The sequence below is a fragment of the Rhodomicrobium sp. Az07 genome (genome assembly GCF_018619475.1).
In the GTDB taxonomy this organism is placed as follows: Bacteria; Pseudomonadota; Alphaproteobacteria; order Rhizobiales; family Rhodomicrobiaceae; genus Rhodomicrobium.
On the sequence record NZ_JAHFZG010000021.1, the window covers coordinates 1 to 53,499 of the forward strand.

At 62.8% G+C, this 53,499-nt stretch carries 41 protein-coding genes, 2 tRNA genes and 1 pseudogene; 23 read left to right on the plus strand and 21 right to left on the minus strand.

The window, feature by feature from the left end:
- Positions 1 to 211: 211 nt before the first annotated feature.
- A complete protein-coding gene (locus tag KKP04_RS13680; RefSeq protein ID WP_215032667.1) occupies positions 212 to 1,336 on the minus strand; it encodes a YceI family protein in 1,125 nt (374 codons plus the stop codon).
- Positions 1,337 to 1,351: 15 nt separating this feature from the next.
- Positions 1,352 to 1,771: a VOC family protein gene (locus KKP04_RS13685; protein ID WP_215032670.1), complete on the minus strand. Its 420-nt coding sequence runs from the start codon at positions 1,769 to 1,771 to the stop codon at positions 1,352 to 1,354.
- 478 nt (positions 1,772 to 2,249) lie between these two features.
- Between KKP04_RS13685 and KKP04_RS13690 the strand changes: the two genes are divergently transcribed.
- The 3 genes from KKP04_RS13690 to KKP04_RS13700 all read left to right on the plus strand — a co-directional run bounded on the left by KKP04_RS13690 (position 2,250) and on the right by KKP04_RS13700 (position 3,603).
- On the plus strand, positions 2,250 to 2,825 hold the full coding sequence (locus KKP04_RS13690) for a cold-shock protein (protein WP_215032799.1): 576 nt from the start codon (positions 2,250 to 2,252) through the stop codon (positions 2,823 to 2,825).
- A 119-nt stretch (positions 2,826 to 2,944) separates the two neighbouring features.
- Positions 2,945 to 3,322: a DUF192 domain-containing protein gene (locus tag KKP04_RS15595; RefSeq protein ID WP_371818812.1), complete on the plus strand. Its 378-nt coding sequence runs from the start codon at positions 2,945 to 2,947 to the stop codon at positions 3,320 to 3,322.
- Between the two features lie 8 nt (positions 3,323 to 3,330).
- The gene (locus KKP04_RS13700; RefSeq protein WP_251134118.1) at positions 3,331 to 3,603 is read left to right on the plus strand and encodes a hypothetical protein; all 273 of its coding nucleotides are present in this window, start codon (positions 3,331 to 3,333) and stop codon (positions 3,601 to 3,603) included.
- Between the two features lie 69 nt (positions 3,604 to 3,672).
- On the opposite strand, the gene KKP04_RS13705 is transcribed toward KKP04_RS13700, so the two are convergent.
- Both KKP04_RS13705 and KKP04_RS13710 read right to left on the minus strand, forming a co-directional pair.
- Complete coding sequence (locus KKP04_RS13705; protein ID WP_215032687.1) at positions 3,673 to 7,305, minus strand: CheR family methyltransferase; 3,633 nt, start codon at positions 7,303 to 7,305, stop codon at positions 3,673 to 3,675.
- Between the two features lie 374 nt (positions 7,306 to 7,679).
- A tRNA-Thr gene (locus KKP04_RS13710) sits at positions 7,680 to 7,754 on the minus strand.
- A gap of 265 nt (positions 7,755 to 8,019) precedes the next feature.
- On the opposite strand from KKP04_RS13710, the gene KKP04_RS13715 reads away from it, so the two are divergent.
- A complete protein-coding gene (locus KKP04_RS13715; RefSeq protein ID WP_215032708.1) occupies positions 8,020 to 9,684 on the plus strand; it encodes an NAD+ synthase in 1,665 nt (554 codons plus the stop codon).
- 127 nt (positions 9,685 to 9,811) lie between these two features.
- Here the strand turns inward: KKP04_RS13715 and KKP04_RS13720 are convergent, their stop codons facing one another.
- The 3 genes from KKP04_RS13720 to KKP04_RS13730 all read right to left on the minus strand — a co-directional run bounded on the left by KKP04_RS13720 (position 9,812) and on the right by KKP04_RS13730 (position 11,434).
- Complete coding sequence (locus KKP04_RS13720) at positions 9,812 to 10,141, minus strand: hypothetical protein (protein ID WP_215032711.1); 330 nt, start codon at positions 10,139 to 10,141, stop codon at positions 9,812 to 9,814.
- On the minus strand, positions 10,141 to 10,932 hold the full coding sequence (locus KKP04_RS13725) for a hypothetical protein (RefSeq protein ID WP_215032713.1): 792 nt from the start codon (positions 10,930 to 10,932) through the stop codon (positions 10,141 to 10,143). Before KKP04_RS13725 ends, KKP04_RS13720 begins: the two co-directional genes overlap by 1 nt.
- Positions 10,933 to 11,134: 202 nt before the next feature.
- Positions 11,135 to 11,434: a metalloregulator ArsR/SmtB family transcription factor gene (locus KKP04_RS13730; protein WP_215032716.1), complete on the minus strand. Its 300-nt coding sequence runs from the start codon at positions 11,432 to 11,434 to the stop codon at positions 11,135 to 11,137.
- 250 nt (positions 11,435 to 11,684) lie between these two features.
- Here KKP04_RS13730 and KKP04_RS13735 point away from each other — a divergent pair, with 250 nt between their 5' ends.
- From KKP04_RS13735 to KKP04_RS13745, 3 genes are all read left to right on the plus strand, one after another.
- Entirely contained in the window at positions 11,685 to 12,728 is a 1,044-nt protein-coding gene (locus KKP04_RS13735) for an efflux RND transporter periplasmic adaptor subunit (protein WP_215032720.1), read from the plus strand.
- Positions 12,725 to 15,955 carry an efflux RND transporter permease subunit gene (locus KKP04_RS13740; protein WP_215032723.1) on the plus strand — a complete coding sequence of 1,077 codons (3,231 nt, stop codon included), beginning with the start codon at positions 12,725 to 12,727 and terminating at the stop codon, positions 15,953 to 15,955. The genes KKP04_RS13735 and KKP04_RS13740 overlap by 4 nt, the downstream gene beginning before the upstream one ends.
- Positions 15,956 to 16,257: 302 nt before the next feature.
- A complete protein-coding gene (locus tag KKP04_RS13745; protein WP_215032726.1) occupies positions 16,258 to 16,815 on the plus strand; it encodes a hypothetical protein in 558 nt (185 codons plus the stop codon).
- Positions 16,816 to 17,074: 259 nt separating this feature from the next.
- Here the strand turns inward: KKP04_RS13745 and KKP04_RS13750 are convergent, their stop codons facing one another.
- The gene (locus tag KKP04_RS13750) at positions 17,075 to 17,461 is read right to left on the minus strand and encodes a DUF423 domain-containing protein (protein ID WP_215032729.1); all 387 of its coding nucleotides are present in this window, start codon (positions 17,459 to 17,461) and stop codon (positions 17,075 to 17,077) included.
- A gap of 386 nt (positions 17,462 to 17,847) precedes the next feature.
- Here KKP04_RS13750 and KKP04_RS13755 point away from each other — a divergent pair, with 386 nt between their 5' ends.
- Positions 17,848 to 19,671: a cation:proton antiporter gene (locus KKP04_RS13755; RefSeq protein ID WP_215032731.1), complete on the plus strand. Its 1,824-nt coding sequence runs from the start codon at positions 17,848 to 17,850 to the stop codon at positions 19,669 to 19,671.
- A gap of 26 nt (positions 19,672 to 19,697) precedes the next feature.
- Here KKP04_RS13755 and KKP04_RS13760 read toward each other — a convergent pair whose 3' ends face one another.
- The gene (locus tag KKP04_RS13760; RefSeq protein ID WP_215032734.1) at positions 19,698 to 19,973 is read right to left on the minus strand and encodes a hypothetical protein; all 276 of its coding nucleotides are present in this window, start codon (positions 19,971 to 19,973) and stop codon (positions 19,698 to 19,700) included.
- Positions 19,974 to 20,356: 383 nt separating this feature from the next.
- On the opposite strand from KKP04_RS13760, the gene ykgO reads away from it, so the two are divergent.
- The 3 genes from ykgO (at position 20,357) to hemW (ending at position 22,386) form a co-directional block, all read left to right on the plus strand.
- The gene (ykgO, locus tag KKP04_RS13765; RefSeq protein ID WP_013419275.1) at positions 20,357 to 20,482 is read left to right on the plus strand and encodes a type B 50S ribosomal protein L36; all 126 of its coding nucleotides are present in this window, start codon (positions 20,357 to 20,359) and stop codon (positions 20,480 to 20,482) included.
- A gap of 88 nt (positions 20,483 to 20,570) precedes the next feature.
- Positions 20,571 to 21,194, plus strand: coding sequence for an RdgB/HAM1 family non-canonical purine NTP pyrophosphatase (gene rdgB, locus KKP04_RS13770; protein ID WP_215032737.1), 624 nt, complete (start codon positions 20,571 to 20,573; stop codon positions 21,192 to 21,194).
- Between the two features lie 7 nt (positions 21,195 to 21,201).
- Positions 21,202 to 22,386, plus strand: a complete 1,185-nt coding sequence (gene hemW / locus KKP04_RS13775; RefSeq protein WP_251134119.1) for a radical SAM family heme chaperone HemW — start codon at positions 21,202 to 21,204, stop codon at positions 22,384 to 22,386.
- Here hemW and KKP04_RS13780 read toward each other — a convergent pair.
- Entirely contained in the window at positions 22,383 to 23,594 is a 1,212-nt protein-coding gene (locus KKP04_RS13780) for a penicillin-binding protein activator (protein ID WP_215032740.1), read from the minus strand. The genes hemW and KKP04_RS13780 overlap by 4 nt on opposite strands.
- Positions 23,595 to 23,724: 130 nt before the next feature.
- On the opposite strand from KKP04_RS13780, the gene rsmI reads away from it, so the two are divergent.
- The 4 genes from rsmI (at position 23,725) to KKP04_RS13800 (ending at position 27,681) form a co-directional block, all read left to right on the plus strand.
- On the plus strand, positions 23,725 to 24,690 hold the full coding sequence (rsmI, locus tag KKP04_RS13785) for a 16S rRNA (cytidine(1402)-2'-O)-methyltransferase (RefSeq protein WP_215032743.1): 966 nt from the start codon (positions 23,725 to 23,727) through the stop codon (positions 24,688 to 24,690).
- Complete coding sequence (locus KKP04_RS13790) at positions 24,687 to 25,061, plus strand: YraN family protein (protein WP_215032745.1); 375 nt, start codon at positions 24,687 to 24,689, stop codon at positions 25,059 to 25,061. Before rsmI ends, KKP04_RS13790 begins: the two co-directional genes overlap by 4 nt.
- Positions 25,062 to 25,112: 51 nt before the next feature.
- Positions 25,113 to 26,069, plus strand: coding sequence for a glutathione synthase (gene gshB, locus KKP04_RS13795; protein ID WP_215032748.1), 957 nt, complete (start codon positions 25,113 to 25,115; stop codon positions 26,067 to 26,069).
- Between the two features lie 73 nt (positions 26,070 to 26,142).
- Positions 26,143 to 27,681 carry a YifB family Mg chelatase-like AAA ATPase gene (locus tag KKP04_RS13800; protein ID WP_215032751.1) on the plus strand — a complete coding sequence of 513 codons (1,539 nt, stop codon included), beginning with the start codon at positions 26,143 to 26,145 and terminating at the stop codon, positions 27,679 to 27,681.
- A gap of 97 nt (positions 27,682 to 27,778) precedes the next feature.
- Here the strand turns inward: KKP04_RS13800 and KKP04_RS13805 are convergent, their stop codons facing one another.
- Together KKP04_RS13805 and gltB are read right to left on the minus strand one after the other, a co-directional pair.
- Entirely contained in the window at positions 27,779 to 29,200 is a 1,422-nt protein-coding gene (locus tag KKP04_RS13805; protein ID WP_215032754.1) for a glutamate synthase subunit beta, read from the minus strand.
- Positions 29,201 to 29,530: 330 nt separating this feature from the next.
- Entirely contained in the window at positions 29,531 to 34,237 is a 4,707-nt protein-coding gene (gene gltB, locus KKP04_RS13810; protein ID WP_215032757.1) for a glutamate synthase large subunit, read from the minus strand.
- Between the two features lie 552 nt (positions 34,238 to 34,789).
- On the opposite strand from gltB, the gene KKP04_RS13815 reads away from it, so the two are divergent.
- Positions 34,790 to 36,016, plus strand: a complete 1,227-nt coding sequence (locus tag KKP04_RS13815; protein WP_251134120.1) for a GTPase family protein — start codon at positions 34,790 to 34,792, stop codon at positions 36,014 to 36,016.
- Positions 36,013 to 37,572, plus strand: coding sequence for a GTPase family protein (locus KKP04_RS13820; protein ID WP_215032763.1), 1,560 nt, complete (start codon positions 36,013 to 36,015; stop codon positions 37,570 to 37,572). The genes KKP04_RS13815 and KKP04_RS13820 overlap by 4 nt, the downstream gene beginning before the upstream one ends.
- Before the next feature lie 45 nt (positions 37,573 to 37,617).
- On the opposite strand, the gene KKP04_RS13825 is transcribed toward KKP04_RS13820, so the two are convergent.
- Positions 37,618 to 37,878, minus strand: a complete 261-nt coding sequence (locus KKP04_RS13825) for a DUF2312 domain-containing protein (RefSeq protein WP_037236817.1) — start codon at positions 37,876 to 37,878, stop codon at positions 37,618 to 37,620.
- 384 nt (positions 37,879 to 38,262) lie between these two features.
- On the opposite strand from KKP04_RS13825, the gene KKP04_RS13830 reads away from it, so the two are divergent.
- Positions 38,263 to 38,709, plus strand: a complete 447-nt coding sequence (locus KKP04_RS13830) for a MaoC family dehydratase (RefSeq protein WP_215032766.1) — start codon at positions 38,263 to 38,265, stop codon at positions 38,707 to 38,709.
- 48 nt (positions 38,710 to 38,757) lie between these two features.
- Positions 38,758 to 39,723 carry a bifunctional riboflavin kinase/FAD synthetase gene (locus KKP04_RS13835; protein WP_215032770.1) on the plus strand — a complete coding sequence of 322 codons (966 nt, stop codon included), beginning with the start codon at positions 38,758 to 38,760 and terminating at the stop codon, positions 39,721 to 39,723.
- Between the two features lie 69 nt (positions 39,724 to 39,792).
- On the opposite strand, the gene KKP04_RS13840 is transcribed toward KKP04_RS13835, so the two are convergent.
- Complete coding sequence (locus KKP04_RS13840; RefSeq protein ID WP_215032773.1) at positions 39,793 to 42,198, minus strand: PAS domain-containing sensor histidine kinase; 2,406 nt, start codon at positions 42,196 to 42,198, stop codon at positions 39,793 to 39,795.
- A gap of 395 nt (positions 42,199 to 42,593) precedes the next feature.
- Here KKP04_RS13840 and KKP04_RS13845 point away from each other — a divergent pair, with 395 nt between their 5' ends.
- Positions 42,594 to 43,619: a LysR family transcriptional regulator gene (locus KKP04_RS13845; RefSeq protein ID WP_215032776.1), complete on the plus strand. Its 1,026-nt coding sequence runs from the start codon at positions 42,594 to 42,596 to the stop codon at positions 43,617 to 43,619.
- Between the two features lie 113 nt (positions 43,620 to 43,732).
- Here the strand turns inward: KKP04_RS13845 and KKP04_RS13850 are convergent, their stop codons facing one another.
- From KKP04_RS13850 to KKP04_RS13860, 3 genes are all read right to left on the minus strand, one after another.
- Entirely contained in the window at positions 43,733 to 44,515 is a 783-nt protein-coding gene (locus KKP04_RS13850) for a succinate dehydrogenase iron-sulfur subunit (protein ID WP_215032779.1), read from the minus strand.
- A 129-nt stretch (positions 44,516 to 44,644) separates the two neighbouring features.
- Positions 44,645 to 46,054, minus strand: coding sequence for a methylenetetrahydrofolate--tRNA-(uracil(54)-C(5))-methyltransferase (FADH(2)-oxidizing) TrmFO (gene trmFO, locus KKP04_RS13855; protein ID WP_215032781.1), 1,410 nt, complete (start codon positions 46,052 to 46,054; stop codon positions 44,645 to 44,647).
- A gap of 226 nt (positions 46,055 to 46,280) precedes the next feature.
- The gene (locus tag KKP04_RS13860; RefSeq protein WP_215032784.1) at positions 46,281 to 48,173 is read right to left on the minus strand and encodes an ATP-binding protein; all 1,893 of its coding nucleotides are present in this window, start codon (positions 48,171 to 48,173) and stop codon (positions 46,281 to 46,283) included.
- Positions 48,174 to 48,801: 628 nt separating this feature from the next.
- Between KKP04_RS13860 and KKP04_RS13865 the strand changes: the two genes are divergently transcribed.
- A complete protein-coding gene (locus tag KKP04_RS13865; protein WP_215032787.1) occupies positions 48,802 to 50,127 on the plus strand; it encodes a glycosyltransferase family 2 protein in 1,326 nt (441 codons plus the stop codon).
- Entirely contained in the window at positions 50,009 to 50,377 is a 369-nt protein-coding gene (locus KKP04_RS15985) for a hypothetical protein (protein WP_371818815.1), read from the plus strand. Before KKP04_RS13865 ends, KKP04_RS15985 begins: the two co-directional genes overlap by 119 nt.
- Here the strand turns inward: KKP04_RS15985 and KKP04_RS13870 are convergent.
- Positions 50,374 to 50,514, minus strand: a complete 141-nt coding sequence (locus KKP04_RS13870) for a hypothetical protein (RefSeq protein WP_215032790.1) — start codon at positions 50,512 to 50,514, stop codon at positions 50,374 to 50,376. The two genes, KKP04_RS15985 and KKP04_RS13870, sit on opposite strands and share 4 nt — an antisense overlap.
- A 366-nt stretch (positions 50,515 to 50,880) precedes the next feature.
- Between KKP04_RS13870 and KKP04_RS13875 the strand changes: the two genes are divergently transcribed.
- A tRNA-Gln gene (locus KKP04_RS13875) sits at positions 50,881 to 50,955 on the plus strand.
- A gap of 272 nt (positions 50,956 to 51,227) precedes the next feature.
- Here the strand turns inward: KKP04_RS13875 and KKP04_RS13880 are convergent.
- From KKP04_RS13880 to KKP04_RS15605, 3 genes and pseudogenes are all read right to left on the minus strand, one after another.
- Positions 51,228 to 52,508 carry a type II toxin-antitoxin system HipA family toxin gene (locus KKP04_RS13880; RefSeq protein ID WP_371818816.1) on the minus strand — a complete coding sequence of 427 codons (1,281 nt, stop codon included), beginning with the start codon at positions 52,506 to 52,508 and terminating at the stop codon, positions 51,228 to 51,230.
- Positions 52,501 to 52,800 carry a helix-turn-helix domain-containing protein gene (locus KKP04_RS13885; RefSeq protein ID WP_215032796.1) on the minus strand — a complete coding sequence of 100 codons (300 nt, stop codon included), beginning with the start codon at positions 52,798 to 52,800 and terminating at the stop codon, positions 52,501 to 52,503. The genes KKP04_RS13880 and KKP04_RS13885 overlap by 8 nt, the downstream gene beginning before the upstream one ends.
- Before the next feature lie 524 nt (positions 52,801 to 53,324).
- Positions 53,325 to 53,499: pseudogene (locus tag KKP04_RS15605) on the minus strand (IS5/IS1182 family transposase); the annotation flags it as partial.

Below are 53,499 nucleotides of genomic sequence, written 5' to 3' on the forward strand. Positions count from 1 at the left end.
TTGATCGTCTCGAAGAACCAGACGGTCCAGAACACCCATGGCTGCCTCCCAAATGACAGCCTTGAATCTGATTTGCTTGCCCTTGGGAATCCCAAGAGTCCACACTTCCTACAGCCTCGTGCCGCAAATCAGACGCGCCACGACGCTGTAGGTTTCTGTTGTCGATCAGCTTTTCTGCGTCAAAATCGAGTCCGATTAATCACAGGCTGATCTAGTTCGTGAGCTTCAGAGCGGCAAGGTCGATAGAAAGCTTCACGTCCTTCTCGACCGCGTAGCCTGCAACCGTTTGCGGGCCGACGCCGAATTCGAGGCGGTCGATGACAGTCTCGCCTTTCACGGATGCCGCGCCGTTCGACGTGGCAATCGAAAACGGCAGGGACACGGGCTTGGCGACGCCCTTCATTGTGAGGCGTCCCTCAAGCACGTATTTGCCTTTTCCGGCAGGCTTCGCGCTCCGCGCCACGAATTCCGCCGTGGGAAAGCGCGCCGGGTCGAAGAAGTCGGGCGACAGAAGCGCCTGGTCGACGTCGCCTTGTCCGGTGCTCACGCTTCTGACGTCGATCAGGACGCGAACCGAGGTTTGTTCAGGCATTGCCGGGTCGAACTCGACCTCCGATCGGAACGCCTTGAACGTGCCCTTCGTAACGAAGCCGCTGCCTGTCGCTTCGAAAGCAATCGCGCTCTTCTGCGGATCGACGCTCCATTCGGTCGCCCGCGCGTCGCTCGCCCCAAGAAGCGCGACCGAACCCGCAGCCGTCACCGCCAGTGCGACAGCGGCGCCGCGACCGGGAAAGCGCGGCGCCATGCGCGACCAGATGCCGTCGCCTCGAACCGCATGCCAGATCGTCGCCAGCACATGCAGGCCGATCATCGCGGCAAGGCCGAAGGCGGCGAATTCGTGAACTGCCGCGAGCGTCTGATGGATGCTCTTCTTTTCGTCGGGGCCGAGATCGACGAACCAGGGCAGGAGCGGGAAAGGCTGGCCGAACAGCAGCGAGGGCTTGTCCGAGGTCGAAATGAGCGCCCAACCGGAAACCGCGATCAGGAAGATGAGACCATAAAGCGCGAGATGGCCCAGCGCCGCGCCGAGCTTCTCCATGCCCGACATGGTCGCGGGCTCGGGCGGCGTCGGCGTGACCGCGCGCCAGAGAACGCGCAGAACCATCAGCGCCAGGATCGTGATGCCCAGCGACTTGTGCAGGTTATACGCTTGTATTCTCTCGACGAGGTTTTCGATGCCCCCCATCGTCCAGCCGAGGTAGAGCATGAAGATAATGAGGGCGGCAAGCACCCAATGCAGGACTTTCATTCCTGCGGCATAGTCTTGATGTATCATGACGAGAGTATCTCCTTACCACTTGCCGATGTTCGGCAATGATATCCAGGGTTCGGCGGGCGCGAGAGGCGCGCCTTTCTGCAAGAGTTCGATGGAAATGTTGTCGGGCGAACGGATGAAGGCCATGTAGCCGTCGCGCGGGGGTCGGTTGATCGTCACGCCCGCGTCGGCAAGACGCTGGCAGGTGTCGTAGACGTTGTCGACTTCATAAGCGAGGTGGCCGAAATTGCGCCCTTCGCCATACTCCTCCGGATCCCAGTTATAGGTGAGTTCCACGAGCGCGCTTTCGTCTCCGGGCGCAGCGAGGAAGACGAGGGTGTAGCGTCCCTCCGGCCTTTCGAGGCGACGCACCTCCTTCAGGCCGAGCTTGTTGACATAGAAGTCGAGCGACTGGTCGAGGTCCGTCACGCGGACCATGGTGTGCAGATATCTCATTCGAGCCTCCAACTTGACCGTCATTTAAGCATGATGGCCCATCCCGCAACCCGTTTGGTGGGTTTGGTTACAAACATGGCCGCCATGCAATTGCGCATTTCAACAGGTGTGGATAGCGGGGATCCGCAATCGTAAAGGCGGGAGGCATGCCGTTGATTCGCTGAACTTGTTGGCGGTCAAGGGCTCTTTTTGCGCGGTGCGGCCCGTGTCAGGAAAGCCTTGCGAAAGGCAGGGCTTTGCGGCAAATCTGGATTTATGACACATTTTTGTCAAAATTTAACTCGGAATATCAATCGCTTGCTGCGGTGAGGGCCGGCGGCAGGCAAGGCAGACCGCGTGGAGCGTTGGGGAAAGAGTTAATTTTCTCTAGCCTCGGTGGCGTGGAATGTTATGTTTCAAATGTGAGTTGGCGGGCGTTGAGGTCTTGGGCGAGATCTTTGCGGGCGCCACGTATTTCAGTGAAGCGGGGGACTACAAAATGGGGGACAATTTACCTCCAACCATTACTTCGTTTAACGACATCGCAGAGCAACCAAGTATAGACGTCTTCGTGATCGCAGGCCACATCAAGTGGTTCGATGTATCCAAGGGCTTCGGCTTCATCGTCCCTGACGGTGGTCTGCCCGACATCCTGATTCACGTCACCGTTCTGCGGCGGGACGGCTATCAGACTGCGTATGAAGGCGCCCGAATTGTCTGCGAAGTCCTGCGGCGCGACCGTGGGCTTCAGGCGTTCCGTGTGATCGAGATGGACGAGAGTACCGCCATCCATCCCTCGCAATTGCCCCAGCGGACACATGTCCATGTGGTGCCGGAAAGCGATTGGCAACGGGCCATGGTGAAGTGGTTCAACCGTCTCAAGGGCTTCGGGTTTCTCACCCGCGGCACCGGGACGGAAGACATCTTCGTCCATATGGAGACGCTGCGGCGCTTCGGGTTTGCCGAGCTTCGTCCTGGACAAATCGTTCAGGTGCGGTATGGGCATGGCGACAAGGGTCTCATGGCCGCGGAGCTTCGTCCCGACGGGACGATGGGCTACCCGTCCTCGCATTAAGGGATCATGAACCCATGACAATGGGTCGACCAAATATCACAAGGGCCGCGCTTGCGGCCCTTCTCATTTTGAGTTCTCCTCTTCTCAGCCGGGCAATCATGGCGCCAGCGTTTGGAGACGTGATTTTCAATCGAGCCAGTCTGACAATCGAGACCGCAAACGGCCCCGTGCCTCTGGATGTCGAGATTGCCGACACCGATTCGAAGCGCGAACAGGGGCTCATGTTCCGTCGCTCGCTTGCCGAAAACCAGGGCATGATCTTTCTGTTCGGCCGGGAACGCGAAATCACGATGTGGATGAAGAACACGTTCATCCCGCTCGATATGGTTTTCATCGGGGACGACTGGCGAGTCGTTTCCATCGCGCAAAACGCCGAGCCGTTTTCAATCGACGTGATTTCCTCTCGCCGACCGGCGTCTCGCGTGCTCGAAATCGGGGCAGGGCAGGCCAGGAAGCTCGGACTTAAGGTTGGCGACCGCGTTTCACTGAAGAAGTGAGGCTAGAAATGATGCAGAACCGGCGGTTCAATCTCGAACGGGAAAAGGCGCCACCGATCAATTGGCGGCGCGGCATGATCAGGCTCTGGATCCTTGCCTCGGCGGCCTGGATCATGGGTTGGTCGCTTTACTTTGCCATCGAATTCATAAACGGCGAGACCCGGCAGGAGGTGCTTGGCATTCCGGTCGTGCTGTTCGGTCCGCCGCTGGCGCTCTTCCTCTTCGGCCTCGCGACGAGATGGGCTTTCCGTGGTTTCGAGTCCGACGACGCCTCCACCTAATCAGTATCAGCGCTAAACCGGTATCCATTGACGCAGAGTCAAATCGAGTCCGATTTAACGCAGGCTGACCTACGCCTCGCCTTCTCGATTCGCAGGTAAAGCGCCATTTGCGGTCCGCTCGCCGTCATTGTCTGTGCGCTTGAGCGGCATGGCGATCACGCACAGAAGACCGGTGGGCGCGAATTCGAGGCGAACCTCTCCCCCTGTTTCGAATGAAAGCCCGCGTTCAATCAGATGAGACCCGAAGCCGGATCGCGTGGGCGGCGTCACCGGTGGCCCGCCGCTCTCGACCCATCGAATTCGCGCGACCTCTTCGGCCCCGCTCCTGTCGACGCTCCAGGTGACATCCACCCTGCCGGACTGGGTAGAAAGCGCGCCGTATTTCGCGGCATTTGTCGTCAGCTCATGAACCGCCATGCCGAGCATCAGGGCCTGTGCGGGGGTCAGGTTCACCGTCTCTCCGTCGAGCGCGAAGCGGGGTTCATCACCCGCGCGATCATAGGGCGAAAGCTCCGCAGCGAAGATCCGCCGCAAGGAAGCGCCCTCCCAATGGCTCTCGGTGAGAAGGTTATGCGTTTTGGAGAGCGCCAGAATCCGAGCCTGGAAGGCGGCGCCAAACTCGGGAAGTGTCGTGACGTGCCTCGCGGTTTCCCTCGAAATCGCAAGAACGGTCGACAGTGTGTTCTTCGTGCGATGATCCAGCTCTTTCATCAGCAGGTCTCGCTGCCGTTCCGAGCGGACCCTTTCGCTGACGTCGCGCGCCACGATCGAGGCGGCGATAATGGTGCCATCCGCGTTGCGCACCGGGGAGACGGTTAACGAGATGTGGATGCGTCTTCCGACTTTCGCCGCGAGCAAGGTTTCGTAGCTCTGGACAGCTTCGCCAAGCTTGACCCGCTCCAGAACGCCGGGCAACTGGTCCTTCCCGCCCGCCGCCGCGACGAGGACTGAGAGAGGCTTTCCGACTATTTCTTCCGCTGTGTAACCGAAAATCTTCTCAGCACCCCTGTTCCAGCTCGAAATAACGCCATCGAGCGAATGGCCGATGATCGCGTCATCCGAGGACTCCACGATGGCAGCGAGACGCGCGAGCGTTTCCTGATGGCGCTTCTGCTCGGAAATATCGACGAAGGTAATTACCACGCCATCGACGACACCGTTCAACGTCCGATAAGGCCTGATCCGCATCAGGAACGTGGCCCCGTTGTCGGGCGTATGAACCTCGCGCTCGACAACGGACAGCGCCGCGAGGGCGCTCCGAACGTCCGCTTCAATGGCGTGATAGCTGAGGCGACTGGCGATCTCGATGACGGGGCGCCCGCGATCCGCTTCGCGCAAATGGAACAGTTTCGTGCAGGCGGCCGTGAATGTGCGCACACATAACGCGTCATCGAGAAACAGGATGGCGATGTCCGTGCCCTCAAGCAGGTTCTGAAGATCGCTGTTCAACCGATGCAGGGACGTGTTCTTTTCGCTGAGTTCATTGTTGACGGTTTGTAGCTCCTCGTTGATCGACTGCATTTCCTCTTTCGAGGTCTCCAGCTCCTCGTTGGACGATTGCAGTTCCTCATTGAGAGACTGATATTCCTCGTTCGCCGATTTCAGGTCTTCATTCGCCTGTTCCGCCTCGTCGAGCGCCGCCTGAAGGCGCGCCCTGATGGCGCTCAGTTCGGCTTCGAGTTCTTTGTTGCCACTGCCCCGGCCTTCCTTGTCAGGCACTCCAGCCGGCTCTTTCGTCTCGATATCCTGAAAAATGACGATGTAATGCGTGGCCTTGCCTGAGGCGGGGAGGACCGGTTCGACGATGAGGTTTATAGCATCGCTCTTGCCCGCAACCTCGATCGCAACATTTCCCTGAACCGCCCGGAGCCCGGTCGCTGCGGCTTTCTGGAGCAGAGAGCGAGCCACCGGGCGCAAAGCATTCTGGATCAGATTGAAGAGGTTGAAGCTGGCGGCGCCGGGCTGGGGATCGAGATATCTTCCCGTCTGGCCGGAAAAGCTGAGAACCTGATGTTTCTGGTCGACGAGAAGATGAGCCGGGGCATATCGCTCCATCACGCGCCGCGCGCCTCTTTCGACGCCGCTCTCTGCGGCGTGGCGGTGCGGTATGCCTGCCGATGAGATGACAATCCCTCTCGACGCCGCAGGCGACAGAGGGAGACTTGGCAGCGCAGCGGGCGTGTCGTTGCGCCGCTCAAAGAGGCGATGCTTCTTGTCCACCTCTGTAAAGAAATGCTCCTGCCGGGCGATGCTCTCGGATGGGCCCAGGAAGAGGTAACCGCCGGGACGAAGCGCATAATGGAAGATCGGAATCAGCCGGTCTTGCAGCGCTGTGTCCAGATAGATCAGGAGATTGCGGCAGGAAATCAGGTCGAGTTTCGAGAAGGGCGGATCGCGCAGCACGCTATGAACGGAGAAGACGATGTTTTCCCTGAGTTCGGATGAGACGGCATAATGATCTCCTTCGCGAACGAACCACCTCTCAAGCCGTTGCGGTGAAACCGCGTCCAGCAGCGCTTCTGGGTACCGTCCGGCGCGCGCATGCACGATCGCGCGGTCGTCGATGTCGGTCGCGAAGATGATGATCCCCGGGGCGGATGGCAGCTTCGCCACGGCTTCCATCAAAAGGATTGCGATGGAATAGGCTTCCTCGCCCGAGGCACAGCCCGCGACCCAGACGCGAACCTGATCGTCTGAGCCCTTGCCCGCGATGAGCGCCGGCACGACTTTCGCTTCGAGTGCATCGAAGGCGGCGGGATCGCGGAAGAATTGAGTGACCCCGATCAGGAGGTCGCGAAACAAGAATTCAAGTTCTTTCGGATTTCCGCGCAGCTCTTCGAGATAGCCATTCATGCTATCGAGATGCAGAACCTGCATGCGCCTTTGGATGCGCCGGACGAAGGTCTTTTCCTTGTACTCGGAAAAGTCGTGGCCGACAGCGGCGCGGAGCAGCGTGGCTATTTCCGCCAGATGCCCAGCCGCATCATCGCGTATGCCTTCGGTGTTCTTGTGCGCCTTCGCCTCCACAAGATGGCGATGATAGTCTAGCAGTTTCGCCGGAATGTCCCTCACTTGCAGGACATGATCGACGAAGCCCGTGGCCGCTGCGCTGCTGGGCATGCCAAGTTTGGCCTTATGGTCGATTTCGGCCTGGGCAATCGTAAGGCCGCCATGTTCCTTGATCGAACCGAGGCCAAGAGACCCGTCGCTTCCGGTGCCGGAGAGGATCACGCAAACGGCGTTCTCGCCCTGATCTCGGGCGAGCGAAAACATGAACGTATCTATCGGGCGGCGTAGCTCGCGCGGCGGTGCCGGTTTGACGACAACGAAACGCCCGTTCGCGATAGTGAGTGTGGCATCGGGCGGGATGACGAAAACGTGGTTCGGCAAGACCTCGCCGCCATCCGCCGCTTCGGTCACGGGCATCGCTGTTGTCTTGCCGAGGATCTCAGCGAGCATGCTTTTGTGGTCCGGGGCGAGGTGCTGGACCAGCACGAAAGCCATGCCGCTGTCGGAACGCATGTGTTCGAAGAAGGCCGTGAACGCCTCGAGGCCGCCCGCCGACGCGCCGATGCCAACGATGACGGGTGACGAGGTAATTTCGTTGCGAGGCGCGCGAAGGGCGTCGCTTTCCTCGGACACCGGCGCAGCCTTGTTGGAGGCACCCCCACCGTTCTTTCGACGCGGCTTGTGCTCCGTCATGATAATCGGCCTTATTATTTATGAGTTGGATTTTGCCCAAGATCAAGGTTAGGGCATCTTGGCCCATAAGCTCTTCAGATGCAAACAACTTAGGACTTTTATTCCAAAACAGATTAGGATGGCACTCTTCTTTGCCTTCGGCTTTTTCACTTAAAAATTGTAACGAGTGCGTGGAAGCGCTGTCGCCCTTCGCGCAATACAGCGCCTTTATCTTATCTCTCGGATTGCATACTGAGACGCTCCTGGCTTTCGGTTGACCTGTCTTCTGAGGCAGGGGTGAGACACCGATGCGGAAGCCGGTCGCGTGCGGCGGAGAGGGCGACCGCGAACGCATCGAAATCGTCACCCACGACAACGATCCGTGGGGGAATCGGTGGTGCCGGCTGAGGGATTTGAACCCCCGACCTTCGGTTTACAAAACCGCTGCACTACCACTGTGCTAAGCCGGCGTTGAAACGGCCGCCTTGCGGGCGCGCTTCACACAGTGCAAATAACAAATTGCGCCCTAATAAGCAACCGTGCTGGCGGCCCTTCCTTTGCCGCCGTGCGCCATCCGCCGCGATCGATGTCCGTAAATGCCACATGTCTCGACGCCAGGGCAGTACTCCGTACGACCCGCTGCCGGTGGATGATTTTCTTGATCCCTATCGCGCCGGAAGCGTACGGTTCTGGCGTTTCGCGCCCGTGCCGCGAAACGTCCCCGGGAGACGACACATGACATCGACGTTGCGCATTGCCTGCGCCCAGCTCAACCCCGTTGTCGGCGACCTCGCCGGAAATGCCGCGCTGGCTCGCGCGGCGCGAGCCGAAGCGCGCGGCATGGCAGCCGATCTGGTGGTTTTCCCCGAGCTGTTCATCGCGGGCTATCCGCCGGAAGACCTGATCCTGAAGCCCGCCTTCGTGGGGGCGTGCATGGAGGCGGTGCGCGCGCTGGCCGCCGCCACGGCCGATGGCGGCCCGGCGCTGCTCGTGGGCACGCCATGGGGGGAGGACGGCAATGTTTGCAACGCGATTGCGCTGCTCGCGGGCGGCCGTATCGAAGCGCTGCGGTACAAGGTGGAGCTGCCGAATTACAGCGTGTTCGACGAGAAGCGCGTGTTCGCGCCGGGGCCGCTGCCCGAGCCGGTAAGTTTTGCCGGGCTTCGTCTCGGCCTGCCGATCTGCGAGGATATCTGGACTCCTGCCGTCGCGGGGTCGCTCGCGGCGCGCGGCGCGGACCTTCTGATTTCGCCGAACGGCTCGCCCTTTACGCTGAAGAAGTGTGCGCAGCGGCTCGACGTGGCACGCGCCCGCGTGGCCGAAACCGGCCTGCCGCTGCTCTACATCAATCAGTTCGGCGGGCAGGACGAACTCGTGTTCGACGGCGCGTCCTTCGCGCTGAACCGCGACGGTGCGCTCGCCGCGCAACTTCCGGCGTGGGAGACGTCGCTTGCGCTCACCGAATGGCGGCGCGATGCAAGCGGCTGGGCGTGTGCAAGCGGCCCGGATGCGCGCGTCGAGGAAGGGAGCGAGGCGGCCTACCTCGCTTGCGTCACAGGCTTGCGCGATTACGTCGAGAAAAACCGCTTCCCCGGCGTGGTGCTGGGCCTTTCCGGCGGCATCGACAGCGCGCTTTGTGCGGCAATGGCGACCGATGCGCTGGGCGCCGCGCGCGTGCATTGCATCATGCTGCCCTACCGCTACACCTCGAACGCCTCGCTCGACGACGCGGAAGCGTGCGCCGAAGCGCTTGGCGTTCGCTACGAAATCGTGCCGATCCATGCGGCGGTGGAGGCGTTCAGCGGCATGCTCGCGCCGCTGTTCAAGGACGCGCAGCCGGGCCTCGCCGAAGAAAACCTGCAATCGCGCATTCGCGGGACGACGCTGATGGCCGTGTCGAACAAGTTCGGCGGGATGGTCGTGACCACGGGCAACAAATCCGAGGTGTCGGCCGGCTACGCCACGCTTTACGGCGACATGAACGGTGGCTTCAATCCGGTCAAGGATCTCTACAAGACGCAGGTCTTCGCGCTGTCGCGCTTCCGCAACGAGCACGTGCCGATGGGCTGCCTTGGGCCGGGCGGCATCGTCATCCCGGAGACCGTCATCACCAAGGCGCCGACCGCCGAATTGCGCGAGAACCAGAGGGATCAGGATTCGCTGCCGCCCTACGATGTGCTGGACGACATCCTCGAAAGCCTCGTGGATCGCGAGGAACCGCTGGCCACCATCGTCGCGCGCGGACATGCGCCGGACACGGTGAAAAAGGTGGAGCGCCTGCTCTATCTTTCGGAGTACAAGCGGCGGCAGGCTGCCCCCGGCGTGAAGATCACCGAGAGGAATTTCGGCCGCGACCGCCGCTATCCGATCGTCAATCGCTTCCGCGAGACGGTGGGATGAGGGGGAGCAGAAGAAACAAGTTTCGTAGCATAGCAAAACGGCGAAGCTCGCTTTGGGATCTCATAGCGGATACCGGCCGGAACCCGAATCTGAAGAATGGGCCAGAGGCCGTGTAGAGATTGTAGACTCAGGCGTAACGTGGCTTCGCCGGGTTACTGTGGTGCCATGCCTCCTGGGGTAGCGAACGTACGAAAGTGTCCGCGATATCAAGTGCACCGTGCGCAGTTGCCCATTGAAGGTGCTCGTAGAATCGGGCCGCACGGGAAGCGTCATTGGAGAAAGTCCATGCCGACAGCACGATCGGTGGCGCTGGCTCCCAGGTTATGCCGCCATTGGTGTCGAGGCGTCGACCGCCGATTTTTTGCCAGAGCGCATGCCACTCCATGGGGCGAGGACAGACCCGATCATCGGACATAACAAAGGACAGCAATGCTTCAAGTTGTAATTCCGTATCCATCAGTACTCACCTTCAGGTCGAAGTGGATCCAACGCATGACCCACTTTAAGTCCCATCTCATGAGTCGTAACGAAATCTATAAGCATTTGCTGATGAACGCGAATTGGGCGACCACTCTCGCTAAACGATCCTTGTAACCACGGGCGAAAGCATCCCAACTGCTTCTGTTTCTGCTTCGCCTCCTCGTAGCTTGCTACGTTCCCCACTGACAACTGAATCAGCATCTTTCGCTCAAGTTCTTGATAAACGTCTTCATTGCTTGGAGCGACGCAGTAAGGCGGAATGTAAGGCGGGACCCTATGCGCCAATGGATGCCGCCAATCTGCGACGTAGTCGAGCCACTTATCTCTTTCGGCTAGATATGTTTGCAATTCGGCGGGCAACGACGTCCGAACGATAGTATTGTTCCGCCAGAACCCAACATTTCCCCGCTTTACGGCCCGACCTTTCTCGTCTCGGACGCTCTTCTCGCACACCCAAACCCACGCAAGGTTGTCAATTGCTCCATAGACATTGATAAGAAAAGCATGCGCCGCAATTTCGGCCCCGACGATTGATTCATCATTTGGGAGATTGGCCTGTGGTCGGTCAAGTGGAAGGTATTCAAACAATCGACTGACACAGTGCATCATGATATTGACGCGCCGCAAGAACCCCTGCACGCCTAGCTCTCGCCCGCGTTCCGAAACGTAATTACGATAGACAAAAACATGCATTAGTTCGTGGTACTTGGTTCGCAAGAAGGGCAGCTCCTGGACCATCGACGCCACTGCTTTATCGCTATAGCTCATCCGAATGCCTGTCCGTTCTATGCACACCCGCTTCACGGCGATCTCCGAATCGCACGGATGCGCCTATCAGTGTCCAAATCCACGCGAGGATCGATTCGAGTCAAGGGCAGGATTGTTTCAGCTTTTTTCGGAAAGGACCGCGTTTGGATCTAAAAGCGGTCTCCGTGCCTAATGAACCAGTTGCCGCAACGCGTCTTTCGCCTCAGGGGCAGTAGATCTCGTAGAGAATTTCCAGCATTCTGCGTGCCGGGTCGCTGGAGATGGAATAGAAGATCGTTTGCCCCTCGCGCCGAGTTGCGACGAGCCGGTCTTTTCGAAGCAGCGCGAGATGCTGCGAGACGGTCGACTCCCGCGCTTGCAGGAACTGCGCGAGTTCGCCCACCGACTTTTCGCTTTCGATCAGCTGGCACATGATCATGAGCCGGGACTTGTTGCCCAGCGATTGCAGAAGCTCGACCGCCACATCGGCGGCTTGCGACATTTTTTCGGTCTGTATATTCATTTTTCCGTAGATACGAAGCCACGAACGTCCTATACCACATCTAGCATCTGTATAGAAAAAGAAAAGCTGCCAGACTGACGGCGCGAGGCGGCCAATCATCGCGGTAGATAGAGGTTTTGTATGTGTCCGACCGACAAGGCCGGCCTCCTCATGCAGCCGGCATCAGCCGGTTCGCTACAAGTCCCGGTCCTCCCTTTTGTGGCGGCGGAGATTGCATCGCGTATTTCGACACTCAAGAAGGGACGTGGAAATGACGCCTCGTAATTTCGGGCGAGCCACAGCGCGATTTTCGGCGAGCCTCGCGGTGCTGGCGGCGCTGGTCCTCTCCGCGCATGCGATCGCGACCGCCGCCAAGGCTCAAGAGGTTTTCGAGGTCAGGGAAACCAGCATCGACGATCTCAAATCCGTGTTCGCCACCGTGCGCAGCACTGACGAGATCAATGCGCGCGTGCGCACCGGCGGGACCATCGCCTCGCTCACCATCAAGCGCGGGAGCGAGGTCAAGACGGGCGACGTGATCGCGACAGTCGCGGATCAGAAACTCGCACTCAAGATGAAATCGCTCGACGCCCTGATCGTCGGCCTCAGATCGCGCGCCGATACGGCAAAGAGCGAGGCCCAGCGTCAGGAGCAGCTTGCGCAACGCGGCTTCGCGGCGGGCGCGAAGGTCGAAGAAGCGCGCGCAGCTTCGCAAGTTGCCGCGAATGCCCTGAAATCCGCCGAGGCCGAGCGAGCGGTTCTCACCCGGGAGGTCGAGGAAGGCGATGTTCTGGCACCGGCGCAAGGTCGTGTGCTGACCATCCCCGTGACCGTCGGCGCGGTGGTCATGCCGGGCGAGACAATCGCGAAAATTGCGGCGAACGCCTACGTGCTGCGCCTTGAATTGCCCGAGCGACACGCACGCTTCATCAAGCGAGGCGATCCGGTCATCGTCGGAGGCCGCGCGCTCTCGGATAACGGCGCGCCGCTCGGCAGTGGCGCGATATCGCTCGTCTACCCCGAGCTTCAGGACGGCCGCGTGATCGCGGACGCGCAAGCCGAGGGGCTCGGCCGGTATTTTGTCGGCGAACGCGTTCTCGTCTGGATCTCGGCCGGAAAGCGACAGGCGATAGCCGTGCCTCGCGCCTATGTTTTCAAGCGCTTCGGCCTCGATTACGCCCGCGTTCGCAAGGACGACGGCAAGCTTGTGGACGTCGTGGTTCAGACAGGACAGCCCGCAAAGCTTGAAGGAGATGGCGACGCCGTCGAGGTGCTGTCAGGGCTTCGTTCCGGCGACAGGCTGGTGCGGCCATGAAGCTCGGTATTTCAGGATACCTCACGCGGGCGTTTATTAATTCCCCGCTGACCCCGCTTCTTCTCATGCTGGCGCTGATGCTGGGCTCGATAGCGCTCGTTACGCTTCCGCGCGAGGAGGAGCCGCAAATCTCAGTGCCGATGGTGGACATCCAGGTGCGCGCCGACGGGCTGAAGGCGCAGGACGCGGCGCGACTCGTGACGGAGCCGCTCGAAACCATCGTGAAGGCCATCAGCGGCGTTGAACATGTCTACAGCCAGACTTCCGACGACCGCGTTCTCGTCACCGCACGCTTCCTGGTCGGGACCAACTCGGATGAAGCGATCTTGCGCGTGCATGAGAAAGTGCGCGCCAATATGGACAGGATCCCCATCGGAATCCCCGAGCCGTTGATTATCGGCCGCGGCATCGACGATGTTGCGATCCTCAGCTTGACGCTGGCGCCGAAGCCCGAAGCGGCGGAGCGTTGGACGGACAACGCGATCTATCATCTCGCTGAAAATCTGCGCATCGAACTTGCGAAGGTCGACAATGTCGGGCTGACCTACATCGTCGGCGGCCGCCCCGATCAGATCCGCATCGAGCCCGATCCCGAAAAGCTGTCGCTCTATGGCGTAACGCTGTCGCAGCTCGTGGACAAGGTGCGCTCTGCAAACCGCTCCTTTCTCGCAGGCCAGATCCGCGACCGGGATCGCGCGGTGCCCATCGTCGCCGGTCAGACCTTGCAAGGCGTGCCGGACATCGGCCTCCTTCTTCTGACAACGCGCGATGGTCGCCCCGTCTATGTTCGCGACGTGGCCCGGATCGTCGTCGGCGCCAAGCCGCTGGAGCAGCAAAGCTGGCATCTGCAAAAGGACGAGAACGGCGAGTTGACGCGCGTGCCGTCCGTCACAATCGCCATCGCGAAGCGCGCGGGCGCGAACGCCGTGGAGATTTCGGAAAAGCTTGTCGAGAAGCTTGAGCGCCTGCGCGGGGCTGCGCTGCCCGACGACATCGAGGTTCACGTCACGCGCAATTACGGCGCGACCGCAAGCGAGAAGGCCGACGAGTTGCTGTTCCATCTCGGGCTTGCGACGGTCTCGATCGTGGCGCTTATCGTGTTCGCCATCGGCTGGCGCGAGGGGATCGTGGTCGCCATCGTGATCCCGACCACAATCCTGCTCACGATGTTCGCCTCGTGGGTCATGGGCTACACCATCAACCGCGTGAGCTTGTTCGCGCTGATCTTCTCCATCGGCATTCTCGTCGACGACGCCATCGTCGTGATCGAAAACATTGCGCGCCACTGGGCAATGCCCGGCAACCGAAGCCGCATGCAGGCGACGATCGAGGCGGTGGCCGAAGTGGGCAACCCGACGATTCTCGCGACGCTCACCGTGGTGGTGGCTCTGTTGCCCATGCTGTTCGTCTCCGGGTTGATGGGGCCGTATATGAGCCCGATCCCCGCGAATGCTTCGGCGGCGATGATCTTCTCCTTCTTCGTAGCGGTGATGGTGACGCCGTGGCTCATGATGAAAATCGGCCGGAAGCACGTGGGCGCCGATGAGCACGAGCACGGCGGAGGATTCCTGGCACGCGCCTACGTGGCGGCCGCCAAACCGATTCTCCGCGACCGAAAGCGCGCGTTGATGTTCCTGCTTGCGGTGGGCGCCGCGACACTCGCCTCGCTGATGCTGTTCTGGACAAAGGCGGTGACGGTGAAGCTCCTGCCCTTCGACAACAAATCCGAAGTGCAAATTGTCATCGATCTGCCGAAAGGCGCCTCGCTCGAACAGACCGGCCGCGTGCTCGACGCTGCCGCCGAGCGGCTCAAGGGCCTGCCCGAACTCGTCTCGATCCAGTCCTACGCAGGCGCCGCCGCGCCTTTCAATTTCAACGGCCTCGTCCGCCACTACTATATGCGAACCGGCCCTGAGCAGGGCGATCTCGCGCTCAATCTCGCGCCGAGGTCGGAGCGCTCGCGCACGAGCCACGAAATCGCGCTTGACGCGCGCGAGAGGTTGCGCGGCCTCGACATGCCGGAGGGAACCGCACTCAAGGTTGTCGAGGTGCCGCCTGGGCCGCCCGTGTTGTCCACGCTGCTGGCCGAGGTATACGGACCCGATCCGGAGACGCGCCGGGCCACGGCCACGAAACTGAAGGAGATTTTTGAAAGCGTGCCTTTCATCGTGGATGTGGACGCGAGCTTCAGAACGCCCGAGGACCGCCTTCGCGTCTCCATCGATCAGGACAAGCTCGAATTCTTCCGCGTCGAACAGCGGGACGTGTACGACACGATTCAGGCTTACCTTTCCGGCGTCCCGGTGGGCTATTCGCATCGCGGCGAGGGGCATCATCCCGTGGAGATTGCCGTCGCCTTGCCGAAGCACGAGCTTTCGCTGTCGCAGCGGACGCTTTCCACGCCTGTTCCGGCTAACGCGACCCCCGGCAATCGCGCCATCGTCGAACTGGGCGATCTGGTGAGCCTGACGACGGAGCGCGCCTCGTTTCCGATCTTCCGGCACAACGGGAGACCGGCCGAGATGGTGACGGCTGAACTCGCGGGCAGCTTCGAGGCGCCGATCTACGGCATGCTCGCGGTACGCGACGCTATCGACAAGGCCGACTGGGGCGCGGGGCAGAAGCCGGTTATCGCCCTTCACGGCCAGCCCGATGACGAATCCAGGCCGACGCTGCTTTGGGACGGCGAATGGGAAGTGACCTATGTCACCTTCCGCGATCTCGGCGCCGCTTTCGGCATCGCGATCCTCGGCATCTATTTCATCGTGGTCGGCCAGTTCGGTTCGTTCAAGCTGCCGCTCGTGATCCTGACGCCGGTGCCGCTCACGCTCATCGGCATCATGCTGGGGCACTGGATGTTCAGCGCGCCGTTCACGGCGACATCGATGATCGGTTTCATCGCGCTTGCGGGCATCATCGTTCGAAACTCGATCCTGCTTGTGGACTTCATTCGCAGCAAGCGGGGAAGCGGCATGCCGTTGAAGCAGGTGCTGCTGGAGGCGGGCGCCATCCGGTTCAAGCCTATCCTCCTGACAGCGCTCGCGGCGATGTTCGGCGCGGCGGTCATTCTGTTCGATCCCATTTTTCAGGGGCTCGCGATATCGCTGCTGTTCGGCCTCGCCTCCTCGACGCTGCTGACGGTGCTCGTCATTCCGGCGATCTATGTTGTGCTGCGCGATGAAAGCCGGCCCGAACCCATGAGCGGCCAAAACCGAGGCGCCGGCTGAACCCGGGCGAGCGAATTCGGCGCAGGTTCCGCGCGCATCGCCTCGCCTTGCGCGACTGATTCGAATTGCCCAAAATGAAAAAATCTCGATTTGACAATGACATGCGCATCCGGCGCAAGATGGGGTTATGGCAATTATGATATTTTACATGTGCATAGGTCGCCAAAAATCCGCACAAGGAAAGAATGGACGCCAGTGCCTTGTTTTAAAGCACGCTTTTTACGTAAAATTAAACACAACCGTAGATTGCTAACGAAGTGGCCGGCCGCGGTGGCCGGTTCGAATCGAAAGCAAACAAAACCATGGCCTCCCTTTCTCCCAACACGATAGCGATCAACACGATCGCCCATAATCTCGCAAATGCCGCCGATGCGGTCGCCGCCCTCGACGCCGCGATTTCCGAGGAGCTGCGCGCGCTGATCCGGCTCGCCAACGCTGAGGTCGTCCGCGTCCGCAAGGCCGCTCGGAAGGCAGCCGCCGCCGCGAAGCGTGCCGCCGTAGCCGCAGCGACTGCCGTCGAGTCGAAGCAGCCCGCGCGCCGCGGCCGCAAGCCGAAGGCTAAGATCGAAGCCTCTGCCGCCGTCGAAATTCCGGCTGTCGTAGAAGCCGTCGCCGCGAAAGCAATCGAAGCTCCCGCTGTTGCCGAAGCCGTCGCCGCTGAAGTGACAAAAGGTCCGGCTGTCGTTGAACCTGCTCCCGAAATGATCGAAGCCCCGGTTAACGAAGCGACCGTACTTTCCGGCGAGGCCATCGAAATCCCGGCCGATGCCCTCGAATTCTCCGCCGTGCTCGCCGCCGCGACGCCGAAAGCGCGGGGCCGACGCCGCAAGACTGTCGCCAACGGCATGACCGCCCACTGAGACCGGTCGTCATCGAAGCAGAGGTTCAGACAGCCGCTACCCGCAGTCTGGCCGCAACGGCGAATGAGTGCCGCGTACCTTGGATGGAGTGAACACCGCGTGACAAGCGTTCAGTTTTTTCCGCAGGCGATGAGGAGCTGGGGAGCGCGCCCCCGCGCCACATACGGCGGAAAGCCCCTTACAACAAGCCGGTAGCAGGCGTCGACGTCTTCGTCGCCGCCCTGACGCCGGCTTCTTCGTGCCAAGAGCGCGTTATGTGTCAGCGGCGCAGACCGAGAGCGCCGATAGCAAAGGCGAGCCACCCGCCGATGAGGGCCACACCGCCCGCCGGAACCACGCCGAACGGTGTCGCGAAAATGTCCGCGTGGCGCGCATAGATGCCGCCCGAGAAGAAGACGATCCCGACAACGAACAGGAGCGCCGCGAGGTTCAGGAAGATCGAGCCGACATGCGTCCGCCAGCCCTGCGAGATGAACAGCACGACGCCGACGCCGAGCAGCGCGAGCGAATGCAGCGTGTGATAGAGCGCCGCCGAGGCGAACGCCTCTCGCGACGCATCGGCCGTTACCTCATGCGCGCCGATGGCACCGGCTGCGACCGAAAGCGCGCCAAGAACAGCCGCGATGAAAATCCAGAAACGTCCCATGTTTTTCCCCGCAACGGGCCGACGGTTCAAGTCCCCGGCCAACCAGATAATGCGGACGAAGCCGCGTGCGAAATTTTGTCGACGACGATGGAGGCACGCCGAGCATGCCCCTTACGGCTCCGTCCTACGCCATGGCGCCGTTCTCGTCACCGCCAAATCGAGCGAAGCGATTAATGCCGTGGCGTTGCGATCATCGCCCTCGACGGAAAAAGGTCAAGCGTGCGAAGATCGCGCAGTGGCGCGTACTCTAACGATGACGTGGCCACCAGCCGGTTGAATCGAATACAGAATTCACATTAAGCTTATGATCGCAGTGGACCAGGAGCTGGCAGCAACCGGGAGTCAAATGTCAAATTCGCTCCACAGGCGGAGTTGAAAGGCATGGCATGACCGCGCCGATGGGCGGCGACCTCTATGGCGATGCTCTCGTGGTACTCGGCACCGCGGGTATTGTCGTGCCGCTGCTTCGCCGGCTGGGCGTCAGTTCCGTGATCGGCTATCTCGGCGCGGGGGCTATCCTCGGCCCCTATGGCCTCGGCTCGCTTCGCGCGGAGTATGGGGTCCTGCCGTGGATCACGATTTCGGACGCGAAGGCGCTCGGCGGCGTGGCGGAACTTGGCGTCGTGTTCCTGCTGTTCACCATCGGCCTCGAACTCTCGTACAATCGGCTGCTGACGATGCGCCGCCTTGTGTTCGGGCTGGGCTCGCTTCAGGTCGTCGCATCGACGGCGGTCATCGCGGCGATCTGCGCCGCGGCCGGACTCGACCTGCGGCTTTCCATCATTCTCGGGGCTTGCCTTGCCCTGTCGTCGACCGCCATCGTCGTGGACGTGCTCGCCGGCCAGCGTCGTCTTTCGACCGCCACCGGCCGCGCGAGCTTTTCGATTCTCCTTGCGCAGGATCTCGCGGTCGTCCCGCTTCTCCTTTTCCTGCTGATCCTCGGTTCGAGCGCGGAAACTTCTGTCTATGAGGCGCTTGCGCTTGCGCTCCTGAAAGCGGCCCTCGGTCTCAGCTTCATCCTCATCGTCGCGCGGCTTTTCCTGCGGCCCCTGTTCAGGCTCGTCGCCTCGGCGGGGTCGAGCGAGCCGTTCATGGCGGCGACGCTGTTCGTGGTGGTGGCCACGGGCGTCATCGCGAGCCGCGCGGGGCTTTCGATGGCGCTCGGTGCTTTCGTGGCGGGGCTCCTGCTTTCGGAGAGCGAGTACAGAAAATCGGTCGAAATCGCCATCGAGCCTTTCAAGGGTGTGCTGCTCGGCCTGTTCTTCTTCACGGTCGGAATGGGGATCGATTTCCGCGAAATCCTGAACCATCCCGGCCTCGTCTTCGGCGCTATCGTCGCGCTCGTGATCGTGAAGGCCGCGATCGTTCTCGGGATCGCGCCGCTGTTCGGCGTGCCGCGTCCAGCCGCGCTCGAAACGGCGCTCCTGCTCGGACCGGCTGGGGAGTTCGCCTTCGTCGGCCTCGGGCTGGCGGCCAAGCTGAGTTTGATGCCGTCGGCGATTTCTGGTGCCGCGCTGGCTGTGGTCTCGCTGTCGATGGCGTTCATACCGCTCCTCGACTTCGCGGGGCGGAGAGTGTCGGAGCGGATGGCGGCGAAGCGAAAGAGCCACGACGAAGCGCTTTTCGCCGTGCCCGAAACGGAGATGAAGGATCACGCCATCGTCGTCGGTCATGGCCGGGTCGGGCAGGTGCTTTGCACGCTTCTCGAACGGCACCGCTTTCCGTTCATCGCGAGCGACAAGGACCCCGATGTCGTTTCCCACCACAGGCGGCTTGGCCGCGAGGTCTATTACGGTGACGCCGCCAACCCCGCGTTTCTCCAAGCCTGCGGCCTGCAACGCGCCTCCGCGATGATCATCACCATCACGGCGAGCGATGAAATCGTCGGGATCGTGCAGACCGCCCTGAAGCTCAGGCCCGATCTCGTCATCCTCTCACGCGCCCGCGATGCGACCCATGCCCATCAGCTCTACGCCATCGGCGTGACCGATGCCGTGCCGGAGACGATCGAAGCGAGTCTCCAGCTTTCGGAAGCATCGCTCGTGGCGCTCGGCATCCCGGCGGGTCCGGCCATCGCGTCGATCCATGAGATGCGTGATGGGTTTCGCGCCGAACTCCAGAATGCCGCGCGAGGTTCAGGGCGCCTCGCGACACGCGCTATCCGGCCCAAGACGCTCCGCGAGCGTGCGCCGAAAAGCGCGGAGCCTTAATCAGATCGGAACGGGCTCTAGCGACCCTACGGCGTGCAGGCGGCGGGTTTGACGGAGATCACCCGCACGGCCCAGCCGGTGTCGGAGGTGGCGTCGACATGCGAGCCGTTGAATGCAAGGAACGGATTTCTCACCACGTATCGCGAGATGCCGACGGTGAAGCCGAGGCCCGTGGCGGGAAGCGGGAGACCTTCACTGGCTGAAAACGGTCGAAAGTCTTCATTCTGTAACGCGGCAATTGCGCTCGAACATCCCCTGATCGCTTCGCCTGCGTCCGCGCCGATCGCAACGTGTTTCAACATCCCGCCATCCAGGACGCGGGACGCGGAAATCGGTTGTGCCGACACGGCAAGAGCGTTCGGCGAGGTTGCCGCAGCGGCAATCAGGCTTATGGCGAGAGCGCGAAAATGGATCATACGCATAGAATTCACGCAAAACATTCACTGAACGCTTAAAACGAACTCATGACGCGGCATTATTTTGGCGCTTCACGGCCTTTTGCCGGTCGAGAGGTCGCTTCTCTCTTTGTCCAACGCCGGAGAGGGGTTGGAAAGCGTAAAAAAGCATGCTAGCAAAAGCCTTCGACAGCGCGCATTTCGTCGTCGCGCGTTCGCAACCTCAACCTTATTGGCTTGCGCTTGCCACCGGCCTGATGGCGACTGAGTGGAGCGCTTGGAATTTGACCATGAAGATCAAGAATTCAATCAAGACGCTTCGCACGCGCCATCGCGAGAACCAGGTCGTTCGTCGCCGTGGCCGCCTCTATATCATCAACAAGAAGGTGCGCCGCTACAAGGCTCGCCAGGGTTGATCGGCGTCCGCCCCGTGGCTTTCCGCGCGCCCTTCTGCTGCCGCGCGAAAGCTCTCTCGTTCATCGAAGCAACGAGGAGGGCGGTTCGTTGACCGGTCTCACGCTGACACGTGGCGATAGCCTCGTCATCGCGACGCATAACAAGGGCAAGGTCCGCGAGTTCGAAGACCTGTTCGCGCCGATGGGCGTGACCGTGGTCTCGTCGGCTGCGCTTGGCTTGCCGGAGCCGGAAGAGACGGGCACGACATTCGCGGAAAACGCACGGCTTAAGGCTGTGGCGACCGCCGTCGCGACGGGCAAGATCGCGCTCGCCGACGATTCGGGGCTTGCTGTCGATGCGCTCGACGGTGCGCCGGGGATTCATTCGGCGCGTTGGGCGGGCGAACCTCGCGATTTCGGCGCGGCCATGAAGAAGCTTGAGGCCGAGCTTGTCGCTCGTGGCGCGACCGCGCCCGAAGGGCGACGCGCGCAATTCGTCTGCGTGCTCTGTCTTGCCAATCCGATGGGCGAGGTCCAATTCTTCAAGGGAACCGTCGCGGGCCATCTCGTTTGGCCGCCGCGCGGAACGAACGGTTTCGGCTTCGATCCGATGTTCGTCGCCGACGGCCGCGATATTACCTTCGGCGAAATGGACCCGGCCGCGAAGCATGCGATCTCCCACCGCGCCAACGCCTTTGCCGCTTTCAAGGCCGCCCTCGCCGCCTCGCTCTGACGCGCGCATGTCAGCCGCCGAGCCGCTTGCCGTCTACGTGCATTGGCCCTTCTGCGAAAAGAAGTGCCCCTATTGCGATTTCAATTCCCACGCATCCCGAAGCATCGACGAAGCCCGATGGCTCGCCGCGATCCTGCGCGAGCTTGAGACTTACGCGGGCGAGACAGCGGCCCAGCCGGTTGCGAGCGTCTTCTTCGGCGGGGGGACGCCCTCGCTGATGCAGGCGCGCTCGGCGGGCGCGGTGCTCGACCGGATCGCGGCGCTCTGGCCGATGGCCGAGACCTGCGAAATCACGCTCGAAGCAAACCCTTCGAGCGTCGAGGCAGGGCGTTTCGCGGGCTATCGCGCAGCGGGCGTGAATAGGATTTCGCTCGGCATTCAGTCGCTCCACGACGACGCGCTCAAGGCGCTTGGGCGCGTCCACGACGCCGCCGCCGCGCGCGCCGCGCTCGATATCGCCGCGCGAACCTTCGACCGGATGAGCTTCGATCTGATCTACGCGCGCCCTGGCCAGACGCTCGCCGGGTGGCGCGCGGAACTCGCGGAAGCGCTTTCCCTCGCGCGCGGGCACATGTCGCTGTACCAGCTTACCATCGAACCGGAGACGGCGTTCTTCGCGCTCCAGCGGCGGGGAAGGCTGCGGCTTCCCGAGGCGGAACTGGCGGCCGAGTTCTATGCGCTCACGCAGGAGCTTTGCGCAGCGGCGGGGCTTCCGGCTTACGAGGTTTCCAACCACGCCGCGCCGGGCGAAGAGAGCCGGCACAACCTCGCTTATTGGCACTATGACGATTATGTCGGCGTGGGTCCGGGCGCGCATGGCCGCTATCGCGGGGCGTCGGGGCGCAAGATTGCCACGGCGGCGCTGAAGTCGCCGCTCGCCTGGGCGGAGACTGTGGAAGCGCTGGGGCATGGCCGCGAGGAGCGCGTCGAGCTAGTCGCGCGCGATGAGGCCGAGGAGGCAGTGCTGATGGGGCTTCGCATCGGCGAAGGCTTGGACATTCGCCGCATGGAGGCGCGGACCGGGTTTCGCCCCGCCGCATCGGTTATCGAGATGCTTGAAAGCGAAGCTCTGATCGCAAGTGGTGAAGGCCGGATCGGGACCACGGATGCAGGCCGCCTCGTGCTGAATGCCGTGGTTGAAGCCGTCGCATCGAACCTCGAATCGCCCGCGCAGCCGCCGATCTACGCCTAATACTGCGCCGCGACTGCCGTCCCGAAGCTTGTGGGCGCGGGATCGATGGTCTGATTTCCGGTGGCACGCACTTCCATGATCGCAAAGCCGCGTTCGGCCGTGCCGTCCGGGCGGAGCCGGAACAGGCCATCGACGCCGTTAAATCCGCTCGCCCTCATAAGCTCCGAGGACGCGAAGCGCCGCTCGGGCGGATTGCCGGACAGCGAGATCGCGAGGCTGACAGCGTCGTAGGAAAGGCTTGCGAGCCGGGGCGGCGCACTGCCGTAAGTCTCGGAATAGCGGCGCGTGAAGTCCTCCCAGCCCTTCGAATCGGTCGCGGGGAACCATCCGCCCTGCAAGGCGGTTTCCTTGCCGATCCCGACATAGTCCCAGCCGGAAAGGCCGATCATCTTCACCGCCTGCGTATCCATATCGTAATAGGGGAAAAGCGGCGCGAGCGAGGGCAGCGTGTCGCCGCCCGCGGGGAGGAAGATCGCATCGACCTGCGGGGCTGCGCCCTTCTTCGCGAGCGGCGCAAGCTCCTTCACGGAGGCGAGCATGCCGTTTGCTTCGGGCGGGAAGGTCTTCGTCAGCACGACCTGACCGCCATTTTCCTGCACGGCGCGGTTGAACGCCTGCTCGACGATGCGCCCGTAATCGTTTTGCGGAAACAGCGCGGCGAAGCGCTTCTTGCCGTTCGTCGCGGCGTAGGACACCATGCGCGGCACGTCGCTGCCCGCGACGAAACTCAACAGATACACGCCGTTTCCGGCCACCGTGCGGTCGCTCGAAAACGCGAGCACGGGGACGCGCGCGGCCTGTGCGACGGGCGCAACAGCCGTCACTTCGTTCGCGAACAGCGGGCCGATGATGAGTTCCGCGCCTTCCTTGACCGCCTCGTCGGCGGCCCGGCGGGCGCCGTCCGGCGTTCCGCGCGTGTCCTTGGGAATGAGTTGGACGGTCGGCTTGTCGAAATCGAACAGCGCGAGTTCGCCCGCCTGCTTCATGGCCTTGGCGACCTGCTGCGCATTTACATTGCCTGTCAGCGGTAGAAGCAGCGCGACTTTTACCGTGCCGCCCGCCGGAGCGCCGCGCAGCGGCGTGGCGGACGACAGGTTGCCGCTACCGCCGCCGACGGAACAACCCGCGAGGCCGAGGCACACAAGCAGCAAAGCGAAACCGAGGACGATGCGGGATCGCGCGGAGGCGTGTTCACTCGTGAGTTTCATCGGGATCGAATATCAGCTTTCCGTTGACCTGCGCCGGTTATGAAGGCAAGACCACCTTGTTACGAGTCGCGTCTGACGCGAAGCGCTTCGAGCACGCTTTACCGTGTTAGGCAACTGTGGCTGATTGGTGATGACGAAGCGACGGCCGCCGAAAAATCCACAGCCGGACGCAGTCGGCGACGCGAGATCGGCAATCGACGCGGAGCGCGCGGCGGCGCTTCTTGCGGCCGTGTCGAGGCAGTTCGACAAGCTGAACGCGACGCCCCTCGATCCCGGCCTTTTTCTCGTTTCCACTCCCATCGGCAACCTCTCCGATATCTCGATCCGCGTACTTTTCGTGCTTGCCTCCGCCGACCGAGTTTACTGCGAGGACACGCGCCACAGCCGGAAGCTGTTTTCCGCGTTCGACATCGGGCGCAAGCTCGAAACCTATCACGACTTTTCGGGCGAGTCGGATCGCGAACGCATTCTCGACGCACTGCGCGAGGGAAAGTCCGTTGCGCTTATCTCGGACGCAGGCACGCCCCTTATCGCCGACCCCGGCTACAAGCTCGTGCGCGACGCTGTGAGCGAGGGCGTTCGCGTCTTTCCGGTGCCGGGCGCTTCGGCGATCCTGTCGGCGCTTGTGGCAAGCGGTCTGCCGACCGACCGTTTTTTCTTCGGCGGTTTCCTGCCGCAGAAGGATGGCGCGCGGCTCGAAGCGCTCGAAGCCATGCGCGCGGTGCCGGGAACGCTCGTCTTTTATGAGACTCCCTCACGCATCGAAGCCGCGCTTGCCGCCATCGAGACCGTTTATCCGGAAAGGACGGTCGCGGTTGCCCGCGAACTCACGAAGCTGCACGAGACGATAGCGAAAGGGACCGCGCGCGACCTCGCGGCAGCCTTCGAGGTCGAGCCTCCGCAGGGCGAAATCGTGCTCCTCATCGCGCCCGGCGAAGCCGTAGCCGCAACAGAGGCCGATGTCGAAAACGCGCTCCGAGCAGCGCTGAAGACTGTGACGCTCAAGGAAGCTGTTGAAGACGTATCGAAAGGGCTTGGGGTAGCGAAGAAAATGGCCTACAACTTGGCATTGAAGATCAAGGGTGAAGCGTCATGATCGCAGCCAGCCACGCCAGAACTGCCCCCAATTCTTACAAAATCGGCGTCGCCGCCGAAATGCGCGCGAAGCAACTTCTCGAGGCGAAGAGTTATCGTATTCTCGCAGAGCGCTACAAGACCAAGGGCGGCGAGATCGATATCGTGGCCCAGCGCGGCGACCATCTTGCCTTCATCGAAGTAAAGTGCCGTCGCACCCAGGACGAAGCGGCCTATGCGGTGTTGCCGCGACAGCAAGCCCGTATCGCGACCGCCGCCGAGGTTTTTCTCGGTGAGTACGCCGGGCTTTCCCATGAATCGGCCAGTTTCGACGTCATTCTCGTGAGTCCCACGCAGGGCCTTTCCCACATCGAGCAAGCCTTTCTTGCGTAAATCGAGACGGCCCTTTAAGTCTGCTCCGAACCCTCTTCGAGCGAGGATCGGATGCGTCTGAAAACCGGGGTCCAGATGGACCCGATCGAGAAAATAGACATCAGGGGCGATTCAACCTTCGCGCTCCTTCTCGAAGCGCAGCGCCGCCATCACAGTATTTTCTACTACACGCCCGACAAGCTCGTCCTGCGCGACGGTCGCGCCATCGCCGAAGGGCACGAACTGCGCGTGCACGATATCGCGGGAGCGCATTTCGAACTCGGCCCCCGGCAGAAGCTCGCGCTCGACGAACTCGACGTGATCCATCTGCGGCAAGACCCGCCGTTCGACATGGCCTATATCACGACGACGCACATCCTCGACAGCGTCCATCCGAAAACGCTCGTCGTGAACGACCCGACAAGCGTCCGCAACGCGCCGGAAAAGCTTTTCGTCACGCAGTTTCCCGACCTCATGCCGCCGACGCTCATCGCGCGCACGCTCGACGACGTCACCGCCTTTCGGGAGGAGTTCGGCGATATCATCGTGAAGCCGCTCTACGGAAACGGCGGCGCGGCGGTGTTCCGGATCAAGCAGGACGACACCAACACGGGCTCGCTGGTGGAGCTGTTCCAGACCGTGTTCCGCGAACCCTTCGTCGTGCAGCGCTACCTGCCTGACGTGCGCGCGGGCGACAAGCGCATCATCCTCGTCGACGGCGAGCCGGTGGGCGCGATCAACCGCGTTCCCGCTGCAAATGAAACGCGCTCCAACATGCATGTGGGCGGGCGTCCCGAGGCGGCGGAGCTGACACCGCGCGAGCGCGACATCTGCGCGGCCATCGGACCCGAGCTGAAAAAGCGGGGCCTCATTTTCGTGGGCATCGACGTCATCGGCGACTATCTCACCGAAATCAACGTCACCTCGCCGACGGGCATCCGCGAGGTGAGACGCTTCGGGGGGGCGGACATCGCGGCGCTTATCTGGGATGTTGTGGAAGAGAAAGTTTGTTCCGCTAAAGTTCCTTGAATGTTCTTGATTTTGTAAAACGAGGCGATAATATCCATTCCACTTGTTGAAGGTAGGCGAGTGGGTGGCGTAAATGTTCGCACAGGTTTCGACCGTAACGTTCGAGGGCATCGACGCAAAACAGGTCGATGTGCAGGTGCTGATCGCGCCGGGGCTTCCATCTTTTTCCATCGTGGGTTTGCCGGACAAATCCGTGGGCGAAAGCCGTGAGCGCGTTCGCGCCGCCCTCACAGCCATCGGGCTCGGCCTGCCCGCGAAGCGCATCACCGTCAATCTCGCACCCGCCGACATGCCGAAGGAAGGGACACACTACGATCTTCCCATCGCTCTCGGCGTGATGGCTGCCGCCGGGGCGATTCCCGGCGAGCTGCTGAAGGATTTCATAATTATCGGCGAGCTTGGCCTCGACGGGTCGCTTGGCCCGATCACCGGCGCGCTGCCGGCGGCCTTTGGGGCGAGCGGCCTCGACAAAGGGTTGATCTGTCCCGCCGGTTCGGGCCCGGAGGCTGCCTGGGCTTCGGCTGACATGCCCATCGTCGCGCCCGCGCATCTCACGCAACTCGTCAATCATCTCAAGGGCACGTCCGCGCTCGCGCGACCAAAACCGCATCTCGAACGCAGCGCCGGATCTTCCTCCGATTTGAGGGACGTGCGAGGACAGGAAAGCGCCAAACGCGCGCTGGAGGTAGCGGCGGCCGGGGGACATCACATGCTGATGATCGGGCCGCCGGGCGCCGGCAAATCCATGATGGCGCAGCGGTTGCCGGGCATCTTGCCGCCGCTCGAACCACACGAGCTGCTGGCGGTCGCCATGGTGCAGAGCATCGCGGGCACCATTGTGAACGGAGCGCTGACCGCGACAAGGCCGTTCCGCGCGCCGCATCATTCGGCGAGCATGGCGGCGCTGGTGGGCGGCGGCGCAAGGCCAAAGCCGGGAGAGGTGGCGCTCGCCCATCACGGCGTGCTCTTCCTGGACGAACTGCCTGAGTTTCCGCCGCATGTGCTCGATGCGCTGCGGCAGCCTCTCGAAAGCGGCGAGACCATCATTGCCCGCGTCAATCACCGCATCCGCTATCCTTCCCGTTTCCAGCTCGTGGCGGCGATGAACCCTTGCCGCTGCGGCCACGCATGGACGCCCGGCATGACCTGCAAGCTCGGACCGCGTTGCGAGGAGAGCTACCGAGCTCGCATCTCCGGCCCGCTGTGGGACAGGATCGATATCCAGATTCCCGTGGCGCCGGTCAAGGCGACCGACCTCGCCCTGCCGCCAGCGCGGGAGGGCAGCGCGGAGGTGGCGCTGCGCGTTCTGGCGGCCCGGTCCATCCAGATGAAGCGCTATTCCATCATTGGCAACGAGGCGATCACGACGAACGCCAACTGCCCGGCCCCGCTTCTCGACGACTTTTGCGCCCTCAGCCGCGAGGGCCTCGCCATGCTGGAGAAGGCGGCGGAGGTGGCCGGGCTTTCGGCGCGGGGCTATCACCGCACGCTCAGGCTTGCGCGCACGGTCGCCGACCTCGACGCGAGCGCCGGGGTTCATGCGATACACGTCGCGGAGGCATTGAGCCTCCGGGGTGAGATGGCGGCGACGCGCAGAGCAGTAGCCGCTTGATGCACGCGACACCTGCCATCAACGGCGCCTCAACGAAGGAAACCGCTTTGGGATATGGAGAACGCACAGTGCCGGACGGTCGCCTCGGCGAAGCCTCTCAGCGCGGCAAAAGCGTCGCCCCCATAAGCGCCTGGTCGATCGCATGCGCGGCCTGACGGCCCTCGCGGATCGCCCAGACGACGAGCGATTGCCCGCGCCGCATGTCGCCCGCCACAAACACCTTCGGTCGAGACGTGGCATAGTCGCGGTCGGTGGCCTTGACGTTGCCGCGCGCGTCGAGTTCGACGCCGAGATCCGCAAGCAGCCCTTCCTGAACCGGCGAAACGAAGCCCATGGCGAGCAGCACAAGATCAGCGTCCAGCACGAACTCGCTTCCGGGAACGGCCTTCATCCTGTCGTCGACGCGCATGCAATGAAGCCGCGTGACCTCGCCATCGTCGTTGCCTTCGAAGCGGGCCGTCATCACGCTGAACTCGCGGACGGCGCCTTCCTCCTGGCTCGACGAGGTGCGAAGCTTCAACGGCCACGCCGGCCATGTCAGATCCTTGTTTTCCTTGACGGGAGGCTTCGGCATGATTTCGATCTGCGTCACAGACGCCGCGCCCTGCCGGATGGACGTGCCGATGCAGTCCGAGCCGGTGTCGCCGCCGCCGATGACAACGACGCGCTTGCCCGTCGCGAGGATCGGCTCGACTTCGCCGAGCGGCTCGCCCGAAACGCGCCTGTTCTGTTGCGAGAGGAAGCTCATGGCAAACTCGACGCCCTTCAGTTCCCGCCCGGGGACAGGAAGATCGCGCGGTCGCTCGGAGCCGCCAGCAAGCAGTACGGCATCGAAGTCGCGTTCGAGTTCGGCAACGGGCACCGTCACGCCGACATGCACGCCGCAATGGAAGGTCACGCCCTCGGCCTGCATCTGCACGGCGCGCCGTTCGATGATCTGCTTCTCAAGCTTGAAGTCGGGGATACCGTAGCGCATGAGGCCACCCGGCATCGCGTTCTTCTCGTAGACATGCACGTCGTGGCCCGCGCGAGCGAGCTGCTGGGCGGCGGCGAGACCCGCAGGGCCGGAGCCGACGATGGCCACTCGCTTGCCGGTCTTCACCTCGGCCGGTTCCGGCACGATGAAGCCCTCGTCCAGAGCGCGGTCGGCGATGGCGCACTCGATGCTCTTGATGGTAACGGGCACGTCGTCGATGTTGAGCGTGCAAGCCGCCTCGCACGGCGCGGGACAGATGCGTCCCGTCACGTCCGGGAAGTTGTTCGTCGAATGGAGGTTTCTCGCCGCCGTTTCCCATTCGTCGTGATAGACGAGGTCGTTCCAGTCCGGGATCTGGTTGTTGATCGGGCAGCCGCGATGACAATAAGGCACGCCGCAATCCATGCAACGCGCGGCCTGGCGACTCACCTCCTCGCTCGTCGGCGGCAGCACGAACTCGCGGAAATGCCGCGTGCGCTCCGCGACGGGTGCGTAGTCCCGCTCTTCGCGCTCGATTTCAAGAAAACCGCTGATCTTTCCCATTGTCTTACCCGCGCTGCATGCTGTCGGCCCGCATGCGCCAGCCGTCGTTTTCCGTTGTTCGGCGTCGCCGCCAAGCGTCACAAGCCCGAGCTTCCGTCCGCCGCGAAGCTGCTCGCGAGCCGGAGTCGGTCAGGTTCGCGCTGGCCACCGCCTCAATTGCGAGGCCGTTTGCCGATCGAGTGCATCGCAACTCGATCGGACCGCCCTCTATCCCGGATCGCGCCCGCCTTTGCCGGAACGGTCGAAACCCGAAGTCCTTTTCGTTTGTCCGGCCAGAAGCCGCCTCAAGCCTTCCTGCCGGACCACGCGAGCGATACAGGCTCGCCTTGCTCAACCGGCGGCAGTCACGCCGATGGAAATATCCGCCTGCTCCGGCGGGGTCGGCGCAACCTTGATCCGCTTCATGTTTTCGAGCGCCTTGCGATACTCGGTCGGCATGACCTTCACGAATTTCGGCAGGTAGAAGGACCAGTTTTCAAGAATGGCCCTTGCGCGTTCGGATCCGGTATAGCGGCGATGGTTCTCGATAAGGCGGGCAAGCCGCAGTTCGTCGTCGCGCGTCATATCGTGCATGAGGTGTACGTAGTTGAAGCGTTCGAGCGTGTCGCCGCTCGCCTGATTGAAGGGCGAGACGTCGCCCGGATCGATGGGCTCAAGCTCGACCATCGCCATGTTGCAGCGCTTCGGAAACGAGCCGTCCTCGTCGAGAACATAGGCGATGCCGCCCGACATGCCCGCCGCAAAATTGCGCCCGGTCTTGCCGAGGACTACCACGCAACCGCCGGTCATGTATTCGCAACCGTGATCGCCGGTCCCTTCGACGACCGCGACCGCGCCGGAGTTCCTCACCGCGAAGCGCTCGCCCGCGATACCGCGGAAGTAACACGAGCCGGAAATCGCGCCATACAGCACGGTGTTGCCGACGATGATGCTATCCTCCGGCACAATCGACGTGTTCGACGGCGGGCGGATGATGAGCTTGCCGCCGGAAATCCCCTTGCCGACATAGTCGTTGCCTTCGCCTTCGAGATCGAGCGTGACGCCTTTCGCGGCCCACGCGCCGAAGCTTTGCCCGGCTGTGCCCTTGAGCGAGATCCAGATGGTATCTTCCGGCAGGCCCGCGTGACCGTACGCCCTGGCGACGCGGCCCGACAGCATCGCGCCCGTCGAGCGGTCGGCGCTGTGGATCGGCACTTCAAGCTTGACTGCCTTGCCCCCTTCGAGCGCGGGCTTCGCAAGCTCGATCAGCTTCCGGTCGAGCACATGGGCGATCGGATGATTCTGCCGCTCGCTGTGGTAGCTTGCGACATTCGACGGCACGTCCGGCTTGTGGAACATCTTCGTGAAGTCGAGGCCCTGCGCCTTCCAGTGCTGGATCACCTTTTCCTTGTCGAGCCAGTCGGTGCGGCCGACAAGCTCGTTGAAGGAACGGACGCCAAGCGCCGCCATGTATTCGCGCACCTCTTCTGCGACGAAGAAGAAGTAGTTGATCACATGCTCGGGCGTGCCCTTGAAGCGCGCGCGAAGCACCGGGTCTTGCGTGGCGACACCGACGGGGCAGGTGTTGAGATGGCACTTGCGCATCATCACGCAGCCCGCCGCGATCAGCGGTGCCGTCGCGAAGCCGAATTCGTCCGCGCCGAGCAACGCGCCCACGAGCACGTCGCGGCCCGTGCGGATGCCGCCATCGACTTGCAACGCGATGCGCCCGCGCAGCCGGTTGAGCACCAGCGTTTGCTGCGTTTCGGCGAGGCCGATTTCCCACGGGCTGCCGCAATGCTTGATCGAGGTCAGCGGCGAAGCGCCCGTGCCGCCCTCGAAGCCCGCGATGGTGATGTGGTCCGCGCGCGCCTTCGCGACACCCGCCGCAACGGTGCCAACGCCCACTTCGGAGCCGAGCTTCACGCTGACGTCGGCTTCGGGATTCACGTTCTTCAGGTCGAAGATGAGCTGCGCCAGATCCTCGATGGAATAGATGTCGTGGTGCGGCGGCGGCGAAATGAGGCCGACGCCCGCCGTCGAATGGCGTACCTTCGCGATGGTGTCGTCGACCTTGTGGCCCGGAAGCTGGCCGCCTTCGCCCGGCTTCGCGCCCTGCACGACCTTGATCTGCATCATGTCGGAATTGACGAGATATTCCGTCGTCACGCCGAAGCGGCCCGACGCCACCTGCTTGATGGCGGAGCGCATGCTGTCGCCGCTCGCGAGCGGCTTGAAGCGGTCGGCTTCCTCGCCGCCTTCGCCCGTGTTCGACTTGCCGCCGATGCGGTTCATGGCGATGGCGAGCGTGGTGTGCGCCTCGCGGCTGATCGAGCCGAAGGACATCGCGCCTGTGGCGAAGCGCTTCACGATCTCGACGGCCGGTTCCACCTCATCGACTGGCACGGGCGCGCGCCCGAGTTCGCCCGCGTCCTTGATTCGGAACAGGCCGCGGATGGTCATCAGGCGCTCGGCCTGTTCGTTGATGCTCTTCGCGAAGGACCGATACTTCTCCGGCAGATTGCCGCGCACAGCGTGCTGAAGGTCGCCCACGGTGTCGGGCGTCCAGACGTGATCTTCGCCGCGCACGCGATAGGCGTACTCGCCGCCCACATCGAGCGTGCCCTTGAGAACCGGCGCATCGGAGAAGGCGAGGCGATGGCGCTCGACGGTTTCGCGCGCGATCTCGTCCAGCCCGACGCCCTCGATGGCCGTCTGCGTGCCGGTGAAATACTTGTTCACGAAGTCCGAGCGAAGCCCGACGGCGTCGAAGATCTGCGCGCCGCAATAAGACTGATAGGTAGAGATGCCCATCTTGGACATCACCTTCATCAGGCCCTTGCCGATGGCCTTTACATAGCGCTTCTCGGCTTCCTTCTTGGCGATCGGCTTCGAAAACTCGCCGAGTTTCGCCTCGATCGTCTCGAAGGCGAGATAGGGGTTGATGGCTTCCGCGCCGAAGCCCGCGAGCACCGCGAACTGATGGATCTCGTGCGCCTCGGCCGTTTCGACCACAAGGCCGACGGACGTGCGCAGGCCCTTGCGGATGAGGTGATGATGCACCGCGCTCGTCGCGAGCAGGCTCGGGATCGGGATGCGGTTCGGGCCGGCCTCGCGGTCAGACACTATAATGATGTTCCAGCCCTGAAGGACGGAGGTTTCCGCGCGCTTGCAAAGCAGGTCGAGCGCGCGCTCCATCCCCTCGGCGCCGAGGTCCGCGCCATAGGTTGCGTCGAGCGTGATCGTGCGGAACGGCGTATCCGGGTGATCCGCAATATGCCGGATGCGCTCCAGATCTTCATTCGTCAGGATCGGCTGCGAGACTTCGAGCCGCTTCAGCTTCCACGTGCCCTGAAGGTCGAGGATGTTCGGACGCGGGCCGATGAACGAGACGAGGCTCATGACCAGTTCCTCGCGGATCGGGTCAATGGGCGGGTTCGTGACCTGCGCGAAGTTCTGCTTGAAATAGGTGTGGAGCAGCTTCGGCCGCGAGGAGAGCGCGGAAATGGGCGTGTCTGTGCCCATCGAGCCGATGGCTTCCTGCCCGGTCTCGATCATCGGCGCGAGCAGGAACTTCCAGCTCTCCTGCGTGTAGCCGAACGCCTGCTGGCGGTCGAGCAGGGCCACGTTCGTCTTCGTCTGGGACGGGGCGGCTGGCGGAAGATTTTCGACGCGCACCTGACCGTGCTTCAGCCATTCCTGATACGGGCGCATGCTGGCGAGTTCGGTCTTGATCTCGTCGTCGGAGATGATGCGGCCTTCTTCGAGGTCGATCAGCAACATCTTGCCGGGCTGAAGCCGCCACTTGTGAACGATCTTCTCTTCCGGTACCGGAAGCGTGCCCGCTTCGGACGCGAGGATGACGCGGTCGTCGGTGGTCACGACATAGCGCGCGGGGCGGAGGCCGTTGCGGTCGAGCGTGGCGCCCACCTGCCTGCCGTCCGTGAACGCGATGGCGGCGGGGCCGTCCCACGGCTCCATGAGCGAGGCGTGATATTCGTAAAAGGCGTGCCGCTTTTCGTCCATCAGTGCGTTGCCGCCCCAGGCTTCGGGGATGAGCAGCATCATGGCGTGCGCGAGGCTGTAGCCGCCCTGCGTCAGAAATTCGAGCGCGTTGTCGAAGCAGGCGGTGTCGGACTGGCCCTCATAGGAGATCGGCCAGAGCTTCTGGATTTCGCCGCCGAACAGCGGCGACGAAACGCTCGCCTGCCGGGCCGCCATCCAGTTCACATTGCCGCGCAGCGTGTTGATCTCGCCATTGTGGCAGACCATGCGATACGGGTGCGCGAGCTTCCACGACGGAAAGGTGTTCGTCGAGAAGCGCTGATGCACGAGCGCGAGCGCCGACGCGAACAGCGGATGATGCAGGTCGTTGTAATATTCGCCGAGCTGGTACGACAGGAACATGCCCTTGTAGACGATGGTCCGGCAGGAGCACGACACGGGATAAAAGTTGATGTCGGCGCCGATTTCAGCGCGCACGCGGTTCGAGATGATGCGCCGCGCCACGTAAAGCGCGCGCTCGAAGGCGCTTTCGTCCGAGATGCAATGCGGACGGCCGATGAACACCTGCCGCTGGAACGGCTCGGTCGCGGTTACGGTCTCCGGCAAGGTTTCATTATTGACCGGCACGTCGCGCCAGCCGATGAACGGCAGCCCTTGCTCGGCGAGCACCGTCTCGACGACGGTTTCGCACTTCGCGCGAACCTCCGGGTCTTGCGGCATGAAGAGCTGACCGACGCCGTAATATCCCGTCTGCGGCAGCCTGAAGCCGATCCGCACGCCTTCCGCGACGAAGAAATCGTGCGGGAGCTGCACGAGGATGCCCGCGCCGTCGCCGGCCAGCGGATCCGCGCCGACCGCGCCGCGATGTTCGAGGTTGAGCAGGATCTTGAGCGCGTCCTGCACGATCGCATGGCTTTTCACGCCCTTGATGTTGGCGATGAGGCCGAAGCCGCAGGCGTCATGCTCGCGCGAGGGGTGGTAGAGCCCCTGCGGCTCGGGAAAGCCGTGGGCGGAGAGGGAGCTATTGCAGGTTGGCATCGCGGTATCGGTCATGGCTCTTGGCATTCGCAAGGGAATTTTAATGAGGAGTCGGTTCTATGTCGTTCGTCGGGCGCGCTATTCGAACCGTTCCGCGCGCGGCTTCTAGCGGCGATGTTTTCGCGTCGCGGCCCTGGCCGCTTCGCTTCCGTATGTTCCGCTGTCAATGCCGCCCATAGTCATTCGTGTCGTCCCCTGCCCAGTTATTTCATTCAGGCACGCAAATGCCCGATCCCGAAACGCATTTGTCTCCTGAACAAATGGTTCACGGGCCGAGCATTGCCCACGCTATCGCGCCAATGGTGGAAGCGTGCCAGAATTTTAGAACCGTGACAAGTCTGCAATGTCCCGCGCGCTTCGGCGAAACGCCCGCCGCGTCTGCTAGCGAACCCGTGACAGAAGAACCGATGCGCCGAGCCTGTAACGTCGTCGTCACACCCTATATAATAACGCGCGTCCCTCACGAAAACTGCGCTTCGCAGGGTGTTTCACAGGTTAAATTGGCAGCTCACTTTATGAGCGGAATCGGCGGCGATGGCCTTGCGTGACGAATTTGAAGGCACCCTGATGCGGAGTTGGAAGGCCGTGCGCGACAATGTGCTCACGCCGCAGGCAGCGAGCACCCCGTCAGACGAGCGAGTGGCCGAGCTTGCGAAGATCAGCGCGCCCGTCATCTGGCTCATCGGCAAGGTCCAGTCCGGCAAGACGTCCATCGTGCGCGCGCTCACGGGCGTTACGGCGGCGGAGGTCGGGCAGGGGTACAAGCCGTGCACACGGACGGCGAAAATCTTCGATTTCCCCGCCGACGCCCCCGTAATTCGTTTTCTCGACACGCGCGGCCTCGGCGAGGCGGGCTACGATCCGGCGGAAGACATCGCCGTGCATGAAAGCCAGGCGCATCTGATCCTCGCTGTGATGAAGGCGCTCGATCCGCAGCAGGATGCGGTGGTGGATGCAGTGAAGGCGGCGCGCGCGCGGCACCCCGGCTGGCCGGTCGTCGTCGCCCAGACCACGCTGCACGATGGCTACAAGACGGGCGATGGCCACCCCGCCGCCTATCCCTACGGCGAACCGGGCGCGGCGCTCGAAGTGGTCGGCCCGGTGCCGCCGGACCTCGCCAGAAGCCTCGCCCACCAGCGCGCACTGTTCGCCGATCTGCCCGGCGATGGCCTCGTGCTGTTCGTGCCCATCGATTTCACGCAACCCGAAGACGGCTTCGAGCCGGTGAATTACGGCCTGCCGCAGCTACTGGCCGCGCTGGAAAAAGCCGCGCCCGCCGGCATCGTGGCGGCGTTGAAGGACGGCGGCAGCCGGGCGGGAGACTCGCTGTCGCGGGAGGCGCATCCCCATATCATGGGTTATTCCAGCGCCGCCGCCGCCGCCGATGTGATGCCGGTCGCGGGCGCGGTCGCGGTCCCCGCCGTTCAGGCGAAGATGCTGCACAGCCTCGCAAGCATCTACGGCGTGGAGTGGAACCGCCGCACCTTGTCCGAATTCGGCGCATGCCTCGGCGCAGGCGTGGTGACGCGCATGGCCGCGTCGTTCGGCGCGCGCCAGCTTGCGAAGCTCATCCCGGTCTACGGGCAGACGGCGGGCGCGGCGGCGGCGGCCGCGTCGAGCTTTGCCACCACCTTCGCCATCGGCAAGGCGGCGTGCTACTTCCTCGCGCGTCGTCGTCTCGGCCAGAGCGACCCGAAAGGCGTAGCGGAAGCCTACGCTGCCGCGCTGTCGGAAGCGTTCCGGTTTCGAAAGAAGGCGGAAGGCGACCGCAAGCCGGAAGGCGCGTCTGCATGAGCGGCGGCAAGGACAATCTGATCTGGCTACGTTTTGCGCTCGTCGCCCTTTGCTTCGTGCTGCCTTCGCTGACGCTCATCCCGCTTGGCGGCCTGTGGCTGTGGGAGAAGGGCTATGCGCTTTACTGGGTTGCCGGCGCTTTCGCGTTTGTCGGCATCGCCTTCCTGGCCCAGCTCGCGTTGTTCCGCCGCCTCGACATCCCGCTCCGAGCGCCACGCGACGTGGAGCTTCCCGAGGACGCCGCCGCCGACACCTGGACGCCTCGCGAAAATCAGGCGTGGGACGCGGTGCTCGAAGTCGCCGACACGGTGAAGGTGGACGACCTGACAAGCTGGGCGGCGTTCTGGGCGCTCGGCAAGCGGACCATCGACGCGGTCGCCCGGAAGCTTCACCCGGAGCAGGAAAATCCGCTCTGGGAGTTCACCGCGCCCGAGGCGCTGACGATTGTCGAGCAGGTCGCCGTGCGTCTCAAGCCCGTCGTCGCGGACAACATTCCGCTGGGCGACAAGCTCACCATCGGGCAGATCATCCGCATCTATGAATATCGCTCGCTGATCGATGTGGCGCAGAAGGGCTACGACATCTGGCGCATCATCCGCATGCTGAACCCGGCGGCGGCGGTCACGCAGGAACTGCGCGAGCGCATGTCGAACCAGATGTATCGCTGGGGGCGCGAGGAACTCGCCAAGCGTCTCGCGCGGGCCTACGTGAAGGAAGTCGGCCGCGCCGCCATCGACCTTTACGGCGGGCGTTTGCGTGTCGAGCCGGAAGACCTTCAGGCGCATGTGACCGAGGCGACGGAGCGCGACCGCCGCGCCGCCTCGAAGGTTGAGGCCGAGCCGTTGCGCCTGCTCATCGCCGGGCAGGTAAACGCGGGCAAGTCGAGCCTCGTGAATGCGCTGCTGGCCGAAATCCGCGCCGGGTCAGACGTGCTGCCGCTGACGAACGGCTTCACGGCCTACGAACTGAAACGCGAGGGCGTACCGCAGGCGCTCTTGCTCGACAGCCCCGGCCTCGACAGCACGGACGAGCCCTTGCAGGCGCTGGTGGAGGAAGCCGCGAATGCGGATCTCATTCTGTGGGTCGCGAGCGCTGTTCGCCCCGACCGCGACCTCGACGCCCGCGCGCTTGAAGCCATCCGCGCCCATTTCGCCGAGCGGCCCAACCGCCGCCGTCCGCCCGTGCTGTTCGTGCTGAGTCACGTAGATCGGCTTCGCCCCGTGCGCGAATGGACGCCGCCCTACGATCTGGACGACGCCTCGAACGCAAAGGCCGCCTCGATCCGGGGTGCGGTCGAAGCGGCGGACGCGGACCTCGGCTTCGCCGCCGAGGACACGATCCCGGCCTGTCTCGACACGGGCGTCGGCCTTTACAATGTCGATGCGATCTGGGCCTCGATCACGGAGAAGATGCCGGAGGCGCAGCGCGCGCAACTTGTGCGCACGCTTCAGGACATCGACAAGGGCTTCGACTGGCGGAAACTTCGCACGCAGGCGGCAAACGCAGGCCGCATCATCGCGAAGGCCGTGTTCTCCGGCGGCGAAAAGCGGCCGTAGGTCGGTCCGCGCCCGCGAGCGATGGGCGGCCCACAGCGCATGCGCCTATTCGAGCATGCCGAGCGCGTGCATGTATGTGGCGAGGATGGCTTCCTCGGTCTGCCGCTCGGACGCGTCCTTCTTGCGCAGCGAAATGATCTTCCGCAGCGCCTTGGTGTCGAAGCCGTTCGCCTTGGCCTCGGCATAGATGTCCTTGATGTCGCCCGCGAGCGCCGCCTTCTCCTCTTCGAGGCGCTCGATGCGCTCGACGACCGTGCGTAGCTGCTCCTTGGCCGACTTGTCGATGCTGCCGCCGCTCGCGCCGATGTCGGCTCCGCCGTCGAACCCTGATGCGTCGTCCACGCCGCTCTCCTGTTCTACCGCCGCAAGCGTAGCTCACGGCGAAAATCCTGCTGTTTCAAAGCCGAGGGCACCCCGCGCGCCCAAAGCCGATTTTGAGGGGCGAGACTATAGCGGCGGCAAGGCGTGTTCAACCTGGCAGCCCCCCGCCGTCCACCTTTCGGTTGCGGCTGTGGACACTGGCGACATGCGGGGTTGCATCTGCCGCGACTCAGCCGCTCCGCCATGAACGAATCCTGATCGCGCGAGGCGATTCGCTCGCGCGCGGTTGCGCAAAACAGGGCCGGGGCCTATGACAAGGCCATCGACACGGGGCTGTCGCGCCCCGGTTTCGGCGCCACGGAGGAACACATGACGGGCACGGCACAGCAGGGGCTATATTTCGAGGATCTGTCGGTCGGGCAGGAGGCGAGCCTCACGAGCACGGTGAAGGACGAGCACATCACCAGCTTCGCCGAAATCTCCGGCGACACGAACCCCGTGCACCTCGACGAGGCGTTCGCCGCGACGACGCCGTTCAAGCAGCGCATCGCGCATGGCATGCTGTCGGCGGCCTACATCTCCGCCGTGTTCGGCACCAAGCTCCCCGGCCCCGGTTGCATCTACATCTCACAGACGCTGAACTTCAAGGCGCCGGTCCATATCGGCGACGAAGTCGTCACGACGGTGCGGGTTACGGACTTGATCACGGAAAAGAGAAGGGCAATCTTCCACTGCGAGTGCAAAGTGAGTGGGAAAGCGGTTGTCGTCGGCGAGGCCGTCATCATGGTTCCGTCGCGCGAACCTAAGCAGAAATAGCGGTTCGAAGCGTTTCCGAGGCGCGCGAACAGCTCCGAGTGAGGTGGAATGGACGTCGTCCACGGGTGGCATGAAGTTCCCGACTCCGCGAAAGGTGCGTCGCTCGCGATCGGCACCTTCGACGGGGTCCATCGCGGCCACCGCGCCGTGCTCCACGCCGCGCAGGAAAAGGCTCAGGACGGCCGCCTGCCGATGGGTGCCATGATCTTCGAGCCGTATCCGCGCAAGTTCTTCCAGCCGCAGAAGCCGCTGTTCCGGCTCACGACGCTACAGCGCAAGCTCGACCTGCTCGCCGCCTATGGCTGCGGCTTCACGGCGGTGATTGCGTTCGACGCGGACCTCGCGGGGCTCCCGGCGGACGCCTTCGTGGAGCAAATCCTCGTCGACGCCTTCGCCATCAAGCACGCAAGCGTCGGCTACAATTTCTTCTTTGGCAAAGGCCGCAGCGGCAATCCGGACGTGCTTGCCGCGCTCGGGCGGCAACATGGATTCGGGGTGACGGTCGTGTCGGCACAGGGTTACGCAGGCGACGTGTTTTCATCGACGCGCATTCGGGAATTGCTCGCGGAGGGCGATGTCGCGGCCGCCGCCGAAATGCTCGGTTCGTGGTGGCGGATCTCAGGCCCGGTCGAAGGCGGGGCAGGGCGCGGCAAGGTGCTGGGCTACCCGACCGCGAACATTCGCCTTGGGGACGGCGTGTCGCTGAAGCATGGCATATACGCCGTCAACGCCTATATCGATGGCCGCAAGGTGCAGGGCGCATCCTATCTCGGCACGCGGCCGACATTCGACGCCGGGCAGCCGCTGCTTGAAACCTTCCTCTTCGATTTCGACGGCGACCTTTACGGACAGACGATTGAAATCGAGTTCATCGCCTACATCCGCGACGACGCCAAGTTCAAGTCGGCCGAGGCGCTCGCGCAGCAAATGGCGGTGGACGTCGCCAACGCGAGGGAAATCCTCGGGCGTGCGGGCGGGTCGTCGCCAGCGGCGGAGGACGGCGACAGCACTTGAGCCGGATGCGCCAAACCCGGCCGTCAACGAGCCGGAATTCATGAGCGGCGGGCAACGCCTCCTAACACCTCACTGGGCGGGGATTGCCCGCGCCGACTTCCGGTCGGCGGACGCCTTGCCCTTTTGCAGCGCAGGGTGATTGTCGGGCAGGAACACGGTGACCGTGGTGCCCGCGCCCGGCGTCGATCGCAGATCGATGCGGCCCTTGTGCAATTCTACGATGCTTTTCACGAGGGTCAGGCCGAGCCCAGCTCCGCGATGCCGCGAGCCCTTGCTGGGGCTCTCGAAGCGATCGAACACCGTCGCCTGTTCTTCCTCCGGAATGCCGAGCCCCGTGTCCTGCACGCTGATCGCGACGCCGTGCCGCTCACGGCGGCAGGCAAGGGTGATCCTGCCGTCCTCCGGCGAAAGGCCGATGGCGTTCGAAAGCAGATTGTACAGCACCTGAATGATGCGGTTCGAATCCGCCATCACCGTTCCCGCGCCGCTCGCGATATGCACATCGAGATGCACATTCGCGCGGCTGAGGCGTTCGCGCACGCCGAGTTCCGCCGCCTCGATGAGTTTCTCGATCTCCACCGGGGCAAGCCTCAGATCGAGCGCGCCTGCGTCGAGGGCCGCAAGGTCGATGATGTCGTTGATGATGTTGAGAAGCACCTCGCTCGACGTCTTGATGTGGTCGAGATACTCGCGCTGCTTGTTGTTGAGCGCGCCGAAAGCAGGTTCGGCCAGCATGTCGGTGAAGCCGATGATCGTGGTGAGCGGCGTGCGTAGCTCGTAGGACACATGGCTCAGGAACGCCGTCTTCAGCCTGTCGGAAGCTTCGAGCGCCTCGTTCCTTTCGAGCAGCACCTCTTCGAAGCGCTTTCTGTCGGTCACGTCCGCGAAGGTGACGAGCGTGCCGCCGTCCGGCAGCGGCGTCACCACATAGGCGAGATGCGCGCCGTCGCTTTTCGCAACCGTGCCGCTGAAGGTGTCGCGGGCTTCCGGCATGCCCGTGACCGCTTCGCGCAGCGTGTGCCAGAAATCGGGGTCGGGTGCCAGCGTGTCGCTCGCCTTGCGGATATCCTCGAAATGCGGCTGTTCGTCGAGCATTTCTTCCGACAGCGTCCAGATGGATCGGAAGGACGGGTTGTAGAGGTCGAGCCGACCGTCCGCGCCGAACACGGCGATGCCTTCGCTCAGGTGGTCGAGCGTCTCGCGCTGCCCCTCGATAAGCGTGTGGAACTGGCGTTCGAGTGCAAGCTTCTCGGTCACGTCGTCGAAAAGGAACGTCAGGCCGCCGTCGTCCCGGCAATCCTTCACGACGTGAACGGTGCGTCCATCGGGGAGATGCCACAATTCGTCGAGCGTTCGGCTGCGTTCGAAGGCGAGGATCTTGCCGTCGCGCCATTTGCGGTAATCGGGTTGTTCCGGCAAGAGGCGGCGCTGGCGAAGCTGGTCGAAGAACTCCGACGCGGCGGGCTTCGCGGCGAGCCAGGCGATTTCGAGATCCCAGATCTTGGCGAACGCATCGTTGCAATAGAAGAGCGAGCGATCCACGCCGAACACGGAGACGCCCGTCGACACCTTGTCGAGCGTCCGCGCGTTTGCCGCGATCTGCCGCTCAAGCTCGTCGCGCTGTGTCTTCCACATCGAAACGTCCAGCGCCGCGCCGCCGCTTCCCCGCTCGATCGGGGCCGTGATCGCTTCATAGGTCTGCACACTGCCGTTGAAGATCGTTTGCAGCTTGATGCGGCCCGGCCTCTTGGCCTGGCTCATGCGGTGCAGATCGGTTCGCTGCCGGGTCTCGAACAACTCGATCTGTCTGTCGATGGCTTCCTCGCGGCTCTTCGCGTCGATGGCCGAGACATACGCCGTGTTGACCCATGTCAGCGCGCCCTTCGCGTCGCGCAGCCAGACGGGCGTTTGCAGCGCGTCGAGGATGCTTTCGCGGTCCTGAATGGCCTGCTTGAGCCGCTTGTTGTCTCCGATGAGACGCACGAGTTCCTTGTTGACCGGAGAAAACGACCGGATGCGCATGACGATGTCCGCGCCGGAAACCGCGCCCGCGATTTCGATCACATGGCCTTCGAGCGTGCTTGCGTTCGAAACGAAGCCTTCGCCGCGCGATTGCAGCCTCGCGAGGTTTTCCGCGGTAAGGCTGGCGTCGTCCGGGTGCAGCCATGAGCCGAACCGCAGCAATTGCGCGAGTTTCGACGGAACGCCGACCGCCCCCTGCATGGTGTGCAGAGCGAGCCGGGCGTGAGTGTCGCTCCAGATCACGAACACCTGGGGCTCAAGGGCGGCAAGCGCCCTGAAATTACCCTCGATCGTGCAAAGCGCGTCGAGCCTCGCGTTCTGGCGGAGAAGCTGCTTTGCGCGGTGGCGCGATTGCTCGCGGACGACGAAGGCAAGCACACCGAGAGCAGCGGCGACGCCGCCCAGAACGGCAACGATCAGGAGAAAATCCGCGCTTCCGAACGGACAAGACACGGGCGCCGCATCGCTCGCGGCCGCCGCGGTACCGTGAAACAGCGCAAACCAACATGCGGCAACCGCGGCTGCCCCCGCTGCCCGCCGGTACCATACCCGGAAATCTCGCATCGTTTTCTCCCGCGGGGACGGACTGGCAATTCGCACATATGCCGAGTCGAGTGTTAGTTTATCGTTAATTTTCTCTTGGCCAGGTGCGGAAAGCGGCCTGCACTCAATCATACGTGGAAATCCTGTCGCGGAACATTCAGATACATGAAACCTCTTACATTGCGTCCCAGGTTGTAATATGCCAATGAGCATCGGGGCAGACCATTCATCCGTGCGGCCCTCTCCCGCAGGACTTCCAATCGCCAAGGTCAGATGTGAAAGAGCGAAGGCCGAACCCCTCGCAGATGGAACGGGGACGACATGATTCTCTGGAAATCAATCTTCGTTCGCTGGACATTTTCGTTCTGGTCGCGGAATGCGGCGGCATCAGTCAGGCCGCGCGCAGGGCGCAGCTTACACAATCGGCTGTAAGCCAGATCGTCGCCAATCTCGAACAGTCTATCGGCGTGCAGCTTTTCGACCGTCAGGTGCGGCCCATTGCGCTGACGCCGTCCGGCGCTGTCCTCCTGGACAAGGCGCGCGGCGTGCTCCTTGCGGCAAGAGAGGCGATTCAGGCTGCGCGAGCGCCCGCCATGGCGGCATTGCCGAAACTCAATATCGGGTTGGTCGATACGCTTGCAGGCACAATCGGACTCGATCTGGTTTCGAGCTTGCGCGGAATCGCCGCTCTCTGGTCCGTGCAGATCGGCCTTCACAGCCAGCACCGGCGCGCGCTTCTCGCCAGAGAGGTCGACATCATCATCTCGCCGGACCCCCTTGAAGACCAGCCCAATCTCGAACGGTACAGAATTCTGCGCGAGCCGCTCGTTCTTGCGGTTCCTCGCGGCGTCGACCCCGACATTGCCGATCTGGGCGCGCTTGCCCGCGAACGCGATATCGTGCGGCTCAGTTCCCGAACCATGCTCGGCCGCGAGGTGGACAGGCTCCTGCGCCGCCTTCGTATCGAGGCGACCGGCCGCGCGGAGTTCGACGATTCCGAGACGGTCCTTGCCATGGTGGCATCGGGGCTCGGCTGGACCATCCTAACGCCGCTATGCATGCTGCGCGGCCAGGCTTTCTGGCAGGGCGTGACCTTCGCGCCCATGCCTGGCATTATCGCATCACGCGAGATTCACGTTCTCGCTCGGGAGAGGGAGTTGGGCGACATCCCGCGTCAGGTAGCACACACAGCCAAGGCGGCGATCGGCCGGCGCATGAGCGAAGAGATCGCTCCGAACTATCCATGGATCATGGACGCGTTGACTCTGCCGGGCATTTCCCTGGTCCAGCCGGAAGACGCGCCCGAGAGACGGCGCGCGAGCGCGAATTAAATACGCTCATCGAGCAAAGGCCACGGCGGCGATAGCAGACGCAGCATCAACGGCGGGGTGCCGCCGCTCGCTGTCGGTCTCCAATTTTCCGCCCACCGAAGCGGGCTTCACGGCTAAAGCTGACGCTCGACCATGAGCTTCTTGAGCTCGGCGATGGCCTCACCTGGGTTCAAGCCCTTCGGGCAGACCTGCGCGCAGTTCAGGATCGTGTGGCAGCGATACATACGGAACGGGTCTTCGAGGTTGTCGAGGCGTTCGCCCGTTCGCTCGTCGCGGCTGTCCGCGATCCAGCGGCGCGCTTGAAGCAGCGAGGCGGGGCCGAGGAAGCGCGCGCCGTTCCACCAGTAGGACGGGCACGACGTCGTGCAGCAGGCGCAGAGGATGCACTCATAAAGGCCGTCGAGCACCGCGCGGTCGTCGCGGCTCTGAAGCCACTCGGTCTCCGGCGGCGGCGAATCGGTCTGAAGCCAAGGCTCGATGGAGCGATGCTGCGCGAAGAAATGGCTGAGGTCGGGAATAAGATCCTTGCTGACGCTCATATGCGGCAGGGGATAGATCTTCACCGTGCTGGAGATTTCCTTGATGGGCTTCGTGCAGGCCAGCGTGTTGGTGCCGTCGATGTTCATCGCACACGACCCGCAGATGCCCTCGCGACAGGAGCGGCGGAAGGCGAGCGTCGGGTCGATCTCGTTCTTGATCTTGATGATGGCGTCGAGCACCATCGGGCCGCATTCCTTGAGGTTCACCCAATAGGTGTCCATTTGCGGATTGTGGCCTGTGGTCGGATCCCAGCGATAAACCTCGAACCGCTTCCAGTCCGCCGCGTTCGCGCCCGGAGAGTTCCAGGTTTTGCCTTTGCGGATTTTCGAGTTTTTCGGCAGCGTGAGCTGAACCATGGCGGCTCCAGACGGGATGCGGAATTTCGGCGTTGGTGATATGTGGCAGCCAGCGCCGCAAGAGGCAAGATCTACATATGCCGCACGGCCAAGCTGCCGCCCGGTTTATGCACCTCGGATTGGTCCAGATCAAGCCGCGTGCCCACCACGGGCCGAAACCATATCCTTCTCAAGCCAAAGATCAAGCTCCACGAGCGCGCGTCTGGATAGCGCTTTCTTTCTGGCCGCGCCTTTCGCTTCGCCTCGCACCTTCTTCTGTGGCTCGGCTAGCGGTGGAAACAGGCCGAAATTGACGTTCATCGGCTGGAAGCTTTTCGGGCCGCCCTCGATGGTCTCTGAGAGGTGGCCGCCCGTGATATGAGCAAGAAGCGCGCCTAGCGCGGTCGTCTGCGGCGGCGGAAGCGGATCGCGGCCGTCGAGTTCGGCGGCGGCAAAGCGCCCCGCGAGAAGGCCGATTGCCGCCGATTCGACGTAGCCTTCCACGCCCGTCACCTGCCCGGCGAAGCGCACATGCGGGGCGGTCTTCAGTCGTAGCGATCCATCGAGCACCTTCGGGCTGTTCAGAAAGGTGTTGCGGTGCAAGCCGCCGAGCCTGGCGAAGACCGCGGTTTCGAGGCCGGGGATCATGCGAAACACGCGGCTTTGCTCGCCGTGCTTCAGCTTGGTCTGAAAGCCGACCATGTTCCACAGCGTGCCGAGCGCATTGTCCTGCCGAAGCTGGACAACGGCCCAGGGCTGCTTGCCGGTGCGCGCGTCCATCAGGCCCACGGGCTTCATCGGGCCGTAGCGCAGCGTATCGCGCCCGCGCTCGGCCATCACCTCGATGGGAAGGCAGCCCTCGAAATAGGGTGTCTTTTCCCACTCCTTGAAGCTCGTCTTCTCGGCGGCGAGCAGCGCGTCGATCAGCGCCTCATACTGGTCGCGGTCGAGCGGGCAATTGATGTAGTCCTTGCCGGTGCCGCCGGGGCCGGGCTTGTCGTAGCGCGACTGCATCCACGCCACGTCCATGTCGATGCTGTCGAACAGCACGATGGGCGCGATGGCGTCGAAAAAGGAGAGCGCGTCCTCGCCGGTCGCCGCGACGATCGACGCCGACAGCGCGGGCGACGTGAGCGGGCCGGTTGCGATTACCGTCGATCCCCAGTCGGCGGGCGGCAGCATGTCTACCTCGCCGCTTGCGATCTCGACATTCGGATGCGCCCGAAGCCGCTCCGTCACCTCGGCCGAAAACGCATCGCGGTCCACCGCAAGCGCGCCGCCCGCGGGCAGCTTGTGCCGCGCCGCCGCATCCATGATGAGCGAGCCCGCGCGCCGCATTTCCTCATGCAGGAGGCCCACCGCGTTCGTCTCGAAATCGTCCGAGCGGAAGGAATTCGAGCAAACGAGTTCCGCGAAGCCGCCCGTCTTGTGTGCTTCCGTTTGCCGCTCGGGCCGCATCTCGTGCAGCATCACGCGCGCGCCTCGTTCCGCCGCCTGCCATGCCGCTTCCGAGCCTGCCAGCCCCGCGCCAACGATGTGTAAGGTTGCTTTCGACGTCATGTTTTCTTTTTGCTTGTCGCTTTACCACGAGCCCGCTTCGAGCCTTCTCGGCAAGGATAGGCCGTTTCGGGGCGCTTGTGCGAGCGTTGTTAGAGAGTTCAAGCGCCGCGAAAGGGCGGCGCGAGCCCGAGCTGAACCCGGTCGAGCGCGTCCGGCTCTCCCTCAAGGAGCGCTTCCTCTCGCACCGGCTGCTCGACGATTAGGACGCCATCGTCGACGCCGCAGGTCAATGCTTAGGCAAGGCGGTATGATATATCCGCTCGGGTCCGGCTCTCGGGATTTCGAAATGAATCGAAGCCCCCGTTGTCGACGGGGCTGCCCAGATCCGGCCGCCATGCAGCCGAACGATTTCCCGGCAGATCGTCAAACCGAGCCCGGATCCGCCCGCTCCGATGTTCGTCTTGCCGCTCTGGGCAAATTTATCGAACACGCGATCCAGTTCGTCCTCCGGGATACCGATGCCGCGATCCTCTATATGACAGTGGATCGCCGCGCTGCCGTCGGGCGTGGCCGCATCGGCTATGGTGACGGAGATGGTCCCGCCGTGCGGAGAAAACTTGATCGCGTTTGAAAACAGATTGACGAAAACCTGCATCATGCGCCGCGCATCGAACACGGCCTCAAGCTCATCTGTCCGCGCCTCGAATTGCACGCGGAGAGCTTTATCCTCGATGAGCGAGCCGAGTTCGACTTCGGCATTCCGGGCCACGTCCATGAGATTTCCGCGCTCCATGTCCAGATCCGACCAGGCGGATTCGAGCTTGGACAGATCGAGCAGCGCATTCAGCATGCCAAGAAGGCGATCGCCCGCCGTCTTGATATTCGTCAGGCATTTATCCAGCCGGATCTCGTCGTGTCCGCGCGCCGCCTTCAACCCGAACACGGCGTAGTTCAGGATAGCGTGCATCGGCGTCCTGAATTCATGGCTTATGGTCATGAGAAAGGCGGTCTTCAGCCTGTTGGCTTCGTCGGCTTGCTCCTTGGCGGTCTTCAGTTCGACGTTGACGCGCTCAAGCCGCCCGCGCTCTGCCGCCAGAGCCCCGCTCGTTCTGCGAAGCTGGCGGTGACGGCGACGCAGGCTGTCGTTCGCCAGCGCCAGCCTGCGGCTTCCGTCGTACAGAGCGATTTCCCGCTCGACGCGGCGGCCGCTCTCCCGGACGAGAACCCAGCTCAGGGTGAGAAGGAGCGCAAGCACGCCCGCGCAAAGCGCTCCCAGTTTGGCGGCGGCGCTGTCGACGGCCGCGTAAACCTCCGGTTCGGCGATCCCGGACAAAACCAGAAGCGGATAGTTGCCCACCTTGCGCCAGCGCAAGAACGTGTCCGAGTTGTGGAGCGAATCGTGGGCGCGCCTTTGCCCGGCGGGCTGGCCGCCGGTGATCTCCTCCAGGTTCGGGTATGTCTTTCCAACAAGCGCGACGTCGGTCTTTTGCCGGTTGGAGAACGATGCCCGAATGACGCCATCGGTGCCCACCAGCATCAGGCTGCCGCTCTTGCCAAGGTTGACCGATTGCTGGAGGGTCGTAAGCGAAACGGGCGAAAGCGAAAAAACGAGGATGCCCGCGAGTTCCCCGCCCGGACCGTCCACCCGGTCGCTGATCTGGATCGTCCATTGCCCCGAGATGCGGCCGATGACCGGACGACCGAAATAGAGGCCAGGCCGCCCCTCCAGATGAACGCGAATGTGGTCGCGATCGGAAAGATCCACGGGCGGCGAGCGTTGGCTCAGAGACGATGCGAGCAGCCTTCCGTCGGGGGCCACGAAAGCGATTTGCACAATGCATGAACAAGAGGCCACCGCGGGAAGGTAGCTTTCCCAGTCGACAAGTCTGACGTTCGTTCCCTGCGCCGCCAGTTTCGGCTTGAGGAAGTGCATCGCGCTTCCGACCATTTCAAGGTTTGAGCGCGCCTGCTCCTCGAACGCGGCCGACAGGGTGCCGATATCGTTCCAGGCGCGACTCTCGGCGTAGGAGCGCGCTTCCTTGACAGCGGCGCAGAAGAAAAGAACGGTGCCGACCACGACCCCGAATGCAGAGATCGCGACCGCGAGCCTGAGTTTGGCACCCGAGCGCTCTATGCGCCTGCGCCGGTCAGGTTTGAGGCTGCGCCGCTTAATCGCCATGGCGTGCAAGTCGATGCTGGAAGATGTGGTTTACGTTCCCTGACGGCGAGGGGTGCGGAGGTCCGGGCTTCGCTGCGGGGAGGGAGGGCGGTTGAGTGTTCCGGTCACGAAGCCGGGCGGCTCGCTTTCGAGCGGTCGGACGCTCGTCGTACCGGTTCCCGAACAACGCGGTCGAATGAGCGCTGTGACACGAATATGCGGGTTGCCGCGAGGCGCCGAAGCCCTCGCACGTTCTCACCTGGGATCCGGAAGCTGACCGAAACTTGTCCAATGCTCGCTCCGAAGACGGCGCCGGATCGGGCGCCCGTTGCTGGTTTCGCGAAGTTACCCGAGCCCGTTATGCATTGCTCCAGGGCGGCGAATTTCCGCTTCATTCGATGGGCAGGCACTCGGTGCGACTTCGCTTGAATACGTTTCAGCCTCGTGCCGCAAATCAGACGCGGCACGATTCTGTAGGTTTCCGTTGTCGATCAGCTTTTCCGCGTCAAATCGAGTCCGATTAAGCGCAGGCCGATCTAGACAAGGCTGCGATGCGCAGCTTTGCTTCCGGAGAGTAAAAAGCATTTCTGCAAATATTTGAAGATTAATGATGCGCCGGGGTTAATCCCGTGAAGCGGCGGAGGCGCGCGTGCGTCATGCTCCGGAATTACAACGTCGCGCCGGAAACCAATGCGCAACGACGCTGCAAATCTTATCTCGGACGGACTTGAGCGTCGGCGGCGGCTTATTGCGACGGCGCCGTCAGACGGTGAAGGTAAAGCTCAAATGGCCGGGTTGGCTCGGCGAAATCGATCCGTACACGTCTATAAACAGAAGAGAACATCAGCGTGCAACGTGGGTGCACATCGGAGCGATGTGGGAGCGAAACCCCTTGAATTCCATGGGGGAGCGGCTTGGGAGAAAATACCGAAGTTCGCCCTCTGAGCTGCATCGACGAATTCCAGATTTTCTCGAGCACCATCGACGTCTTGGCGTCCGCCACTTTGCAATCGTCGATAATCGTTCCTCGGACGGAACACGCGAATTCTTAACGAGGGAGCCGGAAATCCGGCTTTTCGATGGGGCAGAGGAGTTCGATGACGATCTGATCTTCCCACCCGACTTCGTCGATGTCATGACCTCAAAGGTGGCGGCACACTGCAAGCGGGCAATCTTCGCAACGCATGGTGTGCTTCTTCGGCAGCCGATAGTCCGCTACTACGAGCCCACCTCTCGCGCGATTACGTTGCACTTCGGTCATGCGCTCGAAACGGATCGCGGCGTACACATGGGTGCAACAAACGCACCGTGCTTCCACTCGAGTGCAATCGAGATGGCATGGGACGATTTCAAGTATTGCAACTCTGGAGACGTCTGGTTGTCCTTGTACGCACAGGCGCAATCGCTTCCAGTGTTGACGCCGGCGCGACCGCGGAACTGGGTGCGAGAAAACACCCACGCTGTTCCAGGCGAGACGATTTACCATCACTCCCTGAAGCGAACCAGAACGCGGTTCGACAGCTCGTCTGTTCAAGATGCGGTGCTGCGCCATGCCTGGCCGATAACGCTCAAGACCGCGAAGCGTGCAAAGCTCGCCGTCGCGATCGCGGTCGATAAGGCCCAGGACACGGCAACCGCAGTCTCGCATTGGCTTCGGCGTGCGGAGCAGATAGCCGACACGGCCGAGCTGGTCATGATGCTGGCCTACGACGCCGGCGATGCAGCTCTGGCCGAAACCGTCGCCGAGTTGCGCATCCCGCACGAAACACATCTGATCGATACCTCCAAGCTGGACGGCAATTTGAGCCGATATCCCGTATTTTGTGCTTGTGAGTACGATCGAACCGCGAAAGAACATGACCTTTCTATTCGCGGTGTGGCGAAAGCTTGTGGAAAGACTGGGGCCGCGCGCACCCCGTCTCGTGATCGTCGGTCATCGCGGATGGGAAAACGAGAACGTGATCGATGTCCTTGACCGCTCGTCCGGCCTTGCTCCCTTTCTGGTCGAGGCGACGGACTTGAGCGACGCAGGGCTCGCTTCCCTACTCTCCGGAGCAGCAGCGCTTGTGTCGCCGTCGAGCGTAGAAGGATTTGGGCTCAAGCAATTGCCGAGGCTTATGGATCAGATCCTGCATCGACCTCATGATCCCGCGAAGCCCCCGTTTCTACTTGGCCAAAGCCGAACGAACAGGCGCAAGTTCAAATGGTCAGCTCTTCGAATTTAACACCGCAAAAAACTTGGAGCCGCTTTCCGCTTCGCCGACTGGGTGGGCTTGTCGGCTTTCGCCTTGATCAGATGCGCGCCGATCGATGCAAAGCTCAGGACGCCACCGACAAGCGCGAACGTGCGCAGGGCGATCAAGATGCCTTCCAGAAATTGTGTCCGAGCATCATCTGCAATCATGAGGCGCTCCTGTCGTCGCGCACAGACGGCACGAGGCGACGTTCCGGCGCGCGCGGGTCATCGCTGTCTGGAAAGGCGTTGTCCTGTGGGTGAAGGCAAAGCTCGAACGCCCGCCACGTCGGGTTCGAGCGAAATCGATCCGTACACGTGTAAAAACAGAAGAGAACATGTGGGTGCAGTGCGGTGTCGGTGCAAAACTCATTGTTTTTCGGTGTGGTGCAATGTGGGTGCAAAATACCGAAGTTCGCCCTCTGTTCCCCCTTGAACCCCCGTGGTATCGATGTTAAACCCCGTGAAACTCCAAAAACTTGGCAGTTTTCCATTTGGGGCGTAGCCAAGCGGTAAGGCAGCGGATTTTGATTCCGCCATTCCCAGGTTCGAGTCCTGGCGCCCCAGCCAACCTCAAGCTGTCTCGGAAATTCACGTATATAGCAGACCCCCACAGGGCCTGCTTACCCATATGCGTACCCAACTTTCGTACCCTTGCAATGGGGAACAGAAGTCCCGCGAGCACGGGTATGCGCCGCAAACACACTACTGGCTGCTCCCTTAACCGGGACCAGCCCCAAAGCCCGCCATCCGGCGGGCTTTGTCGTTGAATCGCCCACTCAGCCGGATTCGTCATGCTTTCACGTCCGCATGCGTTCACGATGACATGCACACATGTCCGCTCAGGTATTCGCATCTCCCTCGCTCGCGCTGCCGTCCTCAAGCCCGGCAAGGACGGCGCGCGCGCGCCGCTCAATCGCCTCGCGGAACGCAGGCAGGAGCCCATGACCACCGGCGGGCATGGCGGCGACTGCATCCTCCGCTGAAGCCGCCTCCCGCAGGACAAGCCTGGACAGAGAAGCCACACGTCCCACCACGCGGGCGGGATTGAGGCCGCAATCTTCGGCAAAGCGTTCCCAGTGACGGCGCTTCAGGTGCTCGCCCCGGTTCTTGCCAGCGATTTTCTGGGCAAGGTTACGGGTAATCCCGTCCCACGCATCGGCACACATCACGTCATACAGCGGCGCCAGCTTGGCCCCCCGGCTGCCCAGAAGGAGCGAGTAGTTCTTGGCGTGGGCATCGGTATTGCAGGCCAGCACATTGAACACAGCCTGATCCAGCAACCGGATGATGTCGGGTGCCTGCATCGCCGCGCGGGTGAGGGCGAACATGTCGGCAAGAGTCGGCCCCCGGATGCCGGTCTGGTTGGCCTCATACTTGGCGGAAGGGGGCTTGCCGAGCGCCTGGCAGAAATCCTCCTGATGGAGGCGCCGCCAACGCCCGTCCTGCTCGATGCGGTCATAGCGGTTCACGAGGAGGTAGCTTCGCGCCCCGGCCGCCCCCGTTGTCACCACCGGCACGTTCAGGCGGCAGCGGCGTGCCAACACCATGCACAACGCCTCGTTCTGGACGCTGCCGTAAAGCTGCGTGGAATCCGGCTTGAGGATGTGGGTGGACGGCGCTCCGTCGACCGGAATGCAAAGCTGCCCTTCGCCATCCACGGCGACGCCGATCTTGCTCTGTACCCCCGCCAGTGACATGGACACGCCGTCTTCGCCCGCAAGGAACGGCTTGCGGGGCAGCTCGTTGATGATCCGCTCAAGGTTTTCGGGCGATCCGATCGGGCGCCAGTCGCCCGGACTGGTCGAGCCCGGCTGGCCGATGGAAAGCGCCCCCGCTGTGTCCCGGCCGATTTCCCGCAGGATGCCGATGACATCCTCGGGGGAGGCGCCGAGCGTATGCCCGATGGCCCGCAGCTGGGCGCCTTCGGGCAGGAGGTTCGATGCCCACGGCAGGAAAATTTGGGACGGCACCGGCTGCGCCGACAGCGGCATCAGCACCGATACCGGAAACGCGCCCCTGGTCGTGAGCCATGCCTGGTCATAAGCGAAGGAAGGGCCGTCGGCCCCGACTTCGATGGTGCCCACGCGGCGGGTTTCGTAATAGACGGCTAGTTCAGGCACCCGGCTCGTCTTTCAGTTCGGGGAGGTCCGGCAGCAGGGCATCAGGAGAGGATTCCACAGGCTTGAAGGCCTTCAGGCCGACGGCAGCCGCCACGGCGAGGGCCTTGCCCAGCTGGCAGTTGGGCTTTCCGGCCTCCAGCTCGACGATGAACCGGCGCCCGACATTGGCGGCGAGCGCGAGGTCATCCTGCCGGAGCTTCAGGGCTTCGCGGCGTTGCCGCACCAGCGCGCCGAAACGCTCCGCGAGCCGCTGCTCTTGCGAATCCTTGGTTCTGGTCTGTTTGGTCGTCATGTGTGTGTTCCCGAGCGGGAACATTAACACCGGATTCCACCCTTCGGCAAGCAAATGTTACCGATCGGGAACATCTGCGCGGAAAACTGCCGTTTTAGATCGCCATATTCCCGATCGGGAACATGGCGCGCGCTCATAGGCCTCGCCATACACCCACATGTGTGCACGTTCACACAGGCGCATGTGGGCGGCACATCGCGGCCCGATGGCGGATCCGACGGCCTGCCGAAGTGCGCTCAAGTAGCGAAGTGCGGTCGGCGCCGCTGAAGTGCGCGGCGGTCGCGCAGCCGCCGGCGCCTTTCATGCGACGCCGCGCGGCTTTGCCGGACCCAACCTTCTGGCCGAGGCTGTGCGAGAAGTCATCATTTCGGCATGACAGGGCCAAGGCAGGCGCGGCCAGTTCAGCAGCCGCCTTGGAGCGATGGATCCGCGATGACGCCCGGTATCAAGCTATGGAAGCGGGCAACAAGCCTCGAAGCGGCGTCGCAGCCCCCACGAGAGCAGCAAGTCTTCCTCTTTAGTTTTTAGGCCCGCATCGCCTGAAGTAGTCCGGGCGCGCCGAGGATAGTCATGACGCGCTTCATATTATAGGACAGGACCTGGAGCGACATCTCTGTCCTCACATTGCCGAGCCTTTTCATCAGGAAGTGTGCCGAACCCATCCAGAACTTGATGGTTCCGAAGGGATGTTCCGCCGTG

Excerpts from the sequence above, each read along its gene's own strand:
- KKP04_RS13850 (WP_215032779.1), bottom strand. The coding sequence starts at position 44,515 with ATGGTTCAGCTCACGCTGCCGAAAAACTCGAAAATCCGCAAAGGCAAA.
- KKP04_RS13700 (WP_251134118.1), top strand. The coding sequence starts at position 3,331 with ATGATGCAGAACCGGCGGTTCAATCTCGAACGGGAAAAGGCGCCACCG.
- KKP04_RS13750 (WP_215032729.1), bottom strand. The coding sequence starts at position 17,461 with ATGGGACGTTTCTGGATTTTCATCGCGGCTGTTCTTGGCGCGCTTTCG.
- KKP04_RS13680 (WP_215032667.1), bottom strand. The coding sequence starts at position 1,336 with ATGATACATCAAGACTATGCCGCAGGAATGAAAGTCCTGCATTGGGTG.
- KKP04_RS13790 (WP_215032745.1), top strand. The coding sequence starts at position 24,687 with ATGATCGCAGCCAGCCACGCCAGAACTGCCCCCAATTCTTACAAAATC.
- KKP04_RS13690 (WP_215032799.1), top strand. The coding sequence starts at position 2,250 with ATGGGGGACAATTTACCTCCAACCATTACTTCGTTTAACGACATCGCA.
- KKP04_RS13720 (WP_215032711.1), bottom strand. The coding sequence starts at position 10,141 with ATGGATACGGAATTACAACTTGAAGCATTGCTGTCCTTTGTTATGTCC.
- gshB (WP_215032748.1), top strand. The coding sequence starts at position 25,113 with ATGCGTCTGAAAACCGGGGTCCAGATGGACCCGATCGAGAAAATAGAC.
- KKP04_RS13800 (WP_215032751.1), top strand. The coding sequence starts at position 26,143 with ATGTTCGCACAGGTTTCGACCGTAACGTTCGAGGGCATCGACGCAAAA.
- KKP04_RS13820 (WP_215032763.1), top strand. The coding sequence starts at position 36,013 with ATGAGCGGCGGCAAGGACAATCTGATCTGGCTACGTTTTGCGCTCGTC.
- KKP04_RS13805 (WP_215032754.1), bottom strand. The coding sequence starts at position 29,200 with ATGGGAAAGATCAGCGGTTTTCTTGAAATCGAGCGCGAAGAGCGGGAC.
- trmFO (WP_215032781.1), bottom strand. The coding sequence starts at position 46,054 with ATGACGTCGAAAGCAACCTTACACATCGTTGGCGCGGGGCTGGCAGGC.
- gltB (WP_215032757.1), bottom strand. The coding sequence starts at position 34,237 with ATGACCGATACCGCGATGCCAACCTGCAATAGCTCCCTCTCCGCCCAC.
- KKP04_RS13730 (WP_215032716.1), bottom strand. The coding sequence starts at position 11,434 with ATGAATATACAGACCGAAAAAATGTCGCAAGCCGCCGATGTGGCGGTC.
- KKP04_RS13860 (WP_215032784.1), bottom strand. The coding sequence starts at position 48,173 with ATGGCGATTAAGCGGCGCAGCCTCAAACCTGACCGGCGCAGGCGCATA.
- rsmI (WP_215032743.1), top strand. The coding sequence starts at position 23,725 with ATGACGAAGCGACGGCCGCCGAAAAATCCACAGCCGGACGCAGTCGGC.
- KKP04_RS13830 (WP_215032766.1), top strand. The coding sequence starts at position 38,263 with ATGACGGGCACGGCACAGCAGGGGCTATATTTCGAGGATCTGTCGGTC.
- KKP04_RS13745 (WP_215032726.1), top strand. The coding sequence starts at position 16,258 with ATGGCCTCCCTTTCTCCCAACACGATAGCGATCAACACGATCGCCCAT.
- KKP04_RS13715 (WP_215032708.1), top strand. The coding sequence starts at position 8,020 with ATGACATCGACGTTGCGCATTGCCTGCGCCCAGCTCAACCCCGTTGTC.
- KKP04_RS13705 (WP_215032687.1), bottom strand. The coding sequence starts at position 7,305 with ATGACGGAGCACAAGCCGCGTCGAAAGAACGGTGGGGGTGCCTCCAAC.
- KKP04_RS13835 (WP_215032770.1), top strand. The coding sequence starts at position 38,758 with ATGGACGTCGTCCACGGGTGGCATGAAGTTCCCGACTCCGCGAAAGGT.
- KKP04_RS13740 (WP_215032723.1), top strand. The coding sequence starts at position 12,725 with ATGAAGCTCGGTATTTCAGGATACCTCACGCGGGCGTTTATTAATTCC.
- KKP04_RS13815 (WP_251134120.1), top strand. The coding sequence starts at position 34,790 with ATGCGGAGTTGGAAGGCCGTGCGCGACAATGTGCTCACGCCGCAGGCA.
- KKP04_RS13755 (WP_215032731.1), top strand. The coding sequence starts at position 17,848 with ATGACCGCGCCGATGGGCGGCGACCTCTATGGCGATGCTCTCGTGGTA.
- hemW (WP_251134119.1), top strand. The coding sequence starts at position 21,202 with ATGTCAGCCGCCGAGCCGCTTGCCGTCTACGTGCATTGGCCCTTCTGC.
- ykgO (WP_013419275.1), top strand. The coding sequence starts at position 20,357 with ATGAAGATCAAGAATTCAATCAAGACGCTTCGCACGCGCCATCGCGAG.
- KKP04_RS13780 (WP_215032740.1), bottom strand. The coding sequence starts at position 23,594 with ATGAAACTCACGAGTGAACACGCCTCCGCGCGATCCCGCATCGTCCTC.
- KKP04_RS13735 (WP_215032720.1), top strand. The coding sequence starts at position 11,685 with ATGACGCCTCGTAATTTCGGGCGAGCCACAGCGCGATTTTCGGCGAGC.
- KKP04_RS13685 (WP_215032670.1), bottom strand. The coding sequence starts at position 1,771 with ATGAGATATCTGCACACCATGGTCCGCGTGACGGACCTCGACCAGTCG.
- KKP04_RS13885 (WP_215032796.1), bottom strand. The coding sequence starts at position 52,800 with ATGACGACCAAACAGACCAGAACCAAGGATTCGCAAGAGCAGCGGCTC.
- KKP04_RS13845 (WP_215032776.1), top strand. The coding sequence starts at position 42,594 with ATGGAACGGGGACGACATGATTCTCTGGAAATCAATCTTCGTTCGCTG.
- KKP04_RS15985 (WP_371818815.1), top strand. The coding sequence starts at position 50,009 with ATGACCTTTCTATTCGCGGTGTGGCGAAAGCTTGTGGAAAGACTGGGG.
- KKP04_RS13725 (WP_215032713.1), bottom strand. The coding sequence starts at position 10,932 with ATGAGCTATAGCGATAAAGCAGTGGCGTCGATGGTCCAGGAGCTGCCC.
- KKP04_RS13760 (WP_215032734.1), bottom strand. The coding sequence starts at position 19,973 with ATGTTGAAACACGTTGCGATCGGCGCGGACGCAGGCGAAGCGATCAGG.